Source organism: Amycolatopsis sp., from assembly GCF_035546795.1.
Taxonomy (GTDB): domain Bacteria; phylum Actinomycetota; class Actinomycetes; order Mycobacteriales; family Pseudonocardiaceae; genus Amycolatopsis_E.
Genome location: NZ_DASZWC010000016.1, coordinates 111,760 through 168,188, shown reverse-complemented (window position 1 = coordinate 168,188; position 56,429 = coordinate 111,760). Strand labels below are relative to the sequence as shown.

Annotated in this window: 52 protein-coding genes and 2 tRNA genes (2 of these 54 only partly in view); 40 read left to right on the top strand and 14 right to left on the bottom strand. The window is 69.4% G+C overall.

The features are described from left to right. The 8 genes from VHD82_RS11645 to VHD82_RS11610 all read left to right on the top strand — a co-directional run. On the top strand, positions 1 to 699 hold the 3' portion of the coding sequence (locus VHD82_RS11645; protein WP_325700988.1) for a GNAT family N-acetyltransferase. It extends 66 nt beyond the left edge of the window; 699 of the gene's 765 nt are visible here — the last part of the coding sequence; the start codon falls outside the window, past its left edge; the stop codon is at positions 697 to 699. After that, on the top strand, positions 696 to 1,559 hold the full coding sequence (locus VHD82_RS11640) for a lysophospholipid acyltransferase family protein (protein WP_325700985.1): 864 nt from the start codon (positions 696 to 698) through the stop codon (positions 1,557 to 1,559). The genes VHD82_RS11645 and VHD82_RS11640 overlap by 4 nt, the downstream gene beginning before the upstream one ends. Before the next feature lie 144 nt (positions 1,560 to 1,703). Then, positions 1,704 to 3,059, top strand: coding sequence for an MFS transporter (locus VHD82_RS11635; RefSeq protein WP_325700982.1), 1,356 nt, complete (start codon positions 1,704 to 1,706; stop codon positions 3,057 to 3,059). A gap of 26 nt (positions 3,060 to 3,085) precedes the next feature. Then, positions 3,086 to 4,288, top strand: coding sequence for a cysteine desulfurase family protein (locus tag VHD82_RS11630; protein WP_325700979.1), 1,203 nt, complete (start codon positions 3,086 to 3,088; stop codon positions 4,286 to 4,288). Beyond that, positions 4,288 to 5,376, top strand: a complete 1,089-nt coding sequence (mnmA, locus tag VHD82_RS11625; RefSeq protein WP_325700976.1) for a tRNA 2-thiouridine(34) synthase MnmA — start codon at positions 4,288 to 4,290, stop codon at positions 5,374 to 5,376. The genes VHD82_RS11630 and mnmA overlap by 1 nt, the downstream gene beginning before the upstream one ends. A 79-nt stretch (positions 5,377 to 5,455) precedes the next feature. Beyond that, positions 5,456 to 5,812, top strand: a complete 357-nt coding sequence (locus tag VHD82_RS11620) for an STAS domain-containing protein (protein ID WP_325700973.1) — start codon at positions 5,456 to 5,458, stop codon at positions 5,810 to 5,812. 81 nt (positions 5,813 to 5,893) lie between these two features. Beyond that, positions 5,894 to 6,829 carry a chemotaxis protein CheB gene (locus VHD82_RS11615; RefSeq protein WP_325700970.1) on the top strand — a complete coding sequence of 312 codons (936 nt, stop codon included), beginning with the start codon at positions 5,894 to 5,896 and terminating at the stop codon, positions 6,827 to 6,829. Positions 6,830 to 6,874: 45 nt separating this feature from the next. Continuing rightward, complete coding sequence (locus VHD82_RS11610) at positions 6,875 to 8,743, top strand: CheR family methyltransferase (RefSeq protein WP_325700967.1); 1,869 nt, start codon at positions 6,875 to 6,877, stop codon at positions 8,741 to 8,743. Here the strand turns inward: VHD82_RS11610 and VHD82_RS11605 are convergent. After that, positions 8,712 to 9,491, bottom strand: coding sequence for an ATP-binding protein (locus VHD82_RS11605; RefSeq protein WP_325700964.1), 780 nt, complete (start codon positions 9,489 to 9,491; stop codon positions 8,712 to 8,714). The two genes, VHD82_RS11610 and VHD82_RS11605, sit on opposite strands and share 32 nt — an antisense overlap. A 148-nt stretch (positions 9,492 to 9,639) precedes the next feature. Continuing rightward, complete coding sequence (locus VHD82_RS11600) at positions 9,640 to 10,035, bottom strand: GNAT family N-acetyltransferase (RefSeq protein ID WP_414637491.1); 396 nt, start codon at positions 10,033 to 10,035, stop codon at positions 9,640 to 9,642. A 93-nt stretch (positions 10,036 to 10,128) separates the two neighbouring features. Between VHD82_RS11600 and VHD82_RS11595 the strand changes: the two genes are divergently transcribed. After that, entirely contained in the window at positions 10,129 to 11,622 is a 1,494-nt protein-coding gene (locus VHD82_RS11595; protein WP_325700961.1) for an acyl-CoA synthetase, read from the top strand. A gap of 4 nt (positions 11,623 to 11,626) precedes the next feature. Here the strand turns inward: VHD82_RS11595 and VHD82_RS11590 are convergent, their stop codons facing one another. From VHD82_RS11590 to VHD82_RS11580, 3 genes are all read right to left on the bottom strand, one after another. Then, complete coding sequence (locus VHD82_RS11590; protein ID WP_325700958.1) at positions 11,627 to 12,664, bottom strand: MBL fold metallo-hydrolase; 1,038 nt, start codon at positions 12,662 to 12,664, stop codon at positions 11,627 to 11,629. A gap of 89 nt (positions 12,665 to 12,753) precedes the next feature. Beyond that, positions 12,754 to 13,377 carry a phospholipid scramblase-related protein gene (locus tag VHD82_RS11585; protein WP_325700955.1) on the bottom strand — a complete coding sequence of 208 codons (624 nt, stop codon included), beginning with the start codon at positions 13,375 to 13,377 and terminating at the stop codon, positions 12,754 to 12,756. 75 nt (positions 13,378 to 13,452) lie between these two features. Beyond that, positions 13,453 to 14,286 carry a nitrilase-related carbon-nitrogen hydrolase gene (locus VHD82_RS11580; protein WP_325700953.1) on the bottom strand — a complete coding sequence of 278 codons (834 nt, stop codon included), beginning with the start codon at positions 14,284 to 14,286 and terminating at the stop codon, positions 13,453 to 13,455. 122 nt (positions 14,287 to 14,408) lie between these two features. Between VHD82_RS11580 and VHD82_RS11575 the strand changes: the two genes are divergently transcribed. From VHD82_RS11575 to VHD82_RS11560, 4 genes are read left to right on the top strand one after another with little or no spacing between them, the layout of a single operon-like run. Continuing rightward, positions 14,409 to 15,434: a methionine synthase gene (locus VHD82_RS11575; RefSeq protein WP_325700949.1), complete on the top strand. Its 1,026-nt coding sequence runs from the start codon at positions 14,409 to 14,411 to the stop codon at positions 15,432 to 15,434. A gap of 9 nt (positions 15,435 to 15,443) precedes the next feature. Beyond that, a complete protein-coding gene (locus VHD82_RS11570; RefSeq protein ID WP_325700946.1) occupies positions 15,444 to 16,133 on the top strand; it encodes a hypothetical protein in 690 nt (229 codons plus the stop codon). Next, entirely contained in the window at positions 16,114 to 18,267 is a 2,154-nt protein-coding gene (gene ligA / locus VHD82_RS11565; protein WP_325700943.1) for an NAD-dependent DNA ligase LigA, read from the top strand. The genes VHD82_RS11570 and ligA overlap by 20 nt, the downstream gene beginning before the upstream one ends. Continuing rightward, the gene (locus VHD82_RS11560) at positions 18,260 to 18,775 is read left to right on the top strand and encodes a GNAT family N-acetyltransferase (protein ID WP_325700940.1); all 516 of its coding nucleotides are present in this window, start codon (positions 18,260 to 18,262) and stop codon (positions 18,773 to 18,775) included. The genes ligA and VHD82_RS11560 overlap by 8 nt, the downstream gene beginning before the upstream one ends. Positions 18,776 to 19,038: 263 nt before the next feature. Here the strand turns inward: VHD82_RS11560 and VHD82_RS11555 are convergent, their stop codons facing one another. Beyond that, a complete protein-coding gene (locus VHD82_RS11555; protein ID WP_325700937.1) occupies positions 19,039 to 19,692 on the bottom strand; it encodes an amino acid-binding protein in 654 nt (217 codons plus the stop codon). Between the two features lie 205 nt (positions 19,693 to 19,897). Between VHD82_RS11555 and gatC the strand changes: the two genes are divergently transcribed. Genes gatC through VHD82_RS11535 form a run of 4 tightly spaced genes read left to right on the top strand, consistent with a single transcriptional unit; the run spans position 19,898 to position 23,712 of the window. Next, entirely contained in the window at positions 19,898 to 20,197 is a 300-nt protein-coding gene (gatC, locus tag VHD82_RS11550) for an Asp-tRNA(Asn)/Glu-tRNA(Gln) amidotransferase subunit GatC (RefSeq protein ID WP_325700934.1), read from the top strand. Beyond that, complete coding sequence (gene gatA / locus VHD82_RS11545) at positions 20,194 to 21,687, top strand: Asp-tRNA(Asn)/Glu-tRNA(Gln) amidotransferase subunit GatA (RefSeq protein ID WP_325700930.1); 1,494 nt, start codon at positions 20,194 to 20,196, stop codon at positions 21,685 to 21,687. Before gatC ends, gatA begins: the two co-directional genes overlap by 4 nt. Then, a complete protein-coding gene (gatB, locus tag VHD82_RS11540) occupies positions 21,684 to 23,189 on the top strand; it encodes an Asp-tRNA(Asn)/Glu-tRNA(Gln) amidotransferase subunit GatB (protein WP_325700926.1) in 1,506 nt (501 codons plus the stop codon). The genes gatA and gatB overlap by 4 nt, the downstream gene beginning before the upstream one ends. A 1-nt stretch (position 23,190) precedes the next feature. Then, complete coding sequence (locus VHD82_RS11535; RefSeq protein WP_325700923.1) at positions 23,191 to 23,712, top strand: hypothetical protein; 522 nt, start codon at positions 23,191 to 23,193, stop codon at positions 23,710 to 23,712. A 511-nt stretch (positions 23,713 to 24,223) separates the two neighbouring features. Here the strand turns inward: VHD82_RS11535 and VHD82_RS11530 are convergent. Beyond that, positions 24,224 to 25,417, bottom strand: coding sequence for a PQQ-dependent sugar dehydrogenase (locus VHD82_RS11530; protein WP_325700920.1), 1,194 nt, complete (start codon positions 25,415 to 25,417; stop codon positions 24,224 to 24,226). Positions 25,418 to 25,480: 63 nt separating this feature from the next. On the opposite strand from VHD82_RS11530, the gene VHD82_RS11525 reads away from it, so the two are divergent. Further along, positions 25,481 to 26,395, top strand: a complete 915-nt coding sequence (locus VHD82_RS11525) for a 2-hydroxyacid dehydrogenase (RefSeq protein WP_325700917.1) — start codon at positions 25,481 to 25,483, stop codon at positions 26,393 to 26,395. Between the two features lie 49 nt (positions 26,396 to 26,444). Next, complete coding sequence (locus VHD82_RS11520; protein ID WP_325700914.1) at positions 26,445 to 27,092, top strand: DoxX family protein; 648 nt, start codon at positions 26,445 to 26,447, stop codon at positions 27,090 to 27,092. Here VHD82_RS11520 and VHD82_RS11515 read toward each other — a convergent pair. After that, positions 27,076 to 27,228, bottom strand: a complete 153-nt coding sequence (locus VHD82_RS11515) for a hypothetical protein (protein WP_325700911.1) — start codon at positions 27,226 to 27,228, stop codon at positions 27,076 to 27,078. The genes VHD82_RS11520 and VHD82_RS11515 overlap by 17 nt on opposite strands. A gap of 206 nt (positions 27,229 to 27,434) precedes the next feature. Continuing rightward, positions 27,435 to 29,285 (bottom strand): dihydroxy-acid dehydratase, encoded by a 1,851-nt coding sequence (gene ilvD / locus VHD82_RS11510; protein ID WP_325700908.1) that lies wholly within the window; start codon positions 29,283 to 29,285, stop codon positions 27,435 to 27,437. Positions 29,286 to 29,521: 236 nt separating this feature from the next. Between ilvD and VHD82_RS11505 the strand changes: the two genes are divergently transcribed. The 5 genes from VHD82_RS11505 to VHD82_RS11485 are packed head-to-tail and all read left to right on the top strand — an operon-like array spanning position 29,522 to position 34,263. Then, complete coding sequence (locus tag VHD82_RS11505) at positions 29,522 to 31,159, top strand: histidine kinase (protein ID WP_325700905.1); 1,638 nt, start codon at positions 29,522 to 29,524, stop codon at positions 31,157 to 31,159. Beyond that, the gene (locus VHD82_RS11500) at positions 31,159 to 31,752 is read left to right on the top strand and encodes an isochorismatase family cysteine hydrolase (protein ID WP_325700902.1); all 594 of its coding nucleotides are present in this window, start codon (positions 31,159 to 31,161) and stop codon (positions 31,750 to 31,752) included. The genes VHD82_RS11505 and VHD82_RS11500 overlap by 1 nt, the downstream gene beginning before the upstream one ends. Beyond that, positions 31,749 to 32,645 (top strand): GntR family transcriptional regulator, encoded by an 897-nt coding sequence (locus tag VHD82_RS11495; RefSeq protein ID WP_325700899.1) that lies wholly within the window; start codon positions 31,749 to 31,751, stop codon positions 32,643 to 32,645. Before VHD82_RS11500 ends, VHD82_RS11495 begins: the two co-directional genes overlap by 4 nt. Further along, entirely contained in the window at positions 32,642 to 34,060 is a 1,419-nt protein-coding gene (locus VHD82_RS11490; RefSeq protein ID WP_325700896.1) for an amidase, read from the top strand. Before VHD82_RS11495 ends, VHD82_RS11490 begins: the two co-directional genes overlap by 4 nt. 20 nt (positions 34,061 to 34,080) lie before the next feature. Next, positions 34,081 to 34,263: a hypothetical protein gene (locus VHD82_RS11485; protein WP_325701259.1), complete on the top strand. Its 183-nt coding sequence runs from the start codon at positions 34,081 to 34,083 to the stop codon at positions 34,261 to 34,263. A 40-nt stretch (positions 34,264 to 34,303) separates the two neighbouring features. Here VHD82_RS11485 and VHD82_RS11480 read toward each other — a convergent pair whose 3' ends face one another. Beyond that, positions 34,304 to 34,774: a PH domain-containing protein gene (locus VHD82_RS11480; protein WP_325700893.1), complete on the bottom strand. Its 471-nt coding sequence runs from the start codon at positions 34,772 to 34,774 to the stop codon at positions 34,304 to 34,306. Positions 34,775 to 35,078: 304 nt separating this feature from the next. Here VHD82_RS11480 and VHD82_RS11475 point away from each other — a divergent pair, with 304 nt between their 5' ends. The 4 genes from VHD82_RS11475 to VHD82_RS11460 all read left to right on the top strand — a co-directional run bounded on the left by VHD82_RS11475 (position 35,079) and on the right by VHD82_RS11460 (position 38,860). Next, a complete protein-coding gene (locus VHD82_RS11475) occupies positions 35,079 to 36,941 on the top strand; it encodes an acetolactate synthase large subunit (protein WP_325700890.1) in 1,863 nt (620 codons plus the stop codon). After that, entirely contained in the window at positions 36,938 to 37,444 is a 507-nt protein-coding gene (gene ilvN / locus VHD82_RS11470; protein WP_325700887.1) for an acetolactate synthase small subunit, read from the top strand. Before VHD82_RS11475 ends, ilvN begins: the two co-directional genes overlap by 4 nt. 46 nt (positions 37,445 to 37,490) lie before the next feature. Further along, a complete protein-coding gene (ilvC, locus tag VHD82_RS11465; RefSeq protein ID WP_325700884.1) occupies positions 37,491 to 38,504 on the top strand; it encodes a ketol-acid reductoisomerase in 1,014 nt (337 codons plus the stop codon). Between the two features lie 80 nt (positions 38,505 to 38,584). Continuing rightward, a complete protein-coding gene (locus VHD82_RS11460) occupies positions 38,585 to 38,860 on the top strand; it encodes a DUF397 domain-containing protein (RefSeq protein ID WP_325700881.1) in 276 nt (91 codons plus the stop codon). On the opposite strand, the gene VHD82_RS11455 is transcribed toward VHD82_RS11460, so the two are convergent. Continuing rightward, positions 38,857 to 39,693, bottom strand: coding sequence for a nuclear transport factor 2 family protein (locus VHD82_RS11455; protein WP_325700878.1), 837 nt, complete (start codon positions 39,691 to 39,693; stop codon positions 38,857 to 38,859). The genes VHD82_RS11460 and VHD82_RS11455 overlap by 4 nt on opposite strands. 34 nt (positions 39,694 to 39,727) lie before the next feature. Further along, positions 39,728 to 40,594: a TIGR03620 family F420-dependent LLM class oxidoreductase gene (locus VHD82_RS11450; protein WP_325700875.1), complete on the bottom strand. Its 867-nt coding sequence runs from the start codon at positions 40,592 to 40,594 to the stop codon at positions 39,728 to 39,730. Between the two features lie 82 nt (positions 40,595 to 40,676). Between VHD82_RS11450 and VHD82_RS11445 the strand changes: the two genes are divergently transcribed. The 7 genes from VHD82_RS11445 (at position 40,677) to VHD82_RS11415 (ending at position 50,779) form a co-directional block, all read left to right on the top strand. After that, positions 40,677 to 41,249 carry a helix-turn-helix domain-containing protein gene (locus VHD82_RS11445; RefSeq protein ID WP_325700872.1) on the top strand — a complete coding sequence of 191 codons (573 nt, stop codon included), beginning with the start codon at positions 40,677 to 40,679 and terminating at the stop codon, positions 41,247 to 41,249. A 68-nt stretch (positions 41,250 to 41,317) separates the two neighbouring features. Beyond that, positions 41,318 to 42,916 (top strand): phosphoglycerate dehydrogenase, encoded by a 1,599-nt coding sequence (gene serA / locus VHD82_RS11440; RefSeq protein WP_325700869.1) that lies wholly within the window; start codon positions 41,318 to 41,320, stop codon positions 42,914 to 42,916. A gap of 87 nt (positions 42,917 to 43,003) precedes the next feature. Further along, positions 43,004 to 46,306, top strand: coding sequence for a S8 family serine peptidase (locus VHD82_RS11435; protein WP_325700866.1), 3,303 nt, complete (start codon positions 43,004 to 43,006; stop codon positions 46,304 to 46,306). A gap of 233 nt (positions 46,307 to 46,539) precedes the next feature. Next, complete coding sequence (locus VHD82_RS11430; protein WP_325700863.1) at positions 46,540 to 47,583, top strand: 3-isopropylmalate dehydrogenase; 1,044 nt, start codon at positions 46,540 to 46,542, stop codon at positions 47,581 to 47,583. 202 nt (positions 47,584 to 47,785) lie between these two features. Next, positions 47,786 to 49,390, top strand: coding sequence for a citramalate synthase (cimA, locus tag VHD82_RS11425; RefSeq protein ID WP_325700860.1), 1,605 nt, complete (start codon positions 47,786 to 47,788; stop codon positions 49,388 to 49,390). A 75-nt stretch (positions 49,391 to 49,465) separates the two neighbouring features. Further along, positions 49,466 to 50,002: a cupin domain-containing protein gene (locus VHD82_RS11420; RefSeq protein ID WP_325700857.1), complete on the top strand. Its 537-nt coding sequence runs from the start codon at positions 49,466 to 49,468 to the stop codon at positions 50,000 to 50,002. 6 nt (positions 50,003 to 50,008) lie between these two features. Continuing rightward, complete coding sequence (locus VHD82_RS11415) at positions 50,009 to 50,779, top strand: fumarylacetoacetate hydrolase family protein (RefSeq protein ID WP_325700854.1); 771 nt, start codon at positions 50,009 to 50,011, stop codon at positions 50,777 to 50,779. On the opposite strand, the gene VHD82_RS11410 is transcribed toward VHD82_RS11415, so the two are convergent. Next, positions 50,757 to 51,989 (bottom strand): FAD-dependent oxidoreductase, encoded by a 1,233-nt coding sequence (locus tag VHD82_RS11410; RefSeq protein ID WP_325700851.1) that lies wholly within the window; start codon positions 51,987 to 51,989, stop codon positions 50,757 to 50,759. The two genes, VHD82_RS11415 and VHD82_RS11410, sit on opposite strands and share 23 nt — an antisense overlap. Before the next feature lie 87 nt (positions 51,990 to 52,076). Here VHD82_RS11410 and gltX point away from each other — a divergent pair, with 87 nt between their 5' ends. From gltX to VHD82_RS11390, 4 genes are all read left to right on the top strand, one after another. Next, the gene (gene gltX, locus VHD82_RS11405; RefSeq protein WP_325700848.1) at positions 52,077 to 53,555 is read left to right on the top strand and encodes a glutamate--tRNA ligase; all 1,479 of its coding nucleotides are present in this window, start codon (positions 52,077 to 52,079) and stop codon (positions 53,553 to 53,555) included. A gap of 173 nt (positions 53,556 to 53,728) precedes the next feature. Next, positions 53,729 to 54,424 (top strand): HAD family hydrolase, encoded by a 696-nt coding sequence (locus VHD82_RS11400; protein ID WP_325701257.1) that lies wholly within the window; start codon positions 53,729 to 53,731, stop codon positions 54,422 to 54,424. A gap of 92 nt (positions 54,425 to 54,516) precedes the next feature. Continuing rightward, positions 54,517 to 54,588, top strand: a tRNA-Gln gene (locus VHD82_RS11395). Positions 54,589 to 54,654: 66 nt separating this feature from the next. Further along, positions 54,655 to 54,727 (top strand) — tRNA-Glu (locus VHD82_RS11390). A gap of 115 nt (positions 54,728 to 54,842) precedes the next feature. On the opposite strand, the gene VHD82_RS11385 is transcribed toward VHD82_RS11390, so the two are convergent. Then, a complete protein-coding gene (locus VHD82_RS11385; protein WP_325700845.1) occupies positions 54,843 to 55,484 on the bottom strand; it encodes a TetR/AcrR family transcriptional regulator in 642 nt (213 codons plus the stop codon). 92 nt (positions 55,485 to 55,576) lie between these two features. Here VHD82_RS11385 and VHD82_RS11380 point away from each other — a divergent pair, with 92 nt between their 5' ends. Then, a protein-coding gene (locus tag VHD82_RS11380; protein WP_325700842.1) for an aldehyde reductase crosses the window boundary here: on the top strand, positions 55,577 to 56,429 show its 5' portion. The gene runs 218 nt beyond the window's last position; the window shows 853 of its 1,071 coding nt (coding positions 1–853); its start codon is at positions 55,577 to 55,579; its stop codon lies beyond the right edge, outside the window.

Genomic DNA, 56,429 nt, shown 5'->3' with positions numbered 1-56,429 from the left:
GTCGCCGGAAATGACGAAGTCGTTGCGGCACAAAGACTTCGCCACCAGGTTTTCGCCGAGGAAATGGGTGCGAACCTGCACACCAGCCAGACCGGGCTCGACATCGACCGCTTCGACGAGTTCTGCGACCACCTCGTCGTCCGCGAGGACAACAGCGGCGAGATCGTCGGCACCTACCGGATGCTGCCGCCGGAGCGCGCCGCGGAAGCCGGCGAACTGTACTCGGACACGGAATTCGACCTGACCGCGCTGACCGGGCTGCGCGGCTCCCTCGTGGAAACCGGCCGTTCCTGCGTGCATCCCGAGCACCGGTCCGGTGCCGTGGTGAGCCTGGTGTGGGCCGGGATCGGGCGGTACATGCTGCTGGCCGGACACCGGTACCTCGCGGGTTGCGCCTCGGTGCCGCTGGACGACGGCGGCTCCTACGCCGCGGGCGTGTGGGATCTCATCAAGGCCAAGCACTACTCGGACGAAGCCTTGCGGGTCGCTCCGCTGAATCCTTGGCAGAGCCACGAAATCGCCCGCCCGGCGCGCGCGGTGCTGCCGCCGTTGATCAAGGGTTACACCCGGCTGGGCGCGAAGGTGTGCGGCCCGCCCGCGCACGACCCGGACTTCGGCGTGGCGGATTTCTTCACCCTGCTGGACCTGCAGCAGATGGACGAGCGGTACCTGAAGTTCTTCCTGGGAGCGGGGGCGTGAGCCACGCCTGGATGCCGGCCTCGCCGTGCGGCGACGGGTGCCTGACGCCTGCCGGTGATCCCGTCGCGTTGCCACGCCGTGTCTTTCGCGTCGCCGGGGCGATCTCGGTGGTGCTGCTGGCGGTCGTGGCGTGCCCGCTGTTCGCGTTCCGCGGCGCGCGGGATCCGTTGGCGCGCTTCATCTTCCGCTCGATCCTGCGGGCTTTCGGGGTGCGGCTGGCCGTCTTCGGTGGCGAAGAGTTCCGTACGGCGGAGCCCGGCCGTGGCGCGCTCGTGGTGAACAACCATGTGTCCTGGTTGGACATCGTCGCGGTGAACGCGGTGCGGCCGATGCGCGCGCTGGCGAAGAAGGAGATCGCGGGCTGGCCGGTGCTGGGCGGCCTGGTCGCCAGGGGTGGCAGCGTTTTCCTTGACCGGGAAAGGCTTTCCACCCTGCCGGGCACGATGGCGGAGCTGGCGGACGCGCTGCGCGCGGGCTCGCTGGTGAACGTGACGCCGGAGGGCACGACCTGGTGCGGGCTCGCTTCGGGTCGCTTCCGGCCCGCCACCTTCCAGGCCGCGATCGACGGTGGTGTGCCGGTGCGGCCGATCGCGCTGCGCTACCGGCTCGCCGACGGCAGGGAGACCACGCAGCCCGCGTTCATCGGCCCGGAGTCGCTCGTCGACTCGCTGCGCCGGGTGGCGCGGCTGCGCGGGCTGGTGCTGGAAATGCATGTGTGCGAGGAAATCGCACCCGGTCGCGCCGCGGACCGGCGTGAGCTGGCCGAGCTCGCGGAGACCGCCGTGCACTCGGCGCTGGGCACCGTGCGGGCGCCGCGCCGCGCTCCGGTGCTGCCGCCGCTGGTGACCGTGCCGGAGTAATGTGCCGTTTGTTACCAAGCCGACCACAGCCACGACGGAATGGGTTTCTACCAGCATGTTGGCTGCGGACCGTGTCCGCCTACTTTTGGCCGGAGTGGTAAAACCCGTTGACCTCCACTGCACTGGAGGTTGCAGGCTGGACGGGTGATCACCAGGGAACGGCCCCAGGGCGTGTTGTGGTCTCCGGACCACCGGACCACCACCGTCGCGAGCCTGCTCGTGGTCACGCTGATCGCCTTCGAGAACATGGGCGTGGCCACCGCGATGCCGACGATGGTGGCCGCGCTCGGCGGGCAGGCGCTGTATTCCTGGCCGTTCACCATGTTCCTCGTCGCGAGCGTGGTGGCGACGGTGCTTTCCGGGCGGGTGTGCGACCGGCGCGGTCCCGGGCTCGCGCTCGTGGCCGGGCCCGCTGTCTTCCTCGGCGGGCTTTTCCTTTGCGGCAGCGCGAAGAACATGGCGATGCTGCTGGCCGGCCGGGCGCTGCAGGGCCTCGGTTCCGGGGTTGTGCTCGTCGCCGTGTCGCTGCTGATCGCACTGGTCTACACCGATCGTGAGCGCCCGGCGATGTACGCCGCGAACGCGGCCGCGTGGGTGCTGCCCGCCGTCATCGGCCCGTCGGTGGCCGGTCTGGTCACCGAAAGCCTCGGCTGGCGCTGGGTGTTCCTCGGCCTGACCCCACTGGCGCTGCTGGGCCTGCTGATGCTCGTGCCGATCGCACGGCGGCTCGGCCGGCCGGAGCCGGGGGACCGGCAGCGGCGGGCGGGCGTCGCCGCCGCGGTGGCCGCGGCACTCGGTGTGGCGGCTCTCACCTGGGCGGCCCAGCATCCGTCCGGGCCGGCGCTCGGTTACGGCCTGGCGGGCCTTGTCGCGCTGGCGTTTTCCGCGCGAAAGCTGTTCCCGCCCGGCACTCTCACGGCGCGGCCGGGACTGCCGACGGTGGTGGTGTCCCGTGCGTTCCTCGGCGGCGCGTATGCCGGGATGGAGGCGTACCTGCCGCTCACCATGACGACCGTGCACGGCTACCACCCGGCGGCCGCTGGACTGCCGCTCACGGTCAGCGCGCTCGGCTGGTCGGCCGCGTCCTGGGTGCAGGGCCGCCACCCCGACCGGTCCCGGGAAATGTTGCTGCGCCTGGGTTTCGGTCTCGTCGCGTCGTCGCTGGTGATCTTCGCGTTCGTCGCCGAGCCGTGGTGTCCGGGCTGGGTGGCCTTCGTCGGCTGCGTGGTCGGTGGCGCGGGCATGGGCACCGCGTACCCGTCGATCAGCCTGCTGCTGTTCCGGTTCTCCCCGGTGGCCGAGCGCGGGTTCAACACCTCCGCGATGCAGGTGGCGGACTGGGTCGCCTCGGCGCTGACGGTCGGTTTCGGCGGGGTGCTGCTGGGGCTGCTGGCGTCCGCGCAACGGCCCTCGGCGGCGGTGCTCGTGCTGGCGGTCTGCCTGACCGCCCTGACCCTCGGTGGGGTACGGATCACGCGCCGGTGGCCGACACGCGAGTGAACCGGACGGTCTACCCTGGTAGGGCGATGACCTATCTCGACCACGCGGCGACCACTCCGATGTTGCCGGAAGCCATTGCGGCGATGAGCGAGGCGCTGTCCACCGTGGGCAACGCCTCTTCGCTGCATTCCTCCGGCAGGCGCGCCAGGCGGATGGTCGAAGAGTCACGCGAAGTGATCGCCGAGGCGCTGGGTGCCCGTCCGTCCGAGGTCATCTTCACCGCGGGCGGCACCGAGAGTGACAACCTCGCGGTCAAGGGGATTTTCTGGGGCCGCAAGGCCGCCGAGCCGGCCCGTCGCCGCATCCTCGCCAGCGTGGTCGAGCACCATGCGGTGCTGGACGCCGTGCAGTGGCTGGAGGAGCACGCCGAGGCCGAGGTCACCTGGCTGGAGGTGGACGCCGAAGGCCGGGTGCTGCCGGAGACGGTGCGCAAGGCCGTCGAGCAGGCCCCGGACGAAGTGGCGCTGGTCACGGTCATGTGGGCGAACAACGAGGTCGGCACCGTCAACCCGATGGCCGAGCTGGCCTCGATCTGCGCCGAGTACGAGATCCCGCTGCACACCGACGCGGTGCAGGCCGTCGGCGCGGTCCCGGTCGATTTCACCGAGAGCGGTGTCACCGCGCTCACCCTGACCGGGCACAAGCTCGGCGGTCCCTACGGTGTCGGCGCGCTGCTGCTGGCGCGGGACACTCCGTGCGTGCCGCTGCTGCACGGCGGCGGTCAGGAGCGTGACGTGCGGTCCGGCACCCTCGACGTGCCGGCCATCCACGCGTTCGCCACGGCGGTGCGTGCCGCGGTGGCCGATCAGCCCTCGCACGAGGAAACGATCGGCGGGCTGCGGGACGAGCTGGTCGCGGCGGTGCTGCGCGAGGTGCCGGACGCGGTGCTCAACGGTCCGGCGCCGGGCCCGGACAGGCTGCCCGCGAACGCGCACTTCACGTTCTCCGGCTGTGCGGGCGACAGCCTGCTGATGTTGCTGGACGCCAAGGGAATCGAGTGTTCCACCGGCTCGGCCTGCACGGCCGGGGTCGCGCAGCCGAGCCACGTGCTGCTGGCGATGGGCGCGGACCCGACCTCGGCCCGCTGCTCGCTGCGGTTCTCCCTCGGCCACACCACGACGCGGGCGGACATCGAGGCGCTGGCGAGCGAGATCGGCGGCGTGGTCGCCAGGGCACGGCAGGCCGGGCTCACCGGCATGCGCAAGCAGAAGACTCAGCAGGGGGTGTGATGCGGGTACTGGCCGCGATGAGCGGGGGAGTGGATTCGGCGGTGGCCGCGGCGCGCGCGGTCGAGGCCGGGCATGACGTCGTCGGCGTGCACCTGGCGCTCTCGGCGAAGCCGGGCACGCTGCGCACCGGCGCGCGTGGCTGCTGCACGATCGAGGATTCGCACGACGCCCGCCGTGCCGCCGACATTCTCGGGATTCCCTTCTACGTCTGGGATTTCGCCGAGCGGTTCACCGAAGAGGTGATCGAGAGCTTCGTCGGCGAGTACGCGGCGGGCCGCACCCCGAACCCGTGCGTCACCTGCAACGAGAAGATCAAGTTCGAGGCCCTGCTGGAGAAGGCGATGGGCCTCGGGTTCGACGCCGTCGCCACCGGGCACTACGCGCGGCTGTCCTTTGTGGACGGTGTGCCGGAGCTGCGGCGCAGCGCCGACCTCGACAAGGACCAGTCCTACGTGCTCGCCTCGCTGACGCCCGAGCAGCTGCGGCATTCGCTGTTCCCGCTCGGTGATTCCCACAAGTCCGACGTGCGCGCCGAGGCCGGGCGCCGTGGGCTCGCGGTGGCGAACAAGCCCGACAGCCACGACATCTGCTTCATCCCGGACGGCGACACGAAGAAGTTCCTGGAGCGCAGGCTCGGCCAGCACCCCGGCGACCTCGTGGACGCCGAGACCGGGGCGGTGCTGGGCAGGCACACCGGGGTGCACGGGTTCACCATCGGCCAGCGCAAGGGCCTCGGCGTGGAACAGCCCGCGGCGGACGGCAAACCGCGATATGTGCTTTCGCTGGAACCCGTGTCCGGCACGGTGAAAGTCGGCTCGGCCGAGCAGCTCGCGGTGCGGGAGATCGAGGCGGACAGGCCGGTCTGGCCGTCCGAGCGCCCGCTGGACGGGCCCACCGAATGCGTGCTGCAGGTGCGCGCGCACGGCGGCACGGCGGACGCGGTGGCCGAGCTCGTCGACGGCCGGGTGCGCATCCAGTTGCGCGAGCCGCTGCGCGGGGTCGCGCCGGGGCAGGTCGCCGTGCTGTACGGGCCGGACAAGAGCGGAGATCTGGTGCTGGGCAGCGCCAAGATCGCCGTCACGGCGTGAGAACGAACCGGATCTTCACGGCGCTCGGCAACGGCTAGGCTGATTCGCGACTGACCGCCGCGACGAAGCGAGGCGACCCGTGCGCGACGAACGCTCACGCGCCGAGAGCGTGCTCTCGGTCGAGGTTCGCCGTGCCGGATCCGGTCTCGTGGTGGTCCGGGTGCTCGGCGAGGTGGACCTGCTCACCGCGCCCCGGCTGGCCGAGGCGCTCTCCCGGCACAGTGTCCCTTGTATCGCGGACCTTTCCGGGGTCGACTTCTTCGGTGCCGCCGGGCTGGAGGCGCTCGCCAAGGCGCAGCGGGCGGGCACGGTGCTGCACGTGGTGTGCGGCGCGTCGGTGCGCCGCCTGCTGGAGCTCACCGGCATGAGCGCGGACGTCCGGGTGCACGGATCGCTCGCCGAAGCCGAGCTCGCCCTAGGGTTTCCCCCCGGCTGAATCCGCCATTTCGTGCTTTGTCCTGGGAACACGGCTACCCTCGGCAGCACAGGTCGCAAAGCGACGGTGTGGAGGCTGACGGTGGACGCACACCACCGGGACCTTGTCGTGGTCGGCGCCTCGGCAGGTGGAGTCGAAGCCCTGCGGGATTTCGTGGGCGGGCTGCCCACCGGTTTCGCCGCGTCGGTGCTGGTCGTGCTGCACCTGCCGGCCAGCGCGGCCAGCGCGCTGCCCCACATTCTGCGCCGATGCGGTTCGCTTCCGGTGCAAAGCGCGCGCAACCAGGAGCCGCTGCGGCATGGTTTCGTCCATGTCGCGCCGCCGGACCGGCATCTGCTGGTCAGCGGCGAGCACATGGAGCTGAGCAGCGGCCCGGCCGAGAATGGTTACCGGCCGGCGATTGACGCACTGTTCCGGTCGGCCGCGCGGACACGTGGGCCGAGGGTGATCGGGGTCGTGCTCTCGGGTCTGCTCGACGACGGGGTCGCCGGGCTCGCTGCCATCAAGTCACGTGGCGGGGTGGCGTTCGTGCAGGACCCGGAGGACGCGCTTTACCGCGGGATGCCGGAGAACGTGCTCTCCCGGATGCCCGTGGACCACGTCCTGCCCGCCGCCGCGATGGGTGAGGCGCTCGCCGAGTACGTGTGCGAGGCCGTCGACGAGCACCACGAACTGCCCGAGCTGCCCTGTCCTTCCTGCGCGGGCACGTTGTCGCCGCGCGACGACGAGATCGACTATCGCTGCGACGACGGCCACGTCTGGACCGCGCAGACCCTGCTCGAGCGGCGTTCCAGGGACGTGGAGGACGCGTTGTGGGCGGCGTTGCGGGCGCTGGAGGAGAAGCGGGATCTCGCGCAACGGATGACGGCCGAAGCGCAGCAGCACGGCTTCGGCCTGGTGGCCGAACGGTACGAGCAGCACCACGACGACGCGACCCACGCCGCGATGGTGCTGCGCCGGTTTCTGCTGGAACGGCTTTCCTGGCCGGGGAACGAGGTGGGCCGTGCCACAGGATGAATCGGGGCGGCGGTTCGAGTGAGGCCACCGGTAGTGTCCAGCACTGTGAACGACCAAGCGGTGCCGGAGCAGGACGAGGCGTTCGAGGCGATTCTCGAATATCTCAAGGAGGCCCGGGGATTCGACTTCACCGGTTACAAGCGCAGCAGCCTCGGGCGGCGCGTCGACCGGCGGATGGCGCAGGTCGGATTCACTTCCTACGGCGAATATCTGGATTTCCTGCAGGTCACCGCGGATGAGTTCGTCGCGCTGTTCAACACGATCCTGATCAACGTCACCTCGTTCTTCCGCGACGCCGACGCCTGGGACTACCTGCAGTCCGAGATCGTCCCGATGATCCTCGCCGAACGCGGCCCCGAAGACGGCGTGCGGATCTGGAGCGCCGGCTGCGCTTCCGGCGAAGAGGCCTACACGCTCGCCATCGTGCTCGCCGAAGCGCTGGGCATCGAGCAGTTCCGGCAGCGGGTCAAGATCTATGCCACCGACGTGGACGAGGAGGCGCTGGCGCAGGCACGGGCCGCGAGCTACCCCGCCCCGGATGTCGAGGCGCTGCCCCGCGAATACGTCGACAAGTATTTCGAACGCCAGGGCGGCGGCCGGTACGTCTTCCACAAGGAGCTGCGGCGTTCGGTGATCTTCGGCCGCAACGATCTGGTGCAGGACGCGCCGATCTCCCGGATCGACCTGCTCGTGTGCCGCAACGCCCTGATGTATTTCAACGCCGACACCCAGGCCTCGATCCTGCGGAAGCTGCATTTCGCGCTGACGCCGCGCGGTGTGCTGTTCATGGGCCGGGCGGAAATGCTGCTCTCGCACGGCCGGATCTTCGATCCGGTGGATCTGCGGTTCCGCGTGTTCCGCAAGGTGTCCACGGGGCCCGCGGGGTCGATGTTCGGGCGCGCGCTGGGGCCCGGCCAGCCGACGACGGTGGGTGAAGTCGAAGAGCTGCGGGCGCTGGCCTTCGGTGCCACGCCGGTCGCCCAGCTCGTGGTCAACAACGAGGACCTGCTCGCGCTCGCCAACCAGCAGGCGCAGCAGGTTTTCGGCCTCACCGAGCGGGACATCGGCAGGCCGCTGCGGGACCTGGAGATCTCCTACCGTCCGGTGGAACTGCGCCGGTTCATCGACCAGGCAAGGCACGAACGCCGTGCAGTGCGGGTGAAAGACGTCGAGTGGCAGCGCGGCCCCGGTGAAGCACTCGCGCTGGAGCTGCACGTGAGCCCGCTCGTCTCGGGCGACGAACCGCTCGGGATTTCGATCGTGTTCCACGACGTCACCGCCAGCCACCGGCTGCTCTCGGAGCTGTCGAGTGCGAACACACAGCGGGAGAACGCGTACGAGGAGCTGCAGTCCACCACCGAGGAACTGGAGACGACGAACGAGGAGCTGCAGTCGACGGTGGAGGAACTGGAGACCACGAACGAGGAACTCCAGTCCACCAACGAAGAACTGGAGACCACCAACGAAGAGCTGCAGTCCACCAACGACGAGCTGCAGACGATCAACAACGCGCTGCGCGAGCGGACCGGAGAACTGGACGACGTCAACGATTTCCTCGAAGCCATCCTGACCTCGTTGCGCACCGGGGTGGTGGTGATCGATCAGCAGATGCGGGTCATCGCGTGGAATGCCGGCGCGGAAGAGCTGTGGGGCGTGCGCCGGGACGAGGCGATGGGCGAGCACCTGCTCAACCTCGACATCGGCCTGCCGGTGGCGGAACTGCGCCCGGCCGTACGCCCGGCGCTGGCCGATCCCGGTTACATCAAGGACATCACGCTGGAAGCGGTGAACCGGCGCGGCCGGGCGGTGACGGTGCGGGTGTCCTGTGGCGCGCTGCGCAACAGCCAGGGCGAGTCGACCGGGGCGATCATGGTCATGGAGGTCATGGCCCCGGCCACGCAGGATATTTCCTGAACCAGTCGGTGCCGCAGGTCAGCACCGCCCACACCACCTTGCCGCCGCGCAGATCCGGCGCGCAGCCCCAGGAACGCGCGAGATCGGCCACGATCTGCAGGCCGTAACCGTTGGGCTGGCCGTCGGCGCGCTGGCGGAGCACGGCGGGCCGCGGACTGCCGTCGCGCACGGCCACGGTCAGCAGCCCGCGCCGCAGTTCGAGGCGGAGTTCCAGTTCGGTGCCCGTGTGCTGGTAAGCGTTTTCCACCAACTCGGACGCGACGCACAACGCGTCCTGCGTCCAGGGCGTGATGTCCCATTGGTGGCAGGTCTGCCGCACGAACTGCCGCGCCGCGCTGGAACTTTCCGGCAGCGGCGGGTATGTCATCACGTTGCGGCGCTGGAGCCGGGGCGACTTGAGGGACGCGACGGCGGCGTCGACGTTCGCGTAAACAGGAACGAATCGCGCCAGCGCGCTGCTCTTCAGCCGGTCGTGCAGCGTGCCGTCCGTGGCGACCAGCATGATCGGTACGTCCGGCCACTCGCTGACGCGCATCCACGCCGAGGAGAACACACTCAGCTGTAGGTCATTGGCCACCTCGAGGCCGTGCATCTCGACCACCAGTGCTCGCGGCTGTTCCAGCGCCAGCTTGACCAGGCTGTCCCGCACTTCCAGGTACGTGCGCGAATCGAGCCGGCCGCTGAAGGTCACTACGAAGCAGCCCGCGACGGTCCTGTGGCGGTAGTCGATCTGCCCGGTGTCACTCAAGGTGGCGGCCTTGTTCGGCGGGACATCGGTTCCACCTCCGCGATGTCCAGGTGGCGACGCGTACGCGCCGTCAGAAGGGTACTACCCCAGGGTTGGAAAACTATTCGGCTCTTTTCAACATCATTATGGGCGAGAACACTTTGGTTGCCTAGAGCAAAAGTTTGAAGCCGAGGTGGCTCTGCTCGAAACCGAGTTTCTCGTAGAAACGGTGCGCGTCGAACCGCGACGCGTCGGAAGTCAGCTGGATCATCGCGCAACCCCGGCGGCGCGCCTCGTCCACCGCCCACTTCATCAGCCGGGCGCCTCGCCCGCCGCTCCGCCTGTCCGCGCGGACCCGTACGGCTTCGACCAGCGCGCGGGTGCCGCCCTGGCGGGAGAGGCCGGGGATGAACGTCAGCTGCATCGTGCCGATCAGCTCGCCGTCCTCCTCGGCCACCGCGAGGAACTGGTTCCCGTCGGCTTCGATCGCCGCGAACGCCTGCTGGTAGGGCCGGAGGTCGGCGGTGTTCTCGCGGCCGCGGCCGAGGTGATCGTCGGCCAGCATCGCCACGATCTGCCCGACATCTTCGGCCCTGGCTCGTCTAATGTGGATCTCGTTCACAGCACCCCAGTATGGCATCGGCGCCGGGAGGTCCCTATGACCACGCTTCGCTCCAGCACAGTCGCGGACATCCTCCGGCGCAGCGCCGCCCGCGTGCCCAACCGCGTCGCGCTTCGCTTCGCGGACCGGGTGTGGACCTACGCCGAACTTGACGCGGCAGTAACTCGGGCGGCCGCGTGGCTGCTGGAACTGGGGCTGGCCAAGGGAGACCGGGTCGCCGCGTACGGCAAGAACTCCGATGCGTATCTGATCGGTTTCCTCGCGTGTGCCCGTTCGGGGCTCGTGCACGTGCCGGTCAACTACAACCTCGTCGGCGAGGAGCTGGCCTACCTGGTGGAGCAGTCGGGCAGCCGGATCGCGCTCGCCGATCCCGCGCTGGCGGGCCGGGTCGGTGGGGTCGAGCGGGTGATTCCCTTGCGGGACAACGAGGATTCGCTGCTGGCGGCCGCCGCCGGCGGGCCGGTCCCGGAGCTCGACGTGGACGTGGCCGACACCGACCTGGCGCAACTGCTGTACACCTCGGGTACGACGTCACGGCCGAAAGGCGCGATGATGACCCATCGCGCGCTGGTGCACGAGTACCTGTCGTGCGTGGTGGGCCTGGAGATGACCCAGGACGACGCCCCGCTGCACGTCATGCCGCTGTACCACTCCGCGCAGATGCACTGTTTCCTGTTGCCGTGGTTGTCCGTCGGCGCGGAGAACACGCTGCTGGAGGTGCCGGAGCCGGGCGAAATCCTGCGGCGGCTCGGCGAGGACGGGCACGGTGCGTTCTTCGCGGCGCCGACGCTGTGGGTGGCGCTGGCGAACCATCCGGAGTTCCGGCCGCTGCCGTCGTTGCGCAAGGCCTACTACGGCGCCTCGATCATGCCCGGCCCGATTCTCGGCAGGCTCCGGGAAACCATGCCGGAACTGGGTTTCTACAACTGCTTCGGCCAGTCCGAGATCGCGCCGCTGGCCACCATCCTCGGCCCGGCCGACCACGCCGAGCGGCCGGATTCGGCCGGGCGCGCGGCGCTGTTCGTGGAGCTGCGGGTGGTCGACGACGAGATGAACGACGTGCCGCCGGGCGAGCTGGGCGAGGTCGTGTACCGCTCGCCGCAGCTGTGCCTCGGCTACTGGGAGAAGCCGGACGAGACCGAGGAAGCCTTCCGTGGCGGCTGGTTCCACTCCGGCGACCTCGTGCGCATCGACGACGAGGGCTACCTCTACGTGGTGGACCGGATCAAGGACGTGATCAACACCGGTGGCGTGCTGGTGGCCTCGCGCGAGGTCGAGGACGCGCTCTACACCCACCCCGCGGTCGGCGAGGTGGCCGTGATCGGGGTGCCGGACGCGAAGTGGATCGAGGCGATCACCGCCGTCGTCGTGTCCAAAGAGGACGTTTCGGCGGACGTGCTGGTGACACACGTCAAGGAGCGGCTGTCCTCGTTCAAGGTGCCGAAGGCGGTGCACTTCGTCGACGAGCTCCCGCGCAATGCTTCCGGCAAGATCCTCAAACGCGAACTGCGCACGAAGCTGAGCGAATAGCGGCTCAGGGCAGGCTGTAGTGCCGCACTCCGTCCACTTCGGACATCTTGAGCCTGCCCTGGTAGGTGAGGAGATCAAGGTGCGCCTTGGTCTCCGACACCGCCAGCATCTGGTTGAACGGGTCGAGCTCGGCGAGCTTGCGCATCCGCCGGGTCCAACCCAGCCTGAGAGCGGCCTCGTAGGCCGTGGTGGCGCCGGCGACGATGGTCTCCGCGCTCTTCGCGAGCCTGTCGTCGTGGTGCGCGAGCAGTTCGTCCACCCGTGCGTGCACGCTCGGCGAGACCTGGCCGTGCGCGGGCAGCATCCGCCGGTCCGGCATCCCGCGCACCAGGTGCAGCGAGTCCAGGAAGTCGCGCAGCGGCAGCTCCGACGCGCCGGGCTGGAAGCCGATCGACGGGGTGATGTGCGGCAGCACGTGGTCGCCGGTGAACATGAGCCCGGCCGCGCCGTCGTCGAAGATCACGTGCCCGGCCGTATGCCCCGGGGTGGGCACGATGTCGAGCTCACGGGACGACAGCACGGTGCGGCGGCCGGGGGTGAGCCATTCGTCGGGCAGATCCCAGATACTGCGCTCGGCCTTGCCGTCCTTGGAGATCCCCTTCAGCAGCCGCACCACCGGGGTCGCGCCGGACGCCAGCATCAGCCGCAGCTGCGTGTTCATCGGCTCCCGGCTGGGATCCATGGTGACCTGCAGCGAGTACTCCTCGTGCTCGCCGAGCGCGATCTTCGTGCCGAACTCGCGCCGCAGCGCCACGGCCTGCGTGTAGTGGTCGCGGTGCACGTGGGTGACCAGGAACTGGCTGATGTCACCGAGATCGGCGCCGATTCCCTTGAGCGCCGCGCGCAACTGCTCCCGCGCCTCGTCCAGCGCCCAGCCGGAGTCGATCATGACCAGGCCGGTTTCGTCCGTCACCGCGTAGACGTTGACCGCGCGCAGCCCGTCGTTGGGCAGCGGCAGCGGGATGCGGTAGACGCCGGGAGCCACGTCGTAGATCCCAGGTTCGGTCCACGGACGTGCTCCGTCATCGGCCAGTGGTTCCACGCGACCTCATCGTCCCTTCCATCCCGGAACATTTACTTTGAAACGCTCAGGGTTGGATTGTCCACAGGCGCGGGTTGAGACACCGGTCACTAATCGTGTTCGTCCTGCTTGAGTGCGGTGTCGACGGTCAGCGCGCTCGCCACGACCATGCTCGCGAGCGGGTCGGTCAGCTGGCGGTGGATCTCGACCACGTAGTTGTCCGCGGTGGTGAACGCCTCCTTGAGGTACCCGGCGAAAGTCTTGGTGACCCGGGCGATCTCGGTGTCCCCGGCGTCGGTGATGGAGAAGTCCCAGGCCCGCCAGTTCTCCGCCCGCAGGTGCCCGATCGTGCGCCCGCCCGCGGTGAAGGCGAACCGGATCTTGCCGAGCACGTTCTCCTGCTGGATCTCGCCGATCGGGGTGTCGTCGGCTCTGGTGACCACAAACCGCGACCTGAGCATTTTCGCCGGACGCGTCACTTTCAGCACAATGCTGCCGCCCATGTCCCGGACTTCGAACCTGTGGGTCAGGAACCGGTCGTAATTCGTGAACAGCCGCAGCGCTTTCTTCACCATGCTCTGGCCGACCTCGACCACCGCTCCGAGCGGGCTGCCATGCTGGTCGAAGACGCCGAATTCGTTCGACGTCTCGACCAGCTTCGCTTTCTGGTTCACCACCAGGACCGGCTCGGTGAACAGCGTGCCCCCGCCGGCTCGCCGCGAATCACTCGTCATGCGCTCAAAGAGTAGCGAGCATATTCACGGGACGGGGACGCAGTGGTGAATTGCGGAGGAATGTCCTGATTTTCGTTAATCCGAGCCGCTTTCATTGATGAGCCTTTCCAGTTCCCGGCGCAGCAGGCCGAGCCGGGCGTCGGCCAGCAGCGGGATCTCGCGGCGACGCCGGCGCACGGCCTGCGGGTCGATGTCGACCACCAGCAGCGACTCCTCCCACGTCGGCGCCGTCGCCACCACCGAACCCCACGGGTCGACCACCCGCGAGCCACCCCAGAACCGGACCCCGGCCTCGTCGCCGACCCGGTTCACGAAGATCACCCAGCACTGCTGCATCCGCGCGGTGAAGGTCAGCAGATCGTGCCAGTACTCCGCGGGGTCGAACGAGCCGCCGGTCAGCTTGGCCGCCGAATTCGTCGGCACCACAAGGATTTCCGCGCCGTCCTGGGCCGCGAGCCAGGGCAGCATCGGCTGCCAGGCGTCGTTGCAGATCAGCGTCGCCATCCGCGCGAAGCGGGTGTCGAAGGCGCGCATGTGCTGGCCGGGGCTGGCGTGCTTTCGCTCCTCCCAGATCAGGTAGTTCGGGAGGTAGAGCTTGCGATGGTTGTGCACCGCCTCCCCGTCGGAGAGGTACAGCGCCGAATTGTGCCGCCGGATGCGGCCGTCCTCCAGCAGCCCGATCACCACGTCCGGTCCGTGCCTGGACAGTTCGGCAAGACGCGGGTCGTCCGGCCAGAGTGAGATGTCGTCGGCCAGTTGCCCCAGTGCATACCCGGTCAGGCTCAGCTCCGGGAACACCACCAGGTCCGCCCCGTCCGCGGCCGATTCCTTGATCAGCCGTTCGGCGGTCTCCAGATTTCCCGTCACATCGCCGAGCCGGCAGTCCGTCTGGGCCAGTGCCACCCTCATGCTCGTCACCTCCTTTGTCCCGATGCGCGAATTTCCCCGAAAGGTACGGGACATCGACGGCTTCGCGCGAGACGGCGGCACCCATCGTTTACGGGCTCGCAACACCGGACACAATGGCTGTTGTGAGCGACAAGCCCTGGGCCCCCGCGGCGGCCACCGGCATCGGTTCGATGCCCGGTACCGACTCCGCCGAAGCGGCCGCCATCGTGTTCGGTGAACTGCCGGAATTCCCGCACCTGCCGGAGCTGCCCGCGCGTGGCGTCGGCGCCGACATGCTGGGCCGCACGGCCGCGTTGCTGGTCGATCTGGCCGTGGAGGTGGTGCCCAGCGGGTATCGCGTCGCCGCCCGGCCGGGGCACGACCACCGGCGCGCGGTCGACCTGTTGCGCTGGGACCTCGACGCGGTGCAGGAGGCCGCGCACGGGCCCGCGGTGCTCAAGACCCAGCTCGCCGGGCCGTGGACGCTGGCGGCGGGCATCGAGCTGCCGCGCGGGCACCGGATGCTGACTGACCGTGGCGCGGTCCGGGATCTCACCGAGTCGATGCTCGAAGGACTGGCCGAACACGTCGCGGAGCTCAGGGCGCGCACCGGCGCCGAAGTGGTGGTCCAGTTCGACGAGCCCACGCTGCCGGACGTGCTCGCCGGCTCATTGTCCACCCCATCGGGCTACGGCACGGTCAACGCCGTCGAAGAGCCCGAGGCGCGGGAGCTGCTCGCGCGGGTGATCGAAGGCGCGCAGTCCAGCACCGGCAACCCGGTCGTGATCCATTGCTGTGCCCCGAAACCGCCGGTCGCCCTGTTGCATTCGGCCGGTGCGGGCGCGCTGGCCTTCGACGCCACGAACTTCGACGGCGCGCCGGGGAAACTGCTCGACGAACTCGGCGAAGCCTGGGACGACGACGTGACGATGTTCCTCGGACTCGTGCCTGCGCTCGCCCCGGCGAAGCCGCCGGAGCTGCGTGAGGTCGCCGCGCCCGCGCTGCGCCTGGTGGACCGCCTCGGCTTCAACCGTGCGATCCTCGCCGAACGGGCGGTACCCACGCCGTCGTGCGGCTTCGCCGGCGCGACCGTGACCTGGCTGCGCCGCGCGTTGTCGCTCACCAGGGATCTGGGCAAAGCGTTCGTGGAGCCGCCGGAAGGCTGGTAGTAAGGGGCGATGCGATGGTTCCGGCGCCGCCCGAAGGAAGACGACGTTCCCGACCCGCGCACTCCATGGCCTGCTCGCGAAGTGCCCGAGGACCCGGAAGCCGCGGCGGTCACGTTCTGGCGCCGGTGGTTCGAACTGCTGCCGGAGATCAATGCCGCGCTCGGGGACGGTGCGCCGCAACGGGTCGAGCACGAGCTTTCGTCCGCCGTGGCGCGGCTGCACCCGGATCTGCACTTCTCCCTGGAGCGCGGGCATCGCGCGATCTACGCGCTCGTGGTCACCGGCCAGGAGGACCCGGCGCTGCGGCCGTTCACCGACGCCTGGGCCGCCGCCGCGCCGGAGGAGGACTCGATCTGGGAGTACCACGATTCGGTGCCACCGGTGCCCGATCCCAGCGAGGTCACGGTCAACCTCGGTGCGCACCGGGTCGCGCTCGCCGAGTTCCGGGTCGCCGCGCTGGTCGACGGGGACGTGGTGGACGTGGCGGTGTATCACCCGATGCTGTCCGAGCTGGACCCCGGCGCGCGCTCGGCGCTGACCTTCCTGCCGCTGGACGCCACGCTCGGCGAGCGGTTGGCCGGGCAACGGCTACGCAGAGTGGAGACCGCCGAGCGGGAACCGGCCGGTTCGCTGTCCCTGCTGGAACTTCGTGACCTGGTCCGGAAGCTGGATTCCGGAAATGTCGGGGGGAGTGGCTAGGCTACCGGCTGTGAGTGACCAGCCAGCTGCCCAGGACGTGACCGAAGTGCCCGCCGAAGCGCGGGAGCGGCACCAGGCCCTCGCCGAAGAGGTCCGCGGCCACCAGTTCCGGTACTACGTGCTGGATTCGCCGACGATCTCCGACGGCCAGTTCGACGATCTGCTGCACCGGCTCGAGGACCTGGAGCGCGAGTACCCGGGTCTGGCCACGCCTGATTCGCCGACGCAGAACGTGGGCGGCACGTTCTCCACGGAGTTCGCCGCGTACGACCATCTGGAGCGGATGCTCAGCCTGGACAACGTCTTCGACACCGAGGAGATGCTGGCCTGGCTGGACAGGGTGGAGCGCGAGGTCGGCGGGTCCACGCAGTACTTGTGCGAGCTCAAGATCGACGGGCTGGCGATCAACCTGCTCTACGAGCGCGGGAAGCTCACCCGCGCGCTCACCCGTGGCGACGGCCGCACCGGTGAGGACGTCACGCTGAACGTGCGCACCCTGGACCAGGTGCCCGAGCGGCTCACCGGCACCGACGAGTTCCCGGTGCCGGAGCTGGTCGAGGTGCGGGGCGAGGTGTTCTTCCGGGTCGAGGACTTCACGGAGCTGAACGCCGGGCTGGTCGAGGCGGGCAAGCCGCCGTTCGCCAATCCGCGCAACACGGCCGCGGGTTCCTTGCGGCAGAAGGATCCCCGGGTCACCCGCAGCCGCAAGCTCCGGCTCATCTGCCACGGGCTCGGCAAGCGCGAGGGCTTCGAGCCGCAGCGGCAGTCCGAGGCGTACGACGCGTTGTCCGCGTGGGGTCTGCCGGTGTCCACTCACACGAAGGTGTTCACCAAACCGAAGGACGTGCTGGCCCACATCGAGTACTGGGGCGAACACCGGCACGACGCCGAGCACGAGATCGACGGCGTCGTGATCAAGGTGGACCAGGTGTCGCTGCAGCGGCGGCTCGGCACCACGTCGCGGGCCCCGCGCTGGGCGATCGCGTACAAGTACGCGCCCGAAGAGGCGATCACCAAGCTGCTCGACATCCAGGTCAACGTCGGCCGCACCGGCCGGGTCACGCCGTTCGCGGTGATGGAGCCGGTGAAGGTGGCCGGGTCCACGGTCGCGATGGCCACCCTGCACAACGCCGAAGAGGTCAAGCGCAAGGGTGTGCTGATCGGGGACAGGGTGGTGATCCGCAAGGCCGGGGACGTCATTCCGGAGGTGCTCGGCCCGGTCGCCGACGCCCGCACCGGGGACGAGCGCGAGTTCGTCATGCCCACCCGGTGCCCGGAGTGCCACACCACGCTGGCCCACCAGAAGGAGGGCGACGTCGACATCCGTTGCCCGAACGCGCGCTCCTGCCCGGCGCAGTTGCGGGAGCGGCTGTTCCATCTGGCTGGCCGCGGCGCGTTCGACATCGAGGTGCTCGGCTACGAGGCGGCCACCGCGTTGCTGGAGTCGAAGGTCGTCGTTGACGAGGGCGACATCTTCGACCTCGACGAGGAGAAGCTGGCCATGGTGCCGTTGTTCCGCACCAAGGCCGGGGAGCTTTCGGCCAACGCACGGAAACTGTTGTCGAACCTGGACACGGCGAAGGACCGTCCACTGTGGAAGGTCCTGGTCGCGCTGTCGATCCGGCACGTGGGGCCGACGGCGGCGCAGGCGCTGGCGCGGGAGTTCGGCTCGATCGACGCGATCGAATCGGCCGAGGAGGAGGCGCTGGCGGATGTGGACGGCGTCGGGCCCACCATCGCGCACGCCGTGCAGGAATGGTTCGAGGTCGACTGGCACCGCGAGGTCGTCGACAAATGGCGCCGCGCCGGGGTGCGGATGGCCGAGGAACGGGACGAGTCGATCCCGCGCAACCTCGAGGGACTGTCCATTGTGGTCACCGGCTCGCTGAACACGTTCTCGCGGGACGAGGCCAAGGAAGCGATCATGTCCCGCGGTGGCAAGGCGGCGGGCTCGGTCTCGAAGAAGACGGCCTTCGTCGTGGTGGGTGACGCGCCGGGCTCGAAGTACGACAAGGCCGTGCAGCTGAAGGTCCCGGTGCTCGACGAGAGTGGTTTCGAGGTGCTGCTGGAGCGCGGCCCCGAGGCGGCGGCCGAGGTCGCACTGCCGACAGACGAGGAAGGCGCGGATGAGTGAGCTCGTGATCCGCGCGGCGCGGCCGGAGGAGTACGCCGCCGTCGGCGCGATCACGGTGGACGCCTACTCCAGCGATGGCCTCCTGGCCGCGAACCCGGAGTACGTCGACGAACTCGCCGATGCCGCCCGCCGGGCGGAGCAGGGGGAGCTGCTGGTCGCGGTGGATGGGGCCGGGAAGCTACTGGGCTCGGTCACGATCACGCTGCCGGGCTCGGTGTTCGCGGAGATCTCGCGCGCGGGCGAGCTGGAGTTCCGGATGCTGTCCACTTCGCCGGCCGCCCGTGGGAGAGGCGTCGGCGAGGCGCTCGCCCGCGCCGTGCTCGCGCGCGCCCGGGAGCTGGGAGCTCAGCGCGTGGTGCTGTGCAGCCTGGACGCGATGAAGTCCGCGCACCGGCTGTACGGACGCCTGGGCTTCGTGCGCCTGCCGGAGCGGGATTGGCAGCCGGTGCCCGGGTTCTGGTTGCGCGCCTTCACGATCGACGTGCGAGAGCGTGGCGGCGGCAGCTGACCGCGCCCTGAGTTGGGATGACACCCCACTCTCTGCCAACCACACTGGGACCGGCGGCCGTGCTACGGACCCCTGTCATCCTGGAGCCTGCAGGCCGCACGCTGCGGGCAACGGACGCGCGCAGAGCGCGCTGTGGCCCCCCGCCCCAGTCCGCGCAGTGTTCGGTGGCCGGGTGCCGGTTGCGTTGCCGGGCGGCGGTTCTGGCCGGAGAACTTGCCCAAAACCCTCGGTCATCGTGGCTTTCGGTTGGTGTCGGCCGGAACTCAGCCGTCCAGCACGACGGCCACGATGCCGGCGAAATGCGCCAGCCGGGCCACCTCGGCGGCGCGGAACATCGGCCCGCCCGGCCGCCCCACCAGCAGCGCCCGGCCCGGTTTGCCCAGCGGCGTGGCGGCCAGTTCGGTGCCCAGCTCCTGCCAAGTCTCCGGTACCCAGGAGTCCTCGCCGTCGAGCACCGTGGCGCGCTCCAGCGGCAGCCACGGCAGGTCGGTGATCGGCACTTCGGGCGAGGCGCTGGACGAAGCCAGCCGCACGATGCCGTCCTCGGTGTGGGTGACGACGATCGACCAGCCGGCCCGGATGATCCTCGGCACACCCTCGACGAGCGTTTCCAGCCCGGACGCGGGCTGCGCCGCGATCTCCTCGACGAGTTCCAGCTCACGATGGGTGTCCAGCACGCCGGCGTACGGACGGACGGCGTCCACCTCGACCCCGGGAATGCTCTCCGCCGCGGTGATCAGGGCGTCCGGCAGCCGCCCGGAAGGCAGTTCGCACACCAGGTCGTCGATCGCGACCCCGCCGGTGCGCTCGACCACGTCCACGCTGAGGATGTCCGCCCCGATGGTGCCGAGCGCCGTCGCGACCGCGCCGAGGGTGCCTGGCGAGTCCGGGAGCTGCACCCGGATCAGGAAGGACAACGGAACCCCTCTCGGGTCGGGCGCTCCAGCCTTGCCGTGGAGCGCTTGCCGGCCGCTGATTGTGACAGACGGAGCGTGCGCCCGGGAGTCACTGTCCGCGTTCCGAGACCAATCCGTGCATAACCCAGTCGATCCCGTCAAGGGGGCGGCCATAGACTTGCCGACTACAAGCCCCTTTGTTCAGTACACCCCGGGAGTAGCCCGCGTGCCCAACATTTCCCGCGACGAGGTCGCGCACCTCGCCAAACTCGCCAGGCTGGCGGTCACGGACGAAGAGCTCGACGTTTTCGCAGGTCAGCTCGACCAGATCCTGGACGCCGTCGCCAAGGTCGGCGAGGTCGCCGCGGACGAGATCCCGCCGACCTCGCACGCCGTGCCGCTGACCAACGTGTTCCGCGAGGACGTGGTCCGCCCGGGGCTGACGCAGCAGCAGGCGCTGTCGGGGGCACCGGCCGCCGAAGACGGACGTTTCCGCGTGCCGCGGATCCTGGGGGAGGAACAGTGACCGACTTAACACGGTTCACCGCTGCCGAGCTGGCGGAAAAGATCCAGGCCCGCGAGGTGTCGTCGGTCGAGGTCACGCAGGCGCACCTGGACCGGATCGGCCAGGTCGACGACTTCGTGCACGCCTTCCTGCACGTCGACGCCGAAGGCGCGCTCGCCGCGGCCAAGGCGGCCGACGAGGCGGCCGAGCCCGCTTCGGCGCTGGCCGGTGTGCCGCTGGCGCTCAAGGACGTGCTGACCACGCAGGACATGCCGACCACCGTTGGCTCGAAAACCCTCGAAGGCTGGATCCCGCCCTACGACGCGACGGTCACCAAGCGGCTGCGCGCCGCGGGCTTGCCGATCCTGGGCAAGACGAACATGGACGAGTTCGCGATGGGTTCCTCCACCGAGAACTCCGCGTACGGCCCGACGCACAACCCCTGGGACCACGCCCGGATCCCGGGTGGTTCCGGCGGGGGCTCGGCCGCGACGCTCGCCGCTTTCGAGGCCCCGCTGGCCATCGGCACCGACACCGGCGGCTCGATCCGCCAGCCGGGCGCGGTGACCGGAACCGTCGGCGTGAAGCCGACTTACGGCGGTGTCTCCCGTTATGGCCTGGTGGCGTTCTCCTCGTCGCTGGACCAGGCGGGCCCGTGCGCGCGCACGGTGCTCGATGCCGCGCTGCTGCACGAGGTCATCGCCGGGCACGACCCGATGGACTCCACCTCGATCGACGCGCCGGTGCCGCCCGTCGTGGCCGCCGCGCGTGAAGGTCTCCGCGGTGACCTCAAGGGCGTGAAGGTCGGCGTGGTCACCGAGTTCCGCGGCGAGGGATACCAGCCCGGCGTGCTGCGCTCGTTCGAGAACGCGGTGGACAAGCTGCGCCGGCTCGGCGCCGAGGTCGTCGAGATCTCGTGCCCGAACTTCGTCTACGCGCTGCCGGCGTACTACCTCATCGCGCCGAGCGAGTGCTCCTCGAACCTGGCCCGCTTCGACGCGATGCGTTACGGGCTCCGGGTCGCAGACGACGGCGAGCACAGCGCCGAAGAGGTCATGTCGCTCACCCGTGAGGCCGGGTTCGGCCCCGAGGTCAAGCGGCGCGTCATGCTCGGTACGTACGCGCTGTCCTCGGGCTACTACGACGCTTACTACGGTTCGGCGCAGAAGGTCCGCACGCTCATCACGCGGGACTTCGACGCCGCCTTCGAGCAGGTGGACGTGCTCGTCTCGCCGACGACGCCGACCACGGCGTTCAAGATCGGGGAGCGGGTGGACGACCCGCTGGCGATGTACCTGTCCGACATCTGCTCCATCCCGGCCAACCTGGCGGGCAACGCCGCCATGAGTGTCCCGAGTGGACTGTCCGATGAGGACGGTCTGCCGGTCGGCCTGCAGATCATGGCCCCCGCGCTCGCCGACGACCGGCTGTACCGGGTCGGCGCGGCCTACGAGGTCGCGCGCGGGGACTTCCTCGACAAGCTGCCCGAGCTGAAGGGGGTGTCGGCATGACCGCGGTCGCCGACCTGATGGACTACGCCGAGGTCATCGAGCGCTTCGACCCGGTGCTCGGGCTCGAGGTGCACACCGAGCTCAACACGAACACCAAGATGTTCTGCGGCTGCGAGAACGTCTTCGGCGGCGAGCCCAACACGCACGTCTGCCCGACCTGCCTCGGTCTGCCAGGCGCGCTGCCGGTGGTCAACGGCAAGGCCGTCGAGTCGGCTATCCGGATCGGCCTCGCGCTCAACTGCCAGATCGCCGACTGGTGCCGGTTCGCCAGGAAGAACTACTTCTACCCGGACATGCCGAAGAACTTCCAGACCTCGCAGTACGACGAGCCGATCGCCTTCGACGGCTACCTCGACGTCACCCTCGACGACGGCGAAGTGGTGCGGGTGGAGATCGAGCGCGCGCACATGGAGGAGGACACCGGTAAGTCGCTGCACGTCGGCGGCGCCACCGGTCGCATCCACGGCGCGGACCACTCGCTGCTGGACTACAACCGCGCGGGCGTGCCGTTGATCGAGATCGTCACCAAGCCGATCACCGGCACCGGCGAGCGTGCGCCGGAAGTGGCGCGCGCGTACGTGAACACGCTGCGGGAGTTGCTGCGGGCGCTGGGGGTTTCCGACGTCCGGATGGACCAGGGCTCGCTGCGCTGCGACGCGAACGTTTCCCTGATGGCCAAGGATGCCAAGGAGTTCGGCACCCGCACCGAGACGAAGAACGTCAACTCGCTGCGCAGCGTGGAGCGCGCGGTGCGGTACGAGATGACGCGGCAGGGGGCGCTGCTCGCCGCGGGCGGCAAGGTCACCCAGGAGACCCGGCACTTCCAGGAGGCCGACGGCACCACGTCCGCGGGCCGCACCAAGGAGACCGCCGAGGACTACCGGTACTTCCCGGAGCCCGACCTGGTGCCGATCGCCCCCTCGCGCGAGTGGGTCGAGGAGCTGCGCAAGACGCTGCCGGAGCAGCCGGCCGAGCGGCGCAAGCGGATCCAGACCGAGTGGGACCTCAGCGACGCCGAGCTGCGTGACCTGTTCAACGTCGGCGCGGTCGAGCTGGTCGCGGCCACCGTCGAGGCGGGCGCTTCGTCGAAGGAGGCCCGCGGCTGGTGGGTCGCCACCCTCGCGCAGGAGGCCAACACCCGCGGCGTCGAGCTGGCCGAGCTGCCGATCACCCCGGCGCAGGTCGCCGAGGTCATCGGGCTGGTGTCGTCGGGCGAGCTGACGAACAAGCTGGCCAAGGAGGTCGTCCAGGGCGTGCTCGCCGGCGAGGGTTCGCCGCGCGAGGTCGTGGAGAAGCGCGGCCTGAAGGTCGTTTCCGACGACTCGGCATTGCTGGCCGCGGTGGACGAGGCGCTGGCCGCACAGCCCGACATCGCCGACAAGATCCGTGGCGGGAAGGTACAGGCCGCGGGCGCGATCGTCGGTGCGGTGATGAAGGCGACCAAGGGCCAGGCGGACGCGAAACGCGTGCGGGAGCTGATCATCGAGCGGGTCGGCGCCTGAGTTGAAGGGCGCGCCGGTCAAGCCGGGGTTCTCGCCCCGGCGCGTGTCGTGGCGGGAGTGGACGGCGCTCGGTGCGGGGCTGGTCTCCGTGGGGGCGCTGTTCCTGCCGTGGACGAACCTGTCCGCCACCCAGCAAGATGTCGAGGAAGCACTCGACTCGCTCCCCGCCGGCGAGGTGGCGCGGAACGCTTTCACCACAGGCTTTCTGGCGTGGATCGGGCCGGTGCTGCTCGTGCTGGCGGGGCTGGCCGTGGTCGCCTTCGGCCAGTTCCGCAAGGCGCGGGTCAGCGGGCTGCCGCACCTCTGGCTGATCGCCTCGGGGGTTTCGCTGGTGCTGATGCTGCTCGGGTGGCTCGCCATCGACTGGCAGTTCGACCAGGATGTGCGGGACCTGCTGCATGCCGGTGGTGTCGGCATTTACGGCGGGTTCGGACGGTATCTGGCCTTGGCGTGCGCCGTGGTGTCGCTCGTCGTGGCGGTGCTCGACGTGCGCGCGGCCCGGAAGCAACCCGCTTCGCGCTGAGAAACCGCCGCCCGGCGGCGAAAGCTGCCCATCCCCATCCCCATCCCCATCCCCAGCCCCACCCCCGCCCCGATCCCCAGCTGCTGTTGCGGTCGTGTGCTCGGGTCAAGGCATCTTTCCCGCCTTGACGCGAGGGCAAAACCGCGAACACTTACAGATCGGGGCGGGGGTGGGGCCACACAGCGCGCTCTGCGCGCGTCCGTTGCTGTCGCAGCGCGCCCAGCAAGGGAAAAAGATCAAGAGAACTCCTCGCCGGAGGGGCTGGCTCCAGGATGACCAGGGGCCCGTAGCTCGGCTCACGCAAGCACGTGGCTGGGTGGGGGAGTTGGGTGCCATCCCGTCGCCCGCGAAAGCGATATCACTTCAGCCCGGACCCGCAAGCTTTGTGCACTCGGCTGCGCGCCGGGTGGGAGGGTTGCGGGCCCGGGCTGAAGTGATGAGGGGCTCAGGCAGGCGACGGGATGACACCCAACTCAGGGGGTGGCTTGCGCTCCGCGCGCGTCCGCCCTGGTCAGTCCTTCCCGGTACCGCCACCGGGATTCGGCTGCAACTGGATGATCACCACACGGTCGTCGCTGGAGACCGGTTTGCCGCCGTCCTTGTTGGTGGTGCCGACGACGGCGTACTGGTTGTCGATGGGGTCCAGGCCGCCGTAGCGCCCGTAACCGGTGCCGTTCTTGCCGTCCATCACGGCCTTCGGCTGCCCGCCGACCGAACCGTCCGCCGTGATCGGCACCTGCTGGATGCTGCTGCCCGTCGAAGTGGCCACCAGCACCGAATCCCCGCTGTCCGCGCAGCCGGTGACGCCGGGCTTGTCCGGCCAGGTCCAGGCCGGCGCGGCGAACGAGGCGCCGGCGGTGACCTTGTACAACGCGTCGGTGCTCGCCTGCGTGTCGGTGACCCACAGCCGCGACGCGTCGGAGGATTTGCAGATTCCGCCAGGAGAGTGCAGACCGGCCGCATACACCCGCGAACCCGGCGTCGGGTTGCCCTGTGCGGCGTTGCCTCCGGTGTCGATGCGCAGCAGTTTGCCCGCCAGCGAGTTCGGGTCCGCCGTCGCGGACGGGTTGCCCGCGTCACCGGTGGCCACCAGCAGCGCGCCCTTCCCGTCGGTGAGCAGCGCGCCGCGGTTGCCGGTGGCGCCCTTCGGGATGCCGGTCAGCACCGGCTTCGGCGCCTGCCCCTTGGTGAAGCGGACCACCCGGTTGTCGGTGGCCGTGGTGATGTAGGCGAACACCAGCTGGTCCTCGCCGTACGTGGGGGAGAGCGCGAGCCCGGTCAGCCCGCCGTCCCCGGTGGCCACCACGTCCAGCTTCGCCAGCTGCGTCGACTTCGCGCCGCTCGTGACCTGCAGCACCTGGCCGCTCTTGCGCTCACCGGCCAGCGCGCCGGGCGCCGAATCACCGCTCGGCAGTGCGGCGACGGCGGACACCGTGTCCAGGCAGGTGGCGATGACCGCCTTGTCGTAGTCCGTGCACCCCTGCGGCGGCGGGATGGACGTCTGCGGTGCGCTGGGCGCGGTGGACGGGCCGCCGGAGCTGCCGTCGATCTCGGGCAGCTCGGGCTGCGGACCGGCCGGGGCGGACAGCTCCGGCGCCGGCTCGAACGTCTGGCCCGCCGCACGATCGTCGAAAGTGGCGCAGCCCGACAGCACGACACCGCAGGCCACGAGCAGCCACGGGGCCCCACCCAACCGAACACGCATAGGTCTCCAGCCTAGGCGGGCGCGCGTGAGTCACCGGTAAGTGCCCGGCGATACGGTGCGCTCATGCCTGTGACCGTGCTGGTTCCCGACGAAGACGGCGAGCGCGCGCTCGCGGGGCTCACCGGGGTGCGCCCGGTCCGTTACGAATGGGGCCGGTCGCTGCCCGCGGAAGCGATCGAGGCGGAGGTGCTGATTCCCGGGACGCACCGGGCGGCCGAGTGGGGCGGGCTGCTGGCGCGACTGCCCAGGCTCAGACTCGTCCAGCTGTTGCTCGCCGGCGCGGAGGACTGGATCGGCGCGGTGCCCGTCGGCGTGCTGCTCTCGACCTGTCGTGGCGCGCATGGCGGGAGCACCGCGGAATGGGTGATGGCGGTGTTGCTGTCGGTATATCGAGAATTGGGGAATTTCGCGATCGACCAAATGGAGCAACGGTGGAACCGCCATACGACAGACACTTTGCAGGGCAAGCGAGTCCTCATTGTCGGTGCCGGTGATCTCGGAAACCACCTGCGCCGCAGGCTGGAGCCGTTCGACGCGGCGGTCACCATGGTCGCGATGACGGCCCGCGAGGGCGTGCGCCCGGTGGAGGAGCTGCCGGGTCTGCTCGGCGAGCACGACGTGGTGGTGCTGATGGTGCCGCTGACCTCGCGCACCCGCGGCATGGTGGACGCCGGTTTCCTCGCCGCGATGGCCGACAACTCCTTGCTGGTCAACGTTTCGCGCGGCCAGATCGTGCAGCACGACGCCCTGCTGGCGGAGCTGAACTCGGGCCGGTTACGCGCCGCGCTCGACGTCACCGAACCGGAACCGCTGCCGTCCGGCCATCCATTGTGGACAGCCCCGAACCTGGTGCTCACCCCCCATGTCGCGGGCGCGGCGCGCGGACTGCAACGGCGTTCCTACGCTGTGGCCGCGGCGGAAATCGCGCGGTACGCCGGTGGGGAACTTCCGCACAATCTGGTGCACGGCGAATATTGACGCCCGAAATGGATGCGCCGAAAGGGTGACATGGCCTACTCTGCGCGGCGTGACAACCGAAAGCGATGAGTACGGCCGGCACAATCTGTTCACGGATACCGGCTTTCACGAACCGGTGGGCAGCGGCGACTACGACAGCACGCTCTCGGAGCCGGAGGACCGGCTCGCCTACGACGAGGACCGCCCCGCCACCACCTGGCACGGCGGCCTCGACTTCGGGCTGCTGATCCTGCGCGTCGTGCTCGGCGGTGTGCTCGGGGCACACGGCGTGCAGAAGGTGTTCGGCCTGCTCGGCGGCCCGGGGATCGCGGAATTCGCCCGGATCCTCGGCGAGCAGGGCTACACCAGCCAGACCACGGTGCTGGCCTGGGTCGGCGGGATCACCGAGATCGCCGCGGGCGGCCTGCTCGTGCTGGGCCTGTTCACCCCGGCCGCGGCGGGCGCGCTGCTCGCGGTGACGGCGAACGCGGTGTACCTGCAGTACCTGGGCCACCACGGGTTCTTCCTGGAGAACGGCGCGGGCTACGAGTTCCACGTGGTGCTCGGCGGGATCGCGCTGGCGCTGCTGTTCACCGGCCCCGGCCGCATCTCCGTGGACGTGCACACCCCGTGGCGCCGCCGCCCCGTCCCGTTCGGGATCGTCGGGTTCGTGCTGGCCGCGGGGGCGATGGCGCTGGTCGTCACCCTGTTCCGGTAGCGCCGAGGTGCTCGGCCGCCGGCGCGCGGACCTCGTCAGCCAGTGGGCGGGTGCCGGGTTCCGGCCTGGCGGCCGCCTCGGCCAGCCGCACGACGTCGTCCGCCCAGGCGCCGGCGGCCCGTTCGTCCGAGCGCACCCGCGCTCGCCGCGGGTGACCGGTCGTCACCGCGTGCGGCGGTGCCGAACTCGGCGTCCGGCACCGTCCACGCGAGGTCGATGTCGCTGAACTCGTCAGCCCGGCCGGTGGCCGGCGAACCGCGCGGCCCCACGCGTGCGCCGGGCAGGACGCGGCGAGAGTGGCTCGCAGTTCCGACGCGAGCCGCTCTCGCCGTTGATCCATCGTCAGCGGTTGAGGTTGACGTCCCGGACCGCGCCGGTGTCGGCCGAAGTGGCCATCCGCGCGTACGCCCGGAGCGCCGCGGTGACCGGCCGCTGCCGCTCCGTCGGCTGCCACGGCCGCTCGCCGGCGTCCATCTTCGCGCGGCGCTCGGCGAGCACCTCGTCCTCGACCAGCAGTTCCAGCCTGCGCTCGTGCACATCGATGAGGATCTGGTCGCCGTCCTGGACGAGACCGATCACGCCGCCGGACGCCGCCTCGGGCGAGACGTGCCCGACCGAGATGCCGGACGAGCCGCCGGAGAACCGGCCGTCGGTGACCAGCGCGCACTTCTTGCCGAGCCCCGCGCCCTTGAGGAACGCCGTCGGGTGCAGCATCTCCTGCATCCCGGGGCCGCCCGCGGGGCCTTCGTACCGGATCACCAGCACGTCGCCGGGCTGCACCTGCTTGCCGAGGATCGCCGACACCGCTTCTTCCTGGCTTTCCAGCACGCGGGCCGGGCCCTGGAACCTCCACAGTGACTCGTCGATGCCCGCGGCCTTGATCACGGCGCCGTTCTCGGCGAGGTTGCCGCGCAGGATCGCCAGCCCGCCGTCTTTGGTGTACGCGTGCGCGAGGTCTCGAATACAACCAGTTGCAGCATCCGTATCCAAAGAGGACCAACGGTTCTCGGTGGAGAACGCCTCGGTGGTGCGGACCCCGCCCGGCGCGGCGTGGAACAGCTCGGTGGCTTCGGCGGAGGGCGACTCGGCGCGGATGTCCCAAGTGGACAGCCACTGCTCGAGCGTCGGCGAGTGCACCGAGTGCACCCCGGTGTTGAGCAGCCCACCCCGGTACAGCTCGCCGAGGATCGCGGGGATGCCGCCGGCGCGGTGCACGTCCTCCATGTGGTAGTCGGAGTTCGGCGCCACCTTCGACAGGCAGGGCACGCGGCGGCCGATGGCGTCGATGTCGGCGAGGGTGAAGTCGATCTCGCCCTCCTGCGCGGCGGCGAGGATGTGCAGCACGGTGTTCGTCGAACCGCCCATCGCCATGTCCAGCGCCATCGCGTTCTCGAACGCCTCACGCGTGGCGATGTTGCGCGGCAGCACGCTCTCGTCGTCCTCGCCGTACCAGCGCTTGCACAGCTCGACCACCGTGCGGCCGGCGTTCTCGAACAGCGCGCGCCGCGCGGCGTGCGTGGCCAGGGTGGAACCGTTGCCCGGCAGGGAAAGCCCGAGCGCTTCGGTGAGGCAGTTCATCGAGTTCGCGGTGAACATGCCCGAGCAGGAGCCGCAGGTCGGACAGGCCGAACGCTCCACAATGGACAGACCGTCCTCGTCGACCTCGGTGCTGGCCGAGGCGGAGATCGCGGTGATCAGGTCGGTCGGCGCCTGCGCGACCCCGCCCACCACCACGGCCTTGCCCGCCTCCATCGGGCCACCGGAGACGAACACGGTCGGGATGTTCAGCCGCATCGCGGCGTTGAGCATGCCCGGGGTGATCTTGTCGCAGTTGGAGATGCACACCAGCGCGTCGGCCTGGTGCGCGTTGACCATGTACTCGACGGAGTCGGCGATGATCTCGCGGGAGGGCAGCGAGTAGAGCATCCCGCTGTGCCCCATGGCGATCCCGTCGTCCACCGCGATCGTGTGGAACTCGCGGGCGACGCCGCCGGCCTCCTTGACCGCCCCGGCCACGATCTCGCCGAGGTCCTTGAGGTGTACGTGGCCCGGCACGAACTGGGTGTAGGAGTTGGCGATCGCCACGATCGGCTTGCCGAAGTCGCTGTCGGTCATGCCGGTGGCCCGCCACAGTGAGCGGGCGCCCGCGGCATTGCGGCCGTGGGTGGTGGTTCGGGAACGCAGCTGAGGCATGGAATCAGGCTACGCCCGCGGCCCGGGCGCTGATCACGTACCGGCTCATTACCGCGTGACCCCGGCGAAACCGCGACCGGAATGTGGGAAACCGCTGGTCAGTGCACTGGATCAGGGTGGCGGAATCGGCGTAACCGGGCGCAACGAAAGCGGATACGCACTCGAAATATGCCGTTTCTAGCTTTCGCACAACTTGAGCGAAGGGATCGGTGATGGGCCTCGCTGACAATCCGCAAATGGAAGATTACTCGCTGCGGTACACGCCCGCGGCGTTTCGGAAGTGGTCCCCGTGGATGGTGTTCCTGTCCTGCCTCGTCGGTATTTCCGCGATGGCCGGATACGCGCTGGACGCCGCCTTCGTGGACGCCTTCGGGTTTGACAACGCGCTGATCGGTTTCCTGGTCGCGGCCGCGGTGACGCTGCCACTGACCCTGGTCATCGCGTTCGCCATCGCCCGCAAGCACGTGGACATCGACCTGCTCACCCGTGGTTCCGGATTCGGTTATCTCGGTTCCACGCTGACCTCGCTGGTGTACGCGACCTACACGTTGATTTTCCTCGCCTACGAGGGCGCGATCATGGCGCAGGCGGTGACCGCGCTGACGAAATTGGACATCCACATTTCCTACGTCGTGGTGTCCGCGGTGATGATTCCGCTCACCCTGTACGGGATGTCGTTCAGCGCCAAGTTCCAGGCGTGGACGTGGCCGATCTGGATCGCGCTGATCGGACTGGCGCTGGGCACCGCGGCGACCGCGCCGGACGCCGGGCACAACATGACCCACCCCGCCACGGTCTCGCCCGCGGGCCTGGCCGGGCTCACCGTGCTGGCCGTCTTCACCATCGCCGCCGCACAGCTTTCACTGGCGACGCAGGTGGGGGAGCAGGGTGACTACCTGCGCCTGATGCCCGATCCCACGACGAAGAGCCGGGGCCGCTGGCGGCTCGCGGTGATCATGGGCGGGCCCGGGTTCGCGTTGTTCGCGGTCGGCATCTTCTTCGCCTCCACGCTGCTGGTCGGCTACGCCTCGACGAAGGTGGGGCCGGAGCAGGTCGGGGTGCCGGTGGACCTGTTCACCACGGTCTACGAGCGGCTCACCGGCAACCACACGGTGGCGCTGATCCTGGCCGGCGTACTGGTGCTGCTGTCCCAGATCAAGATCAACATCATGAACACCTACTCGGGTTCGCTGTCCTGGTCGAACTTCTTCTCCCGGCTGCTGCACCGCCACCCCGGCCGGGCCGCGTGGGTGTTCCTCCAGGTCGGGCTCTCCCTGGTGCTGATGGAGATCAACATCTTCAGCCACATCGTCGAGGTGCTGGCGTGGTACTCCAACGTCGGTGTCGCGTGGATCGCCGCGATGGTCTCGGACCTGGTGATCAACAAGCGCTGGCTCAAGCTCGCCCCGCCGAACCTGGTCTTCCACCGCGCGCACCTGTACAACGTCAACCCGGTCGGCTTCGGCGCGATGGTCGTGGCCGGGGTGATCTCGATGATCGCCTACTACGGCGCGTTCGGGACCACGGCCGCGGCCCTGTCCCCGTTCATCGCGCTGGCCGTCGCGCTGGTGCTGCCGCCGATCGTCGCGCTGGCCACGAAGGGCCGCTGGTACATAGCCCGCGAGTCCGAGCTGCCCGAGAACGACGGTGAACTGCCGTGCTCGGTCTGCGGTGGTGACTACGACATCACCGACATGGCGACCTGCCCGTTCCACGGCGGCACGATCTGTTCCCTGTGCTGCTCCACCGAAGGCGCCTGCAAGGACGCCTGCAAACCGAGCGCCTGGCGGCCGCCCAAGGGCGGCACCCCGCTCGGCATGCCGAAGTTCGCCCCGGCCGCGGAAAAGCCCGCTCCCGAACTGGAGGTCGCGTGATGAAGGCCATGCTGGTGATCGACATGCAGAACGGCTTCTGCCATGCCGACGGCTCACTGCCCAAGCTCGGCGCCGGGCTGGCCGGGGGTGACGAAGCGGTGGCGAACGCCGCCGTCGCCGTGGCGAGCGCGCGTGCGCAGGGGATGCCGGTGGTTTTCACGCGGCACGTCTACCGTCCCGGCTTCTACGACGAGGGCCCGTGGTTGACCGGCCGCAGTCCCGAGCTCTCGGCGGTGGGCGGTTTGCTCTCGGGCAGCTGGGACGGCGATGTCGTGGACGCGCTCGCCCGCCGCGAGGACGACCTCGTGGTCGACAAGTGCCGGCTCGACGCGTTCCAGTGGACCTCGCTCGAACCGCTGCTGCGCGGGCTCGGCGCGACCGAGCTCGTGGTCTGCGGGGTGGTGACGAACTTCTGCGTCGAGACCACCGTGCGGTCGGCGATCATGCGGGACTTCGAGGTCACCCTCCTCGAGGACGCTTGCGCGGCGCAGACCCCGCGGCTGCACGAGATCGGGATCGAGGTGATGCGGGACTGCGGGTTCGCCACCGTGGTCAGCGTTGCCGAGTTCGCCGGGGTCGCGGTGGCGGCGTGAGCGAGCGTGCGAGCGAACGATCGAACACCATGCTGGCCGACAACGTCGCCGCGGCCGGCCGCGTCCAACAGCGCCGCATGATCGGGTTGGCGCGTAACACCGAGGTCATCCACCGGAGATCACCGGGCAATGGCGGGTACCTACCGTCCCCGAGGGTGAGCCCCGCTACCCGGCAGCCGCGTATTCACGAGGTGCGCCGCCTGCGCGACATGCTGCGCGCCGCGGTGTACGCCGGGCAGTTCGAGGACGGCGTGCTGCCCAGCGAAGCGGAACTGATGTCCGCGCACCGGCTTTCCCGGGCGACGGTGCGGGAAGCGTTGGCGCTGCTGCGGAACGAGGGCCTGATCGAACGCACCCAGGGCATCGGCACGCACGCGATCGTGGACAGCGTCAGCACCCCGTGGACCGAGGCGCACGGCACGGCCGAGCCGGCGCCGGACAGCATGTTCAACCGCCGGATGCGGCCGCGGGTGATCGACCGCTCCATCGTGACCGTGCCGGCGACGGTGGCCGGCAGGCTGCAGGTGTCGCCGGGCACGCCGTGCCTGCGGCTGGAGTACGTGGCGCTGGTCGAAGAGGAACCGATGGCGCTGGCGACGAACTACGTGCTCTTCCCGGAGGCCGGGAAGATCCGCGACGCCCCGTTCGTCTCCGACTGGTACGCGCTCATGGCCGAGGCCGGGGTGGAACTGTCCGAGACCGAGTTCGTGTTCGGCTGCGAACTGGCCGACGCCCCGCTGGCCGCCGCGCTCGGCATCCGCGAAGGCGCCCCGCTGATCAGCATGGAACAGCTGATCTACGACCGCTCCGGGCGCCCGTTCGACCTGGCCTTCATCCACACCTGCGGCGAGCGTTTCCGTTTCGTCTCCCGTGTTTTCAAGGAGCTCCGATGACCGAACTGCCCAAAACCCTGACCGACGCGGCGAAAGCACTGCGCGAAGGCACTGTCACTTCCGTCGCGCTGACCGAGGCCGCGATCGCCGCCGCGGACGCCTCCGACGAGACCATCGGCACCTACCTGGCCCGCTTCGACGAGTACGCGCTCGAACGCGCCGCCCTTGCCGACGCCGAACTGGCGAGCGGTAAGGATCTCGGCCCGTTGCACGGAATTCCCTTCGGTGTCAAGGACATTCTCGCGATGGCGGAGGGCCCGACCACCGCGCAGAGCCTGATCCTCGACCGCTCGTGGGGCGCGGGGAAGGACGCGCCGACAGTCGCCAGGGTGAAGGCGGCGGGCGCGGTGATCACCGGCAAGACCACGACGATGGAGTTCGCCTGCGGGATGCCCGACGAGGCCAAGCCGTTCCCGATCCCGCGCAACCCGTGGAACCCGGAGACCTGGCCCGGTGGCTCGAGTTCGGGCACCGGCAGCGGCGTCGCGGCCGGTATGTTCCTGGCCGGGCTGGGCACCGACACCGCGGGCAGCATCCGGATCCCGGCGGCGTTCTGCGGGGTCAGCGGGCTGATGCCGACGTTCGGCCGGGTGCCGAAGTCCGGCTGCGTGCCGCTCGGGTACAGCCTCGACCACGTCGGCCCGCTGGCGCGCGGTGTGCGGGACTGCGCGTCGGTGCTGGAAGTGCTGGCCGGGCCGGACGCCAGTGACCCGGACTGCGTGGACGCGCCGTTCACGGCACCGGAGTTCACCGGCGATCTGACCGGACTGCGGATCGGGGTGGTGCGCGAGCATCACTTCCCCGAAGGCGGCGATCCGGCGGTGGAGGGCACTTTCGACGCCGCGGTGGCCGTGCTCGCCGAGCGCGGGGCGTCGGTGATCGAGGTGGAACTGCCGTACTGGCAGGAGATGATCACCGCGGACATGATCACGATGGGCTGCGAGGCGCTGGCCTACCACCGCGGTGACCTGTCGCGCCGGTGGGACGACTACTTCGTCGCCACCCGCGCGATGATCGCCACCGGCGCGATGGTCTCCGGCGCGGATTACGTTCAGGCGCAACGGATGCGGCGGGTCGCACAGGACGCGATCGGGCGGCTGTTCGAGACCGTGGACGTGATCGCGAGCCCCACCGCGTCGGTCGGCGCGCCGGCGTTCCAGACGCTGCTCGGCCCGAACGGCGAGACCGACGTGTCGACGCTGTTCTCCTACATCCACACGCCGTACTGGGATTCCGTCGGCAATCCGGTGCTGGTGGTGCCGATGGGGTTCACCGGCGACGGGATGCCGTTGTCCCTGCAGCTGGCCGGGCCCGCGTTCGGTGAGGCCGCGATCCTGCGTGCCGGCGACGCGTTCCAGCAGAGCACCGACTGGCACCTGCGGGTGCCCGAACCGGCCGTCCCGGCCGCCGTCTGAGGAGGACTGTCTTGATCGAAGTGATGAAAACCCTGCTGGCCGCGGCGAAACTGCCCGCGTCCGAAGCCGAGGTGGCCGCGCTCGCCGCCGGCTACGAAGCCCAGCGTGCCGCGGTCGACGCGTTGTACGACGTGCCCGCGGCCCGTTACGTGGACCCGGCGCTGCGCTTCCGCGCGGCGGCCAGGATCGAGGACTGGGCCTGAGCAGCGACCGGGGGCCGTCACCATCTTGTGGTGACGGCCCTCACTGCTGTTCCGCGTTCTCCGGCTCGGCGGCGGGCTTTGCCTGCTGCTCGTTGAGATCTTCGACCAGTCCGGTCGGGTCCGGCACGCGACCGTTGGAAACCAGCGACAGCACTGGCAGGTGCCGGGCGCGCACGGTGGGCAGCGGGACGCGGCTTTCGTCGGCGAGCACCGCCTGCACCTTGGCGCGCTTGCTGATCGAGAACCCCTTGAGCGCCTCCCACGGCAGTTCCCGGTGCCCGAACATGGTGCGGATCGCCAGCCCTTCCGGAGTGGCGACGGTGCGGGTGCGGATGACGAAGACGATCAGCCCCAGCGGGATCACGTACATCGCCCACAGGCCGGGCACGTCGGCGAACGCGGCGGGGGCCATGCAGACCATCGCCCCGAAGATCGCGATCAGGGCGATCAGGGGAATGCGGAAGACCGCTTTCCTGCGCTTCACCGGTTGGGTCTCGGCTGTCTCGGCCATGCCACGATGGTGCACCGCGCGCGTGAGGTGGGGAAAGGCGGGGCGTCCGACAGTCGGGCTGCTCAGTATCCGGGATCACGATCCCAGTGAGTTGACACCGTTCGCAACCATTCGTTAACGTCGTGCCCGTGATACCGCAGATCGGTCTTGTACTTTCCCCGCGCGTCGACGCGTAGGGAAGCCAGCCCCTGCATCGACGCGCGACCCTCGTGCGACCTCTTGGTCGGCGGGGGTTTTTTGTTGCCCTGACTGACAGAACCACGAACGAGTGACAGCTGAAGACGAGACCCACGAGGCAGAACTGATGACAAGCGCCACCTCGCGTTCGGAACCTAAGGCAGGCCCGAACCCGGCCACCGCGTCGCCGGCCCAGCTCGGAACCCGGCCCAAGCCCACCCCGCCCGCCGGCACGCCGGTACGGGTCACGGGTGCGCAGTCGCTCGTCCGCGCGCTCGAAGCGGTCGGCGCGGAGGTCGTGTTCGGTATTCCCGGGGGCACCATCCTGCCCGCCTACGACCCGCTCCTGGACTCCACGAAGGTGCGGCACGTGCTGGTCCGGCACGAGCAGGGCGCGGGCCACGCGGCGACGGGGTACGCGCAGGCCACCGGCAAGGTCGGGGTGTGCATGGCCACCTCCGGTCCCGGCGCGACGAACCTGGTCACCCCGCTGGCCGACGCGAACATGGACTCGGTGCCGGTCGTCGCCATCACCGGCCAGCAGACCCGCCCGCTGATCGGCACGGACGCCTTCCAGGAAGCCGACATCTGCGGCATCACGATGCCGATCACCAAGCACAACTTCCTCGTCAAGGACCCGATCGACATCCCGAGGGTGATCGCCGAGGCGTTCCACCTCGCCTCCACCGGGCGGCCGGGGCCGGTCCTGGTCGACATCCCGAAGGACGTGCTCCAGGAACAGACCTCCTTCTCGTGGCCGCCGGAGATGCGGCTGCCCGGATACCGGCCCACCCTGCGCCCACACGGCAAGCAGGTGCGGGAGGCGGCACGGCTGATCGCCGAGGCCCGCCGTCCGGTGCTCTACGTCGGTGGTGGCGTGATCAAGGCCGAGGCCTCGGAGCAGCTCAAAAGGCTGGCCGAGCTGACCGGGATCCCGGTGGCCACCACGCTGATGGCGCGCGGCGCCTTCCCCGACTCGCACCCGCAGCACCTCGGCATGCCTGGTATGCACGGTTCGGTGCAGGCGGTCGCGGCGATGCAGCGGGCCGACCTGCTGGTGGCGCTCGGCGCGCGCTTCGACGACAGGGTCACCGGCAGGCTCGACTCGTTCGCCCCGGACGCCACGATCGTGCACGCCGACATCGACCCGGCCGAGATCTCCAAGAACCGCAAGGCGGACGTGCCGATCGTCGGGGACTGCAAGGAGATCATCGGCGAGCTGATCGAGGCCGTGCAGGCCGAGACCGAGCGGCTCGGCAAGCCCGATCTGGACCCGTGGTGGACGCAGATCGACGCGTGGCGCGAGACGTTCCCGGCCGGCTACGAGTGGCCGTCCGACGGCACGCTGTCCCCGCAGTACGTGATCGAGCGGATCGGCCAGCTCGTCGGGCCGGACGCGGTGTACGCCGCGGGCGTCGGCCAGCACCAGATGTGGGCCGCGCAGTTCGTCAAGTACGAGAACCCGCGCACCTGGATCAACTCCGGCGGGCTCGGCACCATGGGCTACGCCGTGCCGGCCGCGATGGGCGCCAAGTTCGGTATGCCGGACAAGCAGGTCTGGGCTATCGACGGGGACGGCTGTTTCCAGATGACCAACCAGGAGCTGGCCACCTGCGCCATTGAGGGCGCGCCGATCAAGGTCGCGGTGATCAACAACGGCAACCTCGGCATGGTCCGCCAGTGGCAGAACCTCTTCTACGCCGAGCGTTACTCCAACACCGATCTCGGCACGCACAAGCACCGGATCCCCGACTTCACGCTGCTGGCCGAGGCGCTGGGCTGCGCCGGGCTGCGCTGCGAGACCAAGGAAGAGGTCGACGAGGTCATCCGGCGCGCGATGGAAATCAACGACCGCCCCGTCGTGATCGACTTCGTGGTCGGCAAGGATGCCCAGGTGTGGCCGATGGTCGGGCCGGGTGCCGGCAACGACGAGGTGATGGCCGCGCGCGGCATCCGCCCGCTGTTCGACGACGACGAGGTGACCGAGTGACCAGGCATACGCTGAGCGTGTTGGTGGAGAATGTCCCCGGGGTGCTCGCCAGGGTCGCCGGGTTGTTCTCCCGCCGCGGATTCAACATCGAGTCCCTCGCCGTCGGGCCCACGGAAAATCCCGAGGTGTCCCGGATGACGATCGTGGTCGCCGTTGAGGAGCTACCGCTCGAACAGGTGACCAAACAGCTCAACAAGCTGGTCAACGTCATCAAGATCGTGGAACTCGAAGAGTCCACGTCCGTGCAGCGCGAACTACTGCTGGTCAAGGTCCGGGCCGACGCCACCGTGCGCAGCCAGGTGCTCGAGACCGTGCAGCTCTTCCGTGCCAAGGTGGTCGATGTCTCGCCGGAGGCACTGACGATCGAGGCCACCGGCACCGATGACAAACTGTCCGCGCTGCTCAGGATGCTGGAACCGTACGGTGTCCGTGAGATCGTGCAGTCCGGCATGGTCGCGGTCGGGCGCGGAGCGCGCTCGATCACCGCCACGTCCCCCCGCTAAGCCCGCTAGGCCCGAAGAAAAAACCCGAAAGGAAGTTTTACCCCTCATGCCAGCCGAAATCTTCTACGACGACGACGCCGACCTCACCCTGATCCAGGGCCGGAAGGTCGCGGTCATCGGTTACGGCAGCCAGGGTCACGCGCACGCGCTGAGCCTGCGTGACTCCGGGGTGGATGTGCGCATCGGCCTGCCGGAGGGGTCGAAGTCCCGGCCCAAGGCCGAGGAGGAGGGCCTGCGGGTGCTCACCCCGGCCGAGGCGGCCGCGGAGGCCGACCTGATCTCCATCCAGGCGCCCGACACCGTGCAGCGCACCGTCTACGCCAACGACATCGCGCCGAACCTCAAGCCGGGTGACGCGCTGTTCTTCAGCCACGGCTTCAACGTGCGCTTCGGCTACATCACCCCGCCCGAGGGCGTGGACGTGGTGCTGGTCGCCCCGAAGGGCCCTGGCCACCTGGTCCGCCGCCAGTTCGTGGACGGCAAGGGCGTGCCGAACCTGGTCGCGGTCGAGAAGGACGCTTCAGGCAACGCGCTCGCGCTGGGCCTGTCCTACTCCAAGGGCATCGGCGGCACCCGCGCCGGCACCATCAAGACCACCTTCACCGAGGAGACCGAGACCGACCTCTTCGGCGAGCAGGCGGTGCTGTGCGGTGGCACCTCGCACCTGATCCAGGCCGGGTTCGAGACCCTCGTCGAGGCGGGCTACCAGCCCGAGATCGCCTACTTCGAGGTGCTGCACGAGCTGAAGCTGATCGTGGACCTGATCTACGAAGGCGGCATCGCCCGCCAGCGTTACTCCTGCAGTGACACCGCCGAGTACGGCGACCTGACCCGCGGCCCGCGCGTGGTCAACGCCGAGACCAAGGCGGAGATGAAGAAGATCCTGGGCGAGATCCAGGACGGCAGCTTCGCGAAGGAATGGGTCGCCGAGGACGACAACGGCCGTCCGAACTTCCTCAAGCTGCGCCAGCAGGGCAAGGAGCACCCGATCGAGGAGGTCGGCGCCAAGCTTCGCGGCCTGATGTCCTGGGTGGACCGTCCCATCACCGAAACCGCCTGAGCGTAACGGTTGTCCTGGCCACCTCCGGTGTTGCTCCGGTGCACCGGAGGTGGCTTGTGGACAGTGGTTAGTCTGTCGCCATGTCTGAACCCCAGGGTGCGGTCGACGACAAATCCGGCGTCCGCGACATACTCGATCTGGAATCCGCGCGCTGGCAACGCGCCGAGCCGGACGGCGAGGCCATTGCCGACGCGCTCGAATTCGCCTTCGTGCCGCACAGTGACGGGCTGACTTACACCGCGCTGCGGAAGTCCTCCGAGCCCGAAGGCACGGTGCTGATCTTCACTCCGTCCGAATGGGACGCCTTCGTGGCCGGCGTCCGCGACGGCGAATTCGATCCGCCCGCGACGAATTAGCGCGCCGCGATGCCCTCGCCCGCCGCGGAGAAGGCGAGATGGTCTCCGTAATCGTGTGATTCCGCAATGAGCCCGTCCCTGGTCCGCAGCACGAAGATGTTCGATGCCACGAACGGCCGCGCCCGGCGGCCGACATAGGCGAATTCGGCGATCACGATCTCCGGGTCCTGCCCCAGGTGGCACACCAGGTCACGCACGCCCATCCCCGCTCCGCGAGCCGGCGCGAAATGCCGTCGCAGATCCTCGCGGCCGTTCAATGGCGGTGTGTCGATCCCGAACGGATGCGTCACGTAGGCGTTCTCCGCATACAGTTCCGCGGTCGCTTCGCCCTTTCCCAGCGTGACGCCGAGCAGAAGTTCCTCCACCACCTTGCCGCGCACATCCCGCGCCGACGGTGTGAAGTTCGGGGCCAGCTCAGCCATCGGGATGTTCTCGTAGAGCTTCGCCAGTTCGCCGAGCCCGTCGCGGGCCGCGGCCATCCGGAAATAGTCGTGGTAGTCCCGCGAATGTGTGATCAGCCCGTCCCGCACCCGCACCAGCTGGATGTTGGCGCTGGAGAAGCCGTTCCCGTCGTAGGTGTACTCGGCGACGATCACCTCCGGGTCGGTGGTTTCGTGCACCACGACGTCGCGCGCCCGCAGTTCGATCGACGAGCCCATCGCGATGAACCGCTGCGCCACGGTCGCGCGGCCCGTCATGCGGGAGCCCGCCGGCGGGCGCTGGGGATGTTCGACCACCACATCCTCGGCGTAGAGGTCGCCCAGTTCGCTCCAGCGCCCGTCCGAGATACCCGTGCTGAGCCGGCGGAAGACGTCGGCGGGGGAGTCGCTCATATCCGCCAAAATACGGACTGATGACTCCGTTTGTCTACCCGAGCAGCGCGGGAGCCAGCCGTTCCAACTGGTCGACGGCCTCGGGAAGGCTGAAGCTGACCGGGGTCACCAGCACGTGGTCGGCACCCGCGTCCAGCTGTTCGCGCACTCGTTTCGCGATCGCCTCCTCGTCGCCCCAGGCCACGGCGGCGTCGATCAGCCGGTCCGGGGTGCCGTCGAGTTCGTAGCCGAAATCGCGCCATGCCTTCGGGTAGGCGCTCGCGCCCTCGGTGAGGACCAGCCGCACGATGTCGCGGGCGATGTCCCGCGCGCGGCCGGGATCGGGCTCCAGCAGCACCGGCTGCTGCGGCACGAGCAGTTTGCCCTTGCCGAGGATTTCCCGCGCGAAAGCGGTGTGCGCCAACGGCATGAAGAACGGGTGCGCGCCGTCCGCGGCCTCGCGCGACAGCTCCAGCATCTTCGGCCCGATCGCCGCGAGTACCCGCCGGAACGGCACCGGCGGCGGGTTGACGGCGGCTTCTTCGTCCATTTGGGACAGATAGTCCCGCATGCGGGACAACGGTTTCCGGTAGTCGCTGCCCACGCTCTGCGCCTGGAAGGGGTGCCCGGCCCCGATGCCGAGCACGAACCGGTCCGGGTAAGCCTCGGCCAAAGCGAGTCCGCCCGCCTGCATGGTCTGCGCCGGGCGCGACCAGACGTTCGCGATCCCGGTGCCGATCGCCAGCTGTTCGGTGGCGGCCAGTGCGATGCCCGAGCGGGCGAACACGTCGTGGCCGCCGACCGTTTCGCCGAACCACAGCGAGCCGTAGCCGAGCCGTTCCAGTCTCGGCAGGTGTTTCCGTTGCGTCTCGACGCTGCCCAGATGTGGGCCCTGTAACCAGACTCCGACCGTACCGCGCATGATCTCGCTCCTAAGGTGAGGCTACCTCCGCTTGAGTGTAGCGGAGGTAGCCTCCGATTTGTCGAAGCTATGGTTGAACGCGATGACCAGCGCGAACCCGAGAGCCATGCGAGCCGACGCCCGCCGCAACTACGAGCGGCTGCTGGCGGAGGCCCGGCGCGCCTTCGGCCAGTCCGGGATCGACGCCTCGCTGGAGGAGATCGCGCGCCGCGCGGAGGTCGGCATCGGCACGCTCTACCGGCATTTCCCCACCCGCGAAGCCCTGCTCGAAGCCCTGCTCCGTGAGCGTTTCGACGCGCAGGCGCGGGCGGCCGAGCGGCTGCTCGAACACGCCTCACCGATCGAGGCGCTCAAGGCGTGGGCCGTGCGGATGGCCGAAGCGTCCACCGTCTACCGCGGTCTCGTGGAAGCGCTCGCCGACGCGCTCGCGGACGAGAGCTCGCAGCTCTACCAGTCCTGCCACGGAATGCGGGAGAGCGCGGGCCGGCTGGTCGAGCGCGCGCACCGGGCGGGGGAGCTGCCCGAGGACGTGACGGTGCTGGAAGTGCTGCTGCTGGTCAACGCCGCGGCCTGGTCGAGCGAGCGCGCGCCTGGTGGCGAGCCCTCGCTGGAGCGAGTTGTCGATCTTGTTTTCCTCGGGTTGCGCGCCCGTTAACAGCCCGCCTGAACAGCGCGACTAGACTCGCACGCATCCACGGCCGCGCCTTCTTTGGGAGTCCCATCGTGACCAGCCCCAGCAAGCCCGTCGTCCTCATCGCCGAAAAGCTCGCACCCTCCGTGCTGAGCGTCTTCGGTGACGAGGTTGAGGTCCAGCATGTGGACGGTACTGACCGTCCCGCGCTCCTCGAAGCGGTGAAGGGCGCTGACGCGCTGCTGGTCCGATCTGCCACGAAGGTCGACGCGGAGGTCTTCGCCGCCACCAGCAGGCTGAAGGTCGTCGCCCGCGCCGGCGTCGGGCTGGACAATGTCGAAGTACCGGCCGCCACCGCCAAGGGCGTGCTGGTGGTCAACGCGCCGACGTCGAACATCGTTTCGGCCTGCGAGCACGCCATCGCGCTGCTGCTCGCCGTCGCCCGCCGTGTGCCGGCCGCGAACGAGAGCCTGCGCGGGGGCGAGTGGAAGCGCAGCGCGTACACCGGCATCGAGCTGAACGGCAAGACCATCGGCGTCGTCGGTTTCGGCAAGATCGGCCAGCTGTTCGCCCAGCGGCTCGCCGCCTTCGACACCACGATCATCGCGTACGACCCGTACGTTTCGGCCGCGCGCGCCGCGCAGCTGGGCGCCGAGCTGGTCAGCCTGGACGAGCTGCTCGCCCGCGCCGACGCGATCTCGATCCACCTGCCCAAGACGCCGGAGACGGTCGGCCTGATCGACGCCGAGGCGCTGAAGAAGACCAAGCAGGGCGTGATCATCGTCAACGCCGCCCGCGGTGGCCTGATCGACGAGGAAGCGCTCGCCGACGCCATCCGCAGCGGCCACGTCGGCGGCGCGGGCATCGACGTGTTCGTCAGTGAGCCCACCACCGCCAGCCCGCTGTTCGAGCTGCCGAACGTCGTCGTCACCCCGCACCTGGGCGCTTCCACCGCCGAGGCGCAGGACAGGGCGGGTACCGACGTCGCGCACTCGACGCTGGCCGCGCTGCGCGGGGATTTCGTGCCGGACGCGGTGAACGTCGCCGGCGGCGGCCGGGTCGGCGAGGAGCTGCGCCCGTACCTGCCGCTGACCCAGAAGCTCGGCACCGTGGTGTCCGCGCTGAGCGCGAAGGCGCCGTCGTCGGTCACTGTCACCGTCAGCGGTGAGCTCTCCACCGAGGAGGTCGGCGTCCTGCAGCTGGCCGCCCTGCGCGGGGTCTTCTCCGGCGTGGTCGAGGACCAGGTCACGTTCGTCAACGCGCCGCAGCTGGCCGAGGACCTGGGTGTCGCCGTCGAGCTGGTCACCGAGTCGGAGAGCCCGAACTGGCGCAGCCTGGTCACCGTGCGCGCGGTGCACGAGGACGGCTCCACGATCACGGTCTCGGGTTCGGTCACGGGCAAGGGTGAGGTGCAGAAGCTGGTGTCGGTCAACGGCCGCAACTTCGACATCCGCGCCGAGGGCAACATGCTGCTGCTGGAGTACCCGGACCGGCCGGGCATCATGGGCCGCGTCGGCACCCTGCTCGGCGAGGCCTCGGTGAACATCGAGGCCGCGCAGATCAGCCAGACCACCGACGGCACCGACGCGGTCATGCTGCTGCGCGTGGACCGCGAGGTCGACTCGCACCTGCTGGAGCCGATCGGGGCGACGGTGGGCGCGCGCACGATTCGCGCCGTTACCTTTTCCTGACGAAAGTCGGGTTTCTGCCTCGACGCCCTAGTCGATCGCCGGGTTCTCGGCTAAGTTCTCGAACCTCATCCCGATCAGGAGGGGTTCATGAGACCTTGGACCCGGCGCTCGACCGCGGCCGTTTTCGCGTTGGTTCTGACCACGACTTTTCCCGCGATCGCGGCCGCCGAAGACGCGCCGGCCGCCGGGGTACCCGCCGCGAAGATCAACGCTTCTGCCTTGCAGGGCAAGCTTTCCCCGCGGCTTGGCGCCGCGAGCGGGAAGGCCACGGCGTTCATCGAACTCGCCCGTCAGCCCGCCGTCGACGCGTTCAACGCCGAGCAGGCCAAGGGAACCGGGCTCCAGCAGGCGAAACAGGCGGCGAACGCGGCCAAGGCTGGCGTCACCGGCGCCGTCGACGCCGTGCTGGGCCAGCTCCGCTCGGCCGACGCCGCGACCAAGGTGCTGTTCCAGACGGAAAACGCGGTGTCCGGAGTGGTCGTCACCGCGGACGCGGCGAAGATCCGCCAACTGGCCGCGCGCGACGACGTGGTGTCGATCCGCACGGTCGTCCCGAAAACGCGTGGCAACAACAGCGCCGAACAGCTGACCAACGTGCTCGCGACCTGGCAGCAGACCGGCCACTACGGCGACGGCGTCCGGGTCGGCGTGATCGACGACGGCATCGACTACACGCACGCCGATTTCGGCGGCCCCGGCACGAAAAACGCGTACCAGGTGATCGACCGCTCGAAGGCCACCCCGGCGTTCCCCACGGCGAAGGTCGTCGGCGGCACGGACCTGGTGGGCGACGATTACGACTCGGCGGGCACCACCGGCTCGCCCGATCCGGCGCCGGACCCCAACCCGCTCGCCTGCGGTGAGCACGGCACGCATGTCTCCGGCACCGTCGGCGGCTTCGGGGTCAACGCCGACGGCAGCACCTTCACCGGCGATTACTCGAAACTGACCGCGGAGTCGCTCAACGCGATGAAGATCGGCCCGGGCACTGCGCCGAAATCCCTGCTGTACGCGATCAAGGTGTTCGGCTGCACCGGGTCCACCACCGTCACGTCGCAGGCGCTGGACTGGGCGCTGGATCCCAACGGGGACGGCGATTTCTCCGACCACCTCGACATCGTCAACCTCTCGCTGGGCAGCGACTTCGGCGCACCGGACGACCCGGATTCGCTGTTCGTGCGCAAGCTCGCCCAGAACGATGTGCTGTCGGTGATCTCCGCGGGCAACGGCGGCGACCTGTACGACGTCGGGGGGTCGCCGGGCAACACCCCGGAAGCGCTTACAGTCGCCAGCAGCCGGGACGCGTCGGTGCTGCGGGACGCGGCGGATGCCGTGACGCCCTCGGACATCGCGGGCCCGAAGGGCGGGCAGTACAGCCAGAACTACGTCGGCTACGACAGCCTCGACGCGACGAACAGTGTCGTGAAGCCTTCGGACGCCGATGGCTGTGCCGCGTTCGGCGCGGCGGACAAGGCGGCCATAGCGGGCAGGTTCGTCTGGCTCGAATGGGACGACAACGACGCCACCCGTGCCTGCGGTTCGGCCGTGCGGGCGAACAACGCGCAGGCAGCGGGCGCGACCGGGGTGCTGCTGTCGTCCGGCGTCGAGCATTTCGGCGCGGGGATCGCGGGCAACGCGGCGGTGCCGATGTTCCAGTTCACCGCCTCGGCGACCGCGCGGCTGCGGCCGGCGCTGGACGCGGGAACCCTGTCGGTCCGGCTCTATGGCGCCGGGCGCACCAGCCTGCAGACCTACGACCAGTCCATTGTGGACACGCCGAGCACGTTCACCTCGCGTGGGGTGCGGGGACCAGCGGTGAAGCCGGACGTGTCGGCGCCCGGTGACACGATCTTGTCGGCGTTCCGCGGCAGCGGCAACGACCGCACGGTGCTTTCGGGCACGTCGATGGCGGCGCCGCATACGGCGGGCATCAGCGCGCTCGTGCGGCAAGCGCATCCGGACTGGTCGGTGGAGGAGGTCAAGGCCGCCGTCGTCACCACCGCGGGCCACGACCTCACCGGCGACGGGAAAACGTATGCGCCGCAACGGGTCGGCGCCGGCCGGATCGACGCGAAGGCCGCCGTGGACACCTCGGTGCTGGCCTACGTGCAGGACGATCCCGGCGTGGTCAGCGTCGGCTTCGGCACCGTCGAGGCGAGCCACCCGATGTCGCTCACGAAGACGATCAAGGTGGTCAACAAGGGCAGCAGCCCGGTCACGTACCGGGTCGGTTATCAGAGCAGCACGCAGCTCCCCGGCGTGCAGTACCAGCTGTCCACGAACTCCGTCCGGCTCGCGCCGCGGGGGATCGCGCAGATCCGGGTGACGCTGCGGATCACCGACCCGGCGGCACTGCGCAAGATCGCCGATCCGACGGTGGAGGCCGAGCAGGCGGGCCTGGCGAGGCAGTTCGTCGCCGACGCGTCCGGCCGCGTGGTGCTGACGCCGTCGTCGGGCGGGACTGCGTTGCGGGTGCCGGTGTACTCGGCCCCGAAGCCGGTTTCGTCCATCAGCACGCCGAACTCGGTGACGTTCCGCGGGGACCAGGCGGTGCTGAACCTCACCGGCCGCGGGCTGGACCAGGGCAGTGGGAGCCAGCGGTACGAGTCGCTGTTGAGCGTGCTGGAACTGCAGGCTTCGTCGCCGCGGCTGCCGAACTGCCGGGGCAGACTGACGGACGGATGCACGGTCAACGACACCGCGAAGGGCGGCGATCTGCAGTTCGTCGGCGCGGCTTCCACCGCGCCGCAGGCGAAGGCGGCGGGCGACCCGTCCGGCGCGCTGCTCGCCTTCGGGCTGTCGACGTGGGGCGACTGGGCGAACCTCGGCAGCAACACGATCCCGTTCGTGGACATCGACACCACCGGCGACGGGCACCCGGACTTCGAGTCCTACGTGACCAAGGCGACCGGGACCGACGTGCTGCTGGTGAACACGGTGGACCTGAACGCCGCGGGCTTCCCGACAGTGGACGTGCAGGCGGTGAACGGGCAGCTCGGCGACGTGGACACGAACGTGTTCGACACCAACGTGGTCGTGCTGCCGGTGAGCCTCGCCGCGCTGGGCATCGATCCGGCCGCCGCCGGCCACCGGATCAGTTACACGGTCGGGGTGGCCGGTTACTACGTCGCGCCGAGCAGTGCGGACGGCCTGGTCGACAGCGTCAGCACCCCGCTGTCGTTCGACCCGCTCGCCCCGGCGTACACGGTGTCGGGCGGCGGTGATCCGGCTCTGGTCTACACCGCCGAACCGGGCACGCGCCTGCAGGTCACCAGGAACACGGCGGCCACCGACACGGTGCAGGGCTTGCTCGCGCTGTTCCACCACAACGGCTCGGGTTCCCGTGCGGAGGTGATCGGAGTGCGGGGTGCGGGCCGTCCCGCGAGCTGAGACACGGCCACCGTGCCCGCGGCCGGCGGGCACGGTGCTGGTCCGGCCGACCCATCGGGCTCCCCCGGGAAGGGGAGGTTGGCCTGAACGGGTGTCTCGGGGCGTGGGAAATTCAGTCATAAGGGTGGTGCCGGTTTGGGGGATTGGCGACGGCCGGTAACCTGCCGTCGCTGGAGTTTTCGTGCGAACGGGGCCGAGGGCGCCCTTGAGCACTGGTTGACGGAGGTGTCTGGATGCGGCTCGCGGTGATCCCAGGAGATGGGATTGGACCTGAAGTGATCACCGAGGCGCTCAAGGTTCTCGGCGAAGTCGCCCCGTCGGTGGAGAGCACCACTTACGACCTGGGCGCGTCCCGGTGGCACGCCACCGGTGAGCTGCTGCCGGAATCCGTGCTGGGTGAGCTGCGCCAGCACGACGCGATCCTGCTCGGCGCGGTCGGCGACCCGAGTGTGCCCAGCGGCATCCTGGAGCGCGGCCTGCTGCTGCGCCTGCGGTTCGAGCTGGACCACCACGTGAACCTGCGGCCCGCGCGGCTGTACCCGGGCGTGCGCGGTCCGCTGGCCGACACCAACGCCGAGATCGACATGGTCGTCGTGCGCGAAGGCACCGAAGGCCCGTACGCGGGCAACGGTGGTCTCCTGCGCAAGGACACCGAGCACGAGATCGCGACCGAGGTCAGCGTCAACACCGCGTTCGGCATCCGCCGCGTCGTGTCGGACGCCTTCAACCGCGCGGAGGACCGGCCCCGCAAACACCTCACCCTGGTGCACAAGACGAACGTGCTGCTGCACGCCGGTTCGCTGTGGTCGCGGATCGTCGAGGAGGTCTCGCTGGAGCACCCCGACGTGACGGTCAACTACTCCCACGTGGACTCCGCGACGATCCACATGGTGACCGATCCGGCCCGGTTCGACGTGATCGTCACCGACAACCTGTTCGGCGACATCCTCACCGACCTCGCCGCGGCCGTCACCGGTGGCATCGGCCTCGCGGCCAGCGGCAACCTGGACATCACCCGCCGCAACCCGAGCATGTTCGAGCCGGTGCACGGCAGCGCCCCGGACATCGCCGGGCAGGGTCTGGCCGACCCGACCGCCGCCGTGCTGTCGGTTTCGCTCCTGCTGGATCACCTCGGCCAGCGCGAAGCGGCTCGCCGTATCGAGGCCTCGGTGGCCTTCGATCTGGCCACCCGCGACCAGGCGAACCCGGGCTCCACCACCGCGATCGGCGACCGGCTCGCGGCGCTGGTCTCGTCCAACACCCGCACCGTTTCCTGACCGGTTTCCGCGAACCCCGTCCAGCACATTTGGTGCCGGGCGGGGTTTGTGGCATAGTGGCGATGTGACTTTCTGCGCCATCATTATCGGCAAGCGCGCCGGATAACGTCCTCATCGGACACCCGGCGCGCAGACCTCTCGCACCCATGCGGGAGGTTTTTTTGTTGCCTGACCACCTTTTTCTCACCACGAGGAGCACACCGTGACCCGCACGGAGCCCGCCGGCACACCGCTCGGTGACGAGTTCCACCTCTACGACACCACGCTGCGCGACGGAGCCCAGCGCGAGGGGATTTCGTACTCCGTCGCCGACAAGCTCGCGGTGGCAAGGCTGCTCGACGAGCTGGGTGTCGGCTTCATCGAAGGCGGCTGGCCGGGCGCGCTGCCGAAGGACACCGAGTTCTTCGCCCGCGCCGCGAAGGGGGAGCTCCAGCTGCGGCACGCGGCGCTGGTCGCGTTCGGTTCCACCCGGAAAGCGGGCAATACAGCGGAAAAAGACGCACAGGTTCGTGCGTTGCTCGACGCGCAGGCCCCGGTGGTCACGCTGGTCGCGAAGTCCGATCGCCGCCACATCGAGCGCGCGCTGCGGGTGGACGTGGCGGAGGCGTGCGCGATGGTTTCCGACACGGTCTCGTTCCTCGTTCGCGAGGGGCGGCGTGTTTTCCTTGACGCCGAACACTTCTTCGACGGTTACGCCTACGATCCCGAAACTTCGCTGCGGGTGCTGGAAGCCGCGGCCGAGGCGGGCGCGGACGTGATCGTGCTGTGTGACACCAACGGCGGCCAGTTGCCGCTCGGCCTGGCCGAAACCGTGCGCGAGGTCAAGGCGCGCACCGGTTACCGGCTCGGCATCCACTGCCAGGACGACACCTCCTGCGCGGTGGCGAACAGCATCGCCGCCGTGCAGGCCGGGGCCAGCCATGTGCAGTGCACCGCGAACGGTTACGGGGAACGGGCCGGCAACGCCGATCTGTTCGCCGTGACGGGAAACCTGGTGGCCAAGCTCGGCAAGGAGGTCCTCCCGAACGGAGCGGCCGCCGAGCTGACCCGCGTCTCCCATGCTCTTGCCGAAATCGCGAACATCGCCCCCGACACCCACCAGGCTTACGTCGGGGCGTCGGCCTTCGCTCACAAGGCGGGGTTGCACGCGAGCGCGATCAAGGTGGATCCGTTGTTGTACAACCACATCGATCCTTCTTCCGTCGGCAACGACATGCGGGTCCTGGTCACCGAGATGGCCGGCAGGGCCAGCCTGGAGCTCAAGGGACGTGAGCTCGGGGTCGACCTTGCCGGCCGGCCTGAAGTCGTCACCAGGGTGGTGGAGAAAGTGAAGCGGCTGGAGGCCGGTGGCTGGTCCTTCGAGGCCGCCGACGCTTCGCTGGAGTTGTTGCTGCGCAAGGAAGTCGGCGAGGACCTGGGCGAGCCGCCGTTCACACTGGAGTCCTACCGCGTGGTGCTCGATCACCGTGGTGACGGCGAGACCATCTCCGAGGCCACGGTCAAGGTGCACGTCAAGGGCGAGCGGGTGATCGAGACGGCGGAGGGCAACGGCCCGGTGCACGCGCTGGATGCCGCGCTGCGCAAGGCTTTGCGGCCGTTCCTGTCCTGGTTGGACAGTGTGGAGCTCGCCGACTACAAGGTGCGCATCCTGCCCGGGCACCCCGGCACGGACGCGACCACCCGGGTGCTGCTGGATTCCAGTGACGGCGAGCGCGAATGGACCACCGTCGGCGTGCACCCGAACATCGTCGAGGCCAGCTGGCTGGCCCTGTGCGATGCGCTGGTGCACAAGGACCTTCGCGGCTGAGGGTGGATTCGCCCCCGTTCGGCGGCAAGGACGGGCCCGGCATCGTGAGTCTCGGTAGGGACGGAGGTTTCGCCGATGCTGGACATCGTCGCCTGGGCGGAAAGCAGGGTGGCCGACGGGCACACCGAACTGAACGTGCACCACAGCGCCCGCCCGACGTCCGTGCACGGTGCGCCGGAGGCGAGCGGGCGCGCGCTGGTGAGCAACGGGCTGGTCGGCGCGGACCTGCTGCGGGTGCCCGCCGGTTCGGGTTTCGTGCCGCACACCCATCCCGGCCACCACGTCCTCGTCGTCGCCGGGGTGGGCACGATCACCTACGACGGCCGGATCCACGAGACCCGCGCCGGTCAGGTGTACCTCGTGGAGGGTGCGGTGGCGCACGCCGTCGGGGCGATCACCGACCACGTGATCCTGGCCGTCGGCGCGCCGCACCAGGCCGTCGACGCCGAGGACCGGATGGCCCCGGTGCCGTATGAGGAGGTCATCTCGCTCGACGGCGAGCTGCACTGTCTGATCTGCGACCGGAAAACCGTGGCCCCGCAGCGCCCGCACGATCTCGGCTGCGCACATTGCCCGTGCCCGGCCTGTGTTCACGGCGAGGTCGTAGACTGACGCACCGTGCGGTTAGCTCGGATTGCTCATGCAGGTGGGGTCGCGTTCGCTTCGATCGAGGGGGAGGGCGATTCGGCGCAAGTGCTGGAGATCGCCGAACATCCGTTCGGCAACCCCAATTTCACCGGTAAACGCTGGCCGCTGGCCGACGTCCGGCTGCTGGCGCCGATCCTGCCGAGCAAGGTGATCGCCGTCGGCCGCAACTACGCCGCGCATGCGGCCGAGTTCGGCAACGAGGTGCCCACCTCGCCGATGATCTTCCTGAAGCCCTCCACCAGCGTGATCGGCCCGAACGCGGCCATCAAGCTGCCCGCCGAGTCCCAGCAGGTGGACTACGAGGGCGAGCTGGCGGTGGTGATCGGCCAGCCGATCCGGAACGTGCCGGCCTCCCGGGCGGCGAGCGTCATCCTCGGCTACACGGTGGCCAACGACGTCAGCGCGCGCGACCTGCAGCGCGCCGACGGCCAGTGGGGCCGGGCGAAGGGCTTCGACACGTTCTGCCCGCTCGGCCCGTGGATCGAGACCTCCATCGACGCGTCCGATCTGGCGCTGCGCACCGAGCTCAACGGCGAGGTCAAGCAGGACTCGCGCACCTCGCTGCTGATCCACAAGATCCCGGAGCTGGTCGAGTTCATCTCCGGGGTGATGACCCTGCTGCCCGGCGACGTGATCCTCACCGGCACCCCGGCCGGCGTCGGTCCGATCGTCGACGGCCAGCAGGTCTCGGTCACCATCGAGGGCATCGGCACGCTGACTAACCCCGCTCAGAACGCCTAGCGAACTCCGGCGCGTGCTCGGGCAGGAAGCCGACGCCGACCAGGTAGGCGGGGATCCGCCGCGACGCCGGCACCAGGTTGAGCAGCCGGACGAGCGCCTTGGGCGGCCCGCCGCGGCGGCCTTCGATCGCCGGGCGGACGATGCCGCGGTGCATGGCCCGCTGGATCGCCTGCACCAGGATGGTGGGCAGCCACCGCCGCCGGTGCACCCGGGCCAGGTCCCGGCTGGTGACGCGGCCGCGCCGCAGCGGCTCGGCGAGCAGCCGGGCCGTCGCCACCGCGTCCTGCACCGCGAGGTTGATCCCCACCCCGCCGATCGGTGACATCGCGTGCGCGGCGTCGCCGATGCACAGCGCGCCGTCGACATGCCAGCGCCGCAACAGGTTCAGCCGCACGTCGAGGTGCTTGACGTCGTCGAGCGACTCGATCTTGCCCACCCGGCCGGCGAACTCGGGCAGTGCGTCGGCGATCCGCGCGCGGAACGCGTCCAGCCCTTCGGCGCGCAGCTGCCGGTCGCTGCCTTTCCTTGCCAGGTAAGCGATCTGGAAGTACTCCTCGCGCGGGATGACGATGGCGAAATGCCCCCGGCGCATCCCCGGCACGAGCGTGGCGCGCTCGTCGCCCTCGCGGGGCAGGCGGAACCACCAGGTGTCCATCGGCACCGGGAACTCGCGCGGCATCAGGCCGGCGAGCGTGCGCACGGCCGACCAGCGCCCGTCGCAGCCGACGGTCAGCTCTGCCTCGATTTCCCCGATCTCGCCGTCCGCGCCCTGGTAGGTGACCCCGGTGACCCGGCGCTTGTCGCGGCGCAGGCCGATGATCTCGGCGTTCATCCTCAGGTGGAAGTTCGGTTCGGCGCGGCCGGCGTCGGCGAGCAGGTCGAGCAGATCCCACTGCGGCACCATCGCCACGTACGGATGCGGGATGTTCAGCAGCGTGAAGTCGGCGATGGTGAGGTTGTGGGTCCCGTCGACGGGCAGCGAGACCTGGCTCAGCCTGCTCTGCCGCAGCGCCGCGAACTTCTTGCCAAGGCCCAGTTCGTCGAGCAGCGTGATCGTCGAAGGGTGCACGGTGTCGCCGCGGAAGTCCCGCAGGAAGTCGCCGTGCTTCTCCAGCACCGTGACGTCGACCCCGGCCCTGGCCAGCAGCAGCCCGAGGACCATTCCGGCGGGACCGCCCCCGGCCACGAGGCAGGTCGTGCGCTCACTCATCGTCCGCACCTCTTTTCATCGCTTGTTGAATAACCTCAGGATGGCGTGCGCGGACAGGTTCGTCAAGCGGGATAGGCTGAACGAGCTATGACTGAGAACGCAGTGCGCGCCCGCTTCTGTCCTTCGCCGACCGGTACCCCGCACGTCGGGTTGATCCGCACGGCGCTGTTCAACTGGGCCTTCGCCCGGCATCACGGCGGGAAGCTGGTGTTCCGCATCGAGGACACCGACGCGGCCCGCGACAGCGAGGAGTCCTACGAGCAACTGCTCGACGCGCTGCGCTGGCTGGGCATCGACTGGGACGAGGGCCCGGACGCCGGGGGCGACTACGGCCCGTACCGGCAGAGCCTGCGCCGCGAGACCTACGCCGATGTCGCCGCGCGCCTGCTCGAAGCGGGTGAGCTGTACGAAGCGTTCTCCACCAACGAAGAGGTCGAGGCCCGCCGCAAGGCCGCGGGCCAGGACCCGAAGCTGGGTTACGACAACTTCGACCGCGACCTCACCGAGGAGCAGCGCGAGTCGTTCCGCGCCGAGGGCCGCAAGCCGGTGCTGCGGCTGCGGATGCCCGCCGAGGACCTCGGCTGGACCGACCTCGTGCGCGGCCCGATCAGCTTCCCGGCAGGCACCATTCCGGACCCGGTTCTGGTGCGTGCCAACGGAGATCCGCTCTACACCCTGACCAACCCGGTCGACGACGCGCTGATGCGGATCACGCACGTGCTGCGCGGCGAGGACCTGCTGCCCTCCACGCCGCGGCAGCTCGCGCTGTACGCGGCGCTGCGGCGGATCGGCGTCACCGACTTCACCCCCGAGTTCGGCCACCTGCCGTACGTGATGGGGGAGGGCAACAAGAAACTGTCCAAACGGGACCCGTCGTCGAACCTGTTCAACTACCGCGACCGCGGGTTCATCCCCGAAGGATTGTTGAACTACCTGGCGCTGCTGGGCTGGTCCATCGCCGACGACCGCGACGTGTTCAGCGTGCGGGAACTGGTGGATGCCTTCGAGATCACCAAGGTCAGCGCGAACCCGGCGCGGTTCGACGTGAAGAAGGCCGAGGCGATCAACGGCACGCACCTGCGTGCGCTGCCCGTCGAGGACTTCGTGCGACGGGTGATTCCCTATCTCGCCGCGGCGGGTGTTCTTCCCGAACGGCCGGATGACGAGCAGCTCGCGAAGCTGAGCACGATCGCTCCGCTGGTGCAGGAGCGCGTGACGGTGCTCGGCGACGCCGCCGGGCTCGTCCGGTTCCTGTTCGTCGACGAGCAAACCTTTGCCCCGGAAGAGGATGCGGCGGCCAAGGCACTCGGCCCGGACTCGGAACCGGTGCTGCGGTCGGCCGTCGAGGCGCTGGAGAAGCTGCCGGAGTGGGAGACGCCGCTGATCGAGCAGGCCCTCAAGGACGCGCTCGTGGAGGGGCTGGGTCTCAAGCCCCGTAAGGCTTTCGCCCCGATCCGGGTGGCGATCACCGGTCGCACCGTTTCGCCGCCGCTGTACGAGTCCATGGAACTCCTGGGCCGCGACGTTTCACTCGGTCGGCTGAAGCGAGCTTTGCCGGGCAACTGACGGTAGAGGATCACGATCCCGAATCGACCACGCTAATCACCTTGTCGGCCGAATCGCTGGCGCGCTCTGTCCCCTAACCTCGCTGGGTGGATTTTGCGCGCACGTGCACGACTGCCCCCGACACCGCGCTGGGCGCCCCGGCCGATCCCTGGACTCCACCGAGCCTGCGCTTGGTGTGCCTGGACATCGACGACACGCTCATCGACTTCTCCGCGGCGGGACAGCGCGCACTCGCCGCGCTCATCGGCCGGACCGACATGTGGCCCCTGTGGGAGCACGTGACCGATCGGCACGTGGCGCTCGTGGTGGCCGGGGAGCTCGACTACGCGTCGATGCATCTCAGACGCACGCAGTGTTTTCTCAGTGAGCTCGGGGTGGCGGCCGACGCCGAGTACGTCGCCGGGTTCGAATGCCGGCGCAAGGAGCAACTGCGGTTGTCCTGGCGGCTTTTCGAGGATGTGCTGCCCTGCCTGGACTGGCTGCGGGCGGCCGGCGTGCTGCTGGCCGCCGTGACCAACGCCTCGGGCAACCATCAGCGCACGAAGCTGGCCGACCTCGGGCTCGCCCGGTTCTTCGATCACGTGGCCATCGCCGGCGAGGTCGGTGTCGCCAAACCCGATCCAGTGATGTTCCACTCAGTCTGTGCCACACTCGGCTGTGACCCGTCCGAGGCTGCCCACGTGGGCGACAAGCTGCAGACCGACGCCGTCGGCGCACGCGACGCCGGGCTCGAGGGCGTCTGGCTGGACCGGCACGACGTGGCGGGGGAGGATCTGCCGGACGGGGTGCACGTCATCGCCGGTCTCGACGAGCTTCCGCAGCTCCTGGTCAGTGAGTTCGCCCGGATCGGCGTGCCCGCGCAGCGGTGAGAACGGGCCCCGGTTTCGGCTCCGTCCGGCGGTGGGCTAATATTTCTTTCCGGCGGTGCTGGTCCGGTTCGCGAGCGGAACGGCAAAACCGTTGGGGTATGGTGTAATCGGCAGCACGACTGATTCTGGTTCAGTTAGTCTAGGTTCGAGTCCTGGTACCCCAGCTACGAAGTGGAAAATCTGCTCTGGTAGGTTACTCCTCGCAACACGGCAACACCTGAAGTTCCTAAGCCCCCGTCGTCTAGCGGCCTAGGACGCCGGCCTCTCACGCCGGTAGCGTGGGTTCGAATCCCATCGGGGGTACAGACAGCAATCAGCGCCCACTCGACGAGTGGGCGTTTTTGCTTGCGGACATGGTCCCTCCACTGTGGACACAAGTCGTGGCCGGGGAGTCGATGGTTGTTCCACCGTAACGGTTCTAGGTGCGATCCACGCCCGTCGCCCCTGAAAGCAAGCCCTGGAGAAGTGCCGAAACCTGAGCGGTCAGCTCGGGCACGTCGGAGCCGCGGTCGGCGGTCATGTGGTCGAGTGGGCCGTCGATGGACAGCATCGCGAGCCCGGCGGCGATCGACCACACCATCGTCACCAGTGGCACCGGGTCACCGGGCGGCGCGTGCCCGGTTCGCTGGCAGTCGGTCACGGTGTCGGTGACCAGTCGCAGCACGGCGTTCACCAGGGTCTCGGTCGCCGGGTCCTTGCGCGGGTGGGAAAGCTCCGGCCGGTACATCAGCTGCGAGTACGCGGGATGCGACCGGGCGAACCGTACGTACGTCTCGATCATCGCGCCCAGTGCCCTGACCGGAGATCGCGAAGCTCCGTGCGCCGCACGCAGGTCCGCGAGGAGTTGTTCATAACCGCGTGCCGCGATGGTGTTGAGCAGGGCCGCCCGGTCCGCGAAGTGGTGGTAAGGCGCGCCGGGGCTCACCCCGGCTTCGCGCGCGACGCGGCGGAGGCTGACGGCGCCGATGCCTTCCGACTCGATCAGCGTGAGGCAGGCGGTGATCAGTTCCTCGCGCAGGGCGCCGTGGTGGTACGTGGATCTTGTCTCGCTCGGCGACATGGTGCCGAGCGTAGCCGGGGTTGACAGCTGGAACCGACCGATCTATACAGTGTTTAGAATCTAATCACCGCATAGATCGAGAGGGTGACTCCATGGCTGTCGATCGGGTGCTGGTCACCGGCGCGACGGGGTTCCTCGCCGCGCACTGCATCGAGGAACTGCTGACCCACGGCTACCGGGTCCGCGGCAGCGTGCGGGATCTGCGGACCGCGCAGACCGCACACCTGCGCGAGATCGCCGAACACGCCGGTGGTGAGCTCGAGTTCGTCGAGGTGACGCTGGACTCCGACGCGGGCTGGGCGGAGGCCGTCGCGGGGTGCGCCTACGTGCTGCACGTCGCCTCCCCGTTCCCCGACCGCATCCCCAAGGACGAGAACGAGCTGATCAAGCCGGCCGTCGAGGGCACGCTGCGGGTGCTGCGCGCCGCGAACGCCGGCGGGGTCCGCCGCGTGGTGCTGACCTCGTCGGTCGCCGCGATCAGTTACGGGCACGACGACTCACGCACGCTCACCGAAGCCGACTGGACTCTCCTGGACGCCGCCGACGCCTACCCGAAGAGCAAAACCCTCGCCGAGCGAGCGGCCTGGGAGTACGCCGGGGAATCCGGGCTGGAGTTGGTGGCGATCAACCCGGGGGCGATCTTCGGACCGCTGTTGCGCCCGCAGCGCCCCACCTCGATGGAGGCGGTCCGGCGGATCATGAGCGGCCAGCTGCCCGCACTCCCGCGCATCGGCTGGTCGCCGGTCGACGTCCGGGATCTGGCCACGGCCCACCGCCTCGCGATGGAGCAGCCCGAGGCGGCGGGAAACCGTTACATCTGCGCCGGCTCGCACCTGTGGATGCGTGACATGGCAAGGATTCTGGCCGGGGAGTACGCCCCGCGCGGTTACTCGATCGCGACCCGGTCGATGCCCTACTGGCTGATGTGGATCCTCGGCCGCTTCG

Bases quoted from the DNA above. Each gene is read 5' to 3' on its own strand.
- VHD82_RS11475 (WP_325700890.1), top strand. From the start codon at position 35,079: ATGACAAGCGCCACCTCGCGTTCGGAACCTAAGGCAGGCCCGAACCCG.
- VHD82_RS11410 (WP_325700851.1), bottom strand. From the start codon at position 51,989: ATGAGTGAGCGCACGACCTGCCTCGTGGCCGGGGGCGGTCCCGCCGGA.
- VHD82_RS11420 (WP_325700857.1), top strand. From the start codon at position 49,466: ATGCTGGACATCGTCGCCTGGGCGGAAAGCAGGGTGGCCGACGGGCAC.
- VHD82_RS11560 (WP_325700940.1), top strand. From the start codon at position 18,260: ATGAGTGAGCTCGTGATCCGCGCGGCGCGGCCGGAGGAGTACGCCGCC.
- gltX (WP_325700848.1), top strand. From the start codon at position 52,077: ATGACTGAGAACGCAGTGCGCGCCCGCTTCTGTCCTTCGCCGACCGGT.
- VHD82_RS11585 (WP_325700955.1), bottom strand. From the start codon at position 13,377: ATGACGAGTGATTCGCGGCGAGCCGGCGGGGGCACGCTGTTCACCGAG.
- VHD82_RS11600 (WP_414637491.1), bottom strand. From the start codon at position 10,035: ATGCTGGCCGACGATCACCTCGGCCGCGGCCGCGAGAACACCGCCGAC.
- VHD82_RS11525 (WP_325700917.1), top strand. From the start codon at position 25,481: ATGCCTGTGACCGTGCTGGTTCCCGACGAAGACGGCGAGCGCGCGCTC.
- VHD82_RS11460 (WP_325700881.1), top strand. From the start codon at position 38,585: ATGTCTGAACCCCAGGGTGCGGTCGACGACAAATCCGGCGTCCGCGAC.
- VHD82_RS11385 (WP_325700845.1), bottom strand. From the start codon at position 55,484: ATGTCGCCGAGCGAGACAAGATCCACGTACCACCACGGCGCCCTGCGC.
- VHD82_RS11445 (WP_325700872.1), top strand. From the start codon at position 40,677: ATGACCAGCGCGAACCCGAGAGCCATGCGAGCCGACGCCCGCCGCAAC.
- gatB (WP_325700926.1), top strand. From the start codon at position 21,684: ATGACCGCGGTCGCCGACCTGATGGACTACGCCGAGGTCATCGAGCGC.
- VHD82_RS11505 (WP_325700905.1), top strand. From the start codon at position 29,522: ATGGAAGATTACTCGCTGCGGTACACGCCCGCGGCGTTTCGGAAGTGG.
- VHD82_RS11430 (WP_325700863.1), top strand. From the start codon at position 46,540: ATGCGGCTCGCGGTGATCCCAGGAGATGGGATTGGACCTGAAGTGATC.
- VHD82_RS11595 (WP_325700961.1), top strand. From the start codon at position 10,129: ATGACCACGCTTCGCTCCAGCACAGTCGCGGACATCCTCCGGCGCAGC.
- VHD82_RS11630 (WP_325700979.1), top strand. From the start codon at position 3,086: ATGACCTATCTCGACCACGCGGCGACCACTCCGATGTTGCCGGAAGCC.
- VHD82_RS11480 (WP_325700893.1), bottom strand. From the start codon at position 34,774: ATGGCCGAGACAGCCGAGACCCAACCGGTGAAGCGCAGGAAAGCGGTC.
- VHD82_RS11455 (WP_325700878.1), bottom strand. From the start codon at position 39,693: ATGAGCGACTCCCCCGCCGACGTCTTCCGCCGGCTCAGCACGGGTATC.
- ilvC (WP_325700884.1), top strand. From the start codon at position 37,491: ATGCCAGCCGAAATCTTCTACGACGACGACGCCGACCTCACCCTGATC.
- ilvD (WP_325700908.1), bottom strand. From the start codon at position 29,285: ATGCCTCAGCTGCGTTCCCGAACCACCACCCACGGCCGCAATGCCGCG.
- mnmA (WP_325700976.1), top strand. From the start codon at position 4,288: ATGCGGGTACTGGCCGCGATGAGCGGGGGAGTGGATTCGGCGGTGGCC.
- VHD82_RS11530 (WP_325700920.1), bottom strand. From the start codon at position 25,417: ATGCGTGTTCGGTTGGGTGGGGCCCCGTGGCTGCTCGTGGCCTGCGGT.
- ligA (WP_325700943.1), top strand. From the start codon at position 16,114: ATGTCGGGGGGAGTGGCTAGGCTACCGGCTGTGAGTGACCAGCCAGCT.
- VHD82_RS11580 (WP_325700953.1), bottom strand. From the start codon at position 14,286: ATGAGGGTGGCACTGGCCCAGACGGACTGCCGGCTCGGCGATGTGACG.
- VHD82_RS11500 (WP_325700902.1), top strand. From the start codon at position 31,159: ATGAAGGCCATGCTGGTGATCGACATGCAGAACGGCTTCTGCCATGCC.
- VHD82_RS11490 (WP_325700896.1), top strand. From the start codon at position 32,642: ATGACCGAACTGCCCAAAACCCTGACCGACGCGGCGAAAGCACTGCGC.
- VHD82_RS11570 (WP_325700946.1), top strand. From the start codon at position 15,444: ATGCGATGGTTCCGGCGCCGCCCGAAGGAAGACGACGTTCCCGACCCG.
- VHD82_RS11450 (WP_325700875.1), bottom strand. From the start codon at position 40,594: ATGCGCGGTACGGTCGGAGTCTGGTTACAGGGCCCACATCTGGGCAGC.
- VHD82_RS11435 (WP_325700866.1), top strand. From the start codon at position 43,004: ATGAGACCTTGGACCCGGCGCTCGACCGCGGCCGTTTTCGCGTTGGTT.